45 protein-coding genes (2 of these 45 running past the window's edge) are annotated in these 57,671 nt (G+C 72.4%); 14 read left to right on the top strand and 31 right to left on the bottom strand.

Annotated features, from left to right (window positions below; genetic code table 11):
* Together mycP and eccB are read right to left on the bottom strand one after the other, a co-directional pair.
* On the bottom strand, positions 1-1,006 hold the 5' portion of the coding sequence (gene mycP / locus IE264_RS15300; RefSeq protein ID WP_032757372.1) for a type VII secretion-associated serine protease mycosin. 248 nt of this gene lie to the left of the window's left edge; only the first 1,006 of its 1,254 coding nucleotides appear in the window; it begins with the start codon at positions 1,004-1,006; the stop codon falls past the left edge of the window.
* Between the two features lie 14 nt (positions 1,007-1,020).
* Positions 1,021-2,547 (bottom strand): type VII secretion protein EccB, encoded by a 1,527-nt coding sequence (gene eccB / locus IE264_RS15295; protein ID WP_032757374.1) that lies wholly within the window; start codon positions 2,545-2,547, stop codon positions 1,021-1,023.
* 182 nt (positions 2,548-2,729) lie between these two features.
* On the opposite strand from eccB, the gene eccE reads away from it, so the two are divergent.
* From eccE to IE264_RS15250, 9 genes are all read left to right on the top strand, one after another.
* Complete coding sequence (gene eccE, locus IE264_RS15290) at positions 2,730-4,085, top strand: type VII secretion protein EccE (protein ID WP_032757376.1); 1,356 nt, start codon at positions 2,730-2,732, stop codon at positions 4,083-4,085.
* 41 nt (positions 4,086-4,126) lie between these two features.
* The gene (locus tag IE264_RS15285) at positions 4,127-4,837 is read left to right on the top strand and encodes a hypothetical protein (protein ID WP_031124539.1); all 711 of its coding nucleotides are present in this window, start codon (positions 4,127-4,129) and stop codon (positions 4,835-4,837) included.
* Positions 4,838-4,934: 97 nt separating this feature from the next.
* The gene (locus tag IE264_RS15280; RefSeq protein WP_015611831.1) at positions 4,935-5,168 is read left to right on the top strand and encodes a DUF397 domain-containing protein; all 234 of its coding nucleotides are present in this window, start codon (positions 4,935-4,937) and stop codon (positions 5,166-5,168) included.
* Positions 5,169-5,497: 329 nt separating this feature from the next.
* Complete coding sequence (locus tag IE264_RS15275) at positions 5,498-8,752, top strand: SCO5717 family growth-regulating ATPase (protein ID WP_032757377.1); 3,255 nt, start codon at positions 5,498-5,500, stop codon at positions 8,750-8,752.
* A gap of 196 nt (positions 8,753-8,948) precedes the next feature.
* Positions 8,949-10,826, top strand: coding sequence for an ABC transporter substrate-binding protein (locus IE264_RS15270; protein ID WP_032757378.1), 1,878 nt, complete (start codon positions 8,949-8,951; stop codon positions 10,824-10,826).
* A 3-nt stretch (positions 10,827-10,829) separates the two neighbouring features.
* Positions 10,830-11,921, top strand: a complete 1,092-nt coding sequence (locus IE264_RS15265) for an ABC transporter permease (protein ID WP_015611828.1) — start codon at positions 10,830-10,832, stop codon at positions 11,919-11,921.
* Positions 11,918-12,889 carry an ABC transporter permease gene (locus tag IE264_RS38410; RefSeq protein ID WP_032757379.1) on the top strand — a complete coding sequence of 324 codons (972 nt, stop codon included), beginning with the start codon at positions 11,918-11,920 and terminating at the stop codon, positions 12,887-12,889. Before IE264_RS15265 ends, IE264_RS38410 begins: the two co-directional genes overlap by 4 nt.
* Positions 12,886-13,953, top strand: coding sequence for an ABC transporter ATP-binding protein (locus tag IE264_RS15255; RefSeq protein WP_032757380.1), 1,068 nt, complete (start codon positions 12,886-12,888; stop codon positions 13,951-13,953). The genes IE264_RS38410 and IE264_RS15255 overlap by 4 nt, the downstream gene beginning before the upstream one ends.
* Positions 13,950-14,984 (top strand): oligopeptide/dipeptide ABC transporter ATP-binding protein, encoded by a 1,035-nt coding sequence (locus IE264_RS15250; RefSeq protein WP_015611825.1) that lies wholly within the window; start codon positions 13,950-13,952, stop codon positions 14,982-14,984. The genes IE264_RS15255 and IE264_RS15250 overlap by 4 nt, the downstream gene beginning before the upstream one ends.
* A 12-nt stretch (positions 14,985-14,996) precedes the next feature.
* Here the strand turns inward: IE264_RS15250 and IE264_RS15245 are convergent, their stop codons facing one another.
* From IE264_RS15245 to rimP, 11 genes are all read right to left on the bottom strand, one after another.
* Positions 14,997-15,554, bottom strand: a complete 558-nt coding sequence (locus IE264_RS15245) for a dihydrofolate reductase family protein (protein WP_032757381.1) — start codon at positions 15,552-15,554, stop codon at positions 14,997-14,999.
* Between the two features lie 72 nt (positions 15,555-15,626).
* Positions 15,627-16,772 carry an XdhC family protein gene (locus IE264_RS15240; RefSeq protein WP_032757382.1) on the bottom strand — a complete coding sequence of 382 codons (1,146 nt, stop codon included), beginning with the start codon at positions 16,770-16,772 and terminating at the stop codon, positions 15,627-15,629.
* Positions 16,773-16,839: 67 nt separating this feature from the next.
* The gene (locus tag IE264_RS15235) at positions 16,840-17,796 is read right to left on the bottom strand and encodes a bifunctional riboflavin kinase/FAD synthetase (RefSeq protein WP_015611822.1); all 957 of its coding nucleotides are present in this window, start codon (positions 17,794-17,796) and stop codon (positions 16,840-16,842) included.
* A gap of 43 nt (positions 17,797-17,839) precedes the next feature.
* Positions 17,840-21,520 (bottom strand): hypothetical protein, encoded by a 3,681-nt coding sequence (locus IE264_RS15230; RefSeq protein ID WP_032757384.1) that lies wholly within the window; start codon positions 21,518-21,520, stop codon positions 17,840-17,842.
* A gap of 235 nt (positions 21,521-21,755) precedes the next feature.
* A complete protein-coding gene (gene truB, locus IE264_RS15225) occupies positions 21,756-22,655 on the bottom strand; it encodes a tRNA pseudouridine(55) synthase TruB (protein ID WP_015611820.1) in 900 nt (299 codons plus the stop codon).
* Positions 22,652-23,146 carry a 30S ribosome-binding factor RbfA gene (gene rbfA, locus IE264_RS15220; protein ID WP_015611819.1) on the bottom strand — a complete coding sequence of 165 codons (495 nt, stop codon included), beginning with the start codon at positions 23,144-23,146 and terminating at the stop codon, positions 22,652-22,654. The genes truB and rbfA overlap by 4 nt, the downstream gene beginning before the upstream one ends.
* Positions 23,147-23,182: 36 nt before the next feature.
* Positions 23,183-23,476: a DUF503 domain-containing protein gene (locus IE264_RS15215; protein WP_015611818.1), complete on the bottom strand. Its 294-nt coding sequence runs from the start codon at positions 23,474-23,476 to the stop codon at positions 23,183-23,185.
* Between the two features lie 177 nt (positions 23,477-23,653).
* Positions 23,654-26,812 carry a translation initiation factor IF-2 gene (infB, locus tag IE264_RS15210; protein ID WP_078657469.1) on the bottom strand — a complete coding sequence of 1,053 codons (3,159 nt, stop codon included), beginning with the start codon at positions 26,810-26,812 and terminating at the stop codon, positions 23,654-23,656.
* Between the two features lie 148 nt (positions 26,813-26,960).
* Positions 26,961-27,239 (bottom strand): YlxR family protein, encoded by a 279-nt coding sequence (locus IE264_RS15205; protein ID WP_180289080.1) that lies wholly within the window; start codon positions 27,237-27,239, stop codon positions 26,961-26,963.
* A gap of 113 nt (positions 27,240-27,352) precedes the next feature.
* The gene (gene nusA, locus IE264_RS15200; protein ID WP_015611815.1) at positions 27,353-28,393 is read right to left on the bottom strand and encodes a transcription termination factor NusA; all 1,041 of its coding nucleotides are present in this window, start codon (positions 28,391-28,393) and stop codon (positions 27,353-27,355) included.
* A 2-nt stretch (positions 28,394-28,395) separates the two neighbouring features.
* Positions 28,396-28,899 (bottom strand): ribosome maturation factor RimP, encoded by a 504-nt coding sequence (rimP, locus tag IE264_RS15195; RefSeq protein WP_015611814.1) that lies wholly within the window; start codon positions 28,897-28,899, stop codon positions 28,396-28,398.
* A 176-nt stretch (positions 28,900-29,075) separates the two neighbouring features.
* Between rimP and IE264_RS15190 the strand changes: the two genes are divergently transcribed.
* Genes IE264_RS15190 through IE264_RS15180 form a run of 3 tightly spaced genes read left to right on the top strand, consistent with a single transcriptional unit; the run spans position 29,076 to position 31,049 of the window.
* The gene (locus IE264_RS15190) at positions 29,076-29,594 is read left to right on the top strand and encodes a hypothetical protein (protein ID WP_032757386.1); all 519 of its coding nucleotides are present in this window, start codon (positions 29,076-29,078) and stop codon (positions 29,592-29,594) included.
* Positions 29,591-30,103 carry a ferritin-like domain-containing protein gene (locus IE264_RS15185; protein WP_015611812.1) on the top strand — a complete coding sequence of 171 codons (513 nt, stop codon included), beginning with the start codon at positions 29,591-29,593 and terminating at the stop codon, positions 30,101-30,103. Before IE264_RS15190 ends, IE264_RS15185 begins: the two co-directional genes overlap by 4 nt.
* Positions 30,104-30,131: 28 nt before the next feature.
* Positions 30,132-31,049, top strand: a complete 918-nt coding sequence (locus tag IE264_RS15180; protein WP_032757387.1) for an aminoglycoside phosphotransferase family protein — start codon at positions 30,132-30,134, stop codon at positions 31,047-31,049.
* A gap of 73 nt (positions 31,050-31,122) precedes the next feature.
* On the opposite strand, the gene IE264_RS15175 is transcribed toward IE264_RS15180, so the two are convergent.
* From IE264_RS15175 to IE264_RS15120, 12 genes are all read right to left on the bottom strand, one after another.
* Positions 31,123-32,826 carry a proline--tRNA ligase gene (locus IE264_RS15175; RefSeq protein WP_032757388.1) on the bottom strand — a complete coding sequence of 568 codons (1,704 nt, stop codon included), beginning with the start codon at positions 32,824-32,826 and terminating at the stop codon, positions 31,123-31,125.
* A gap of 69 nt (positions 32,827-32,895) precedes the next feature.
* Positions 32,896-33,471 carry a GNAT family N-acetyltransferase gene (locus IE264_RS15170; protein WP_015611809.1) on the bottom strand — a complete coding sequence of 192 codons (576 nt, stop codon included), beginning with the start codon at positions 33,469-33,471 and terminating at the stop codon, positions 32,896-32,898.
* 95 nt (positions 33,472-33,566) lie between these two features.
* Positions 33,567-34,409 carry a GNAT family N-acetyltransferase gene (locus IE264_RS15165; RefSeq protein WP_032757390.1) on the bottom strand — a complete coding sequence of 281 codons (843 nt, stop codon included), beginning with the start codon at positions 34,407-34,409 and terminating at the stop codon, positions 33,567-33,569.
* 166 nt (positions 34,410-34,575) lie between these two features.
* Positions 34,576-35,733: a flavodoxin-dependent (E)-4-hydroxy-3-methylbut-2-enyl-diphosphate synthase gene (ispG, locus tag IE264_RS15160; RefSeq protein ID WP_015611807.1), complete on the bottom strand. Its 1,158-nt coding sequence runs from the start codon at positions 35,731-35,733 to the stop codon at positions 34,576-34,578.
* A 187-nt stretch (positions 35,734-35,920) separates the two neighbouring features.
* Positions 35,921-37,231: a M50 family metallopeptidase gene (locus tag IE264_RS15155; protein ID WP_015611806.1), complete on the bottom strand. Its 1,311-nt coding sequence runs from the start codon at positions 37,229-37,231 to the stop codon at positions 35,921-35,923.
* Positions 37,228-38,481, bottom strand: coding sequence for a 1-deoxy-D-xylulose-5-phosphate reductoisomerase (dxr, locus tag IE264_RS15150; protein WP_032757586.1), 1,254 nt, complete (start codon positions 38,479-38,481; stop codon positions 37,228-37,230). The genes IE264_RS15155 and dxr overlap by 4 nt, the downstream gene beginning before the upstream one ends.
* Before the next feature lie 122 nt (positions 38,482-38,603).
* Complete coding sequence (locus tag IE264_RS15145; RefSeq protein WP_032757391.1) at positions 38,604-40,559, bottom strand: acyl-CoA dehydrogenase family protein; 1,956 nt, start codon at positions 40,557-40,559, stop codon at positions 38,604-38,606.
* Positions 40,560-40,838: 279 nt separating this feature from the next.
* Positions 40,839-42,284 (bottom strand): aldehyde dehydrogenase family protein, encoded by a 1,446-nt coding sequence (locus IE264_RS15140; RefSeq protein WP_015611803.1) that lies wholly within the window; start codon positions 42,282-42,284, stop codon positions 40,839-40,841.
* A 125-nt stretch (positions 42,285-42,409) separates the two neighbouring features.
* Positions 42,410-43,642 (bottom strand): MFS transporter, encoded by a 1,233-nt coding sequence (locus IE264_RS15135; protein WP_032757392.1) that lies wholly within the window; start codon positions 43,640-43,642, stop codon positions 42,410-42,412.
* A gap of 101 nt (positions 43,643-43,743) precedes the next feature.
* A complete protein-coding gene (locus tag IE264_RS15130; protein WP_032757394.1) occupies positions 43,744-44,340 on the bottom strand; it encodes a TetR/AcrR family transcriptional regulator in 597 nt (198 codons plus the stop codon).
* 56 nt (positions 44,341-44,396) lie between these two features.
* Positions 44,397-45,971: a PucR family transcriptional regulator gene (locus IE264_RS15125; protein ID WP_032757396.1), complete on the bottom strand. Its 1,575-nt coding sequence runs from the start codon at positions 45,969-45,971 to the stop codon at positions 44,397-44,399.
* A gap of 213 nt (positions 45,972-46,184) precedes the next feature.
* Complete coding sequence (locus tag IE264_RS15120; protein WP_032757398.1) at positions 46,185-48,323, bottom strand: ATP/GTP-binding protein; 2,139 nt, start codon at positions 48,321-48,323, stop codon at positions 46,185-46,187.
* 895 nt (positions 48,324-49,218) lie between these two features.
* Between IE264_RS15120 and gabT the strand changes: the two genes are divergently transcribed.
* Positions 49,219-50,559: a 4-aminobutyrate--2-oxoglutarate transaminase gene (gabT, locus tag IE264_RS15115; protein WP_015611798.1), complete on the top strand. Its 1,341-nt coding sequence runs from the start codon at positions 49,219-49,221 to the stop codon at positions 50,557-50,559.
* Between the two features lie 149 nt (positions 50,560-50,708).
* Positions 50,709-51,530: a phosphatase PAP2 family protein gene (locus IE264_RS15110; protein WP_051821833.1), complete on the top strand. Its 822-nt coding sequence runs from the start codon at positions 50,709-50,711 to the stop codon at positions 51,528-51,530.
* On the opposite strand, the gene IE264_RS15105 is transcribed toward IE264_RS15110, so the two are convergent.
* On the bottom strand, positions 51,484-52,713 hold the full coding sequence (locus IE264_RS15105) for an alpha/beta hydrolase family protein (protein WP_032757400.1): 1,230 nt from the start codon (positions 52,711-52,713) through the stop codon (positions 51,484-51,486). The genes IE264_RS15110 and IE264_RS15105 overlap by 47 nt on opposite strands.
* 171 nt (positions 52,714-52,884) lie before the next feature.
* The gene (locus tag IE264_RS15100; protein WP_032757402.1) at positions 52,885-54,708 is read right to left on the bottom strand and encodes a chitinase; all 1,824 of its coding nucleotides are present in this window, start codon (positions 54,706-54,708) and stop codon (positions 52,885-52,887) included.
* A 117-nt stretch (positions 54,709-54,825) separates the two neighbouring features.
* Complete coding sequence (locus tag IE264_RS15095) at positions 54,826-55,290, bottom strand: hypothetical protein (RefSeq protein WP_015611794.1); 465 nt, start codon at positions 55,288-55,290, stop codon at positions 54,826-54,828.
* A 138-nt stretch (positions 55,291-55,428) separates the two neighbouring features.
* Positions 55,429-56,844 (bottom strand): NAD(P)/FAD-dependent oxidoreductase, encoded by a 1,416-nt coding sequence (locus tag IE264_RS15090; RefSeq protein WP_032757403.1) that lies wholly within the window; start codon positions 56,842-56,844, stop codon positions 55,429-55,431.
* A gap of 23 nt (positions 56,845-56,867) precedes the next feature.
* On the bottom strand, positions 56,868-57,671 hold the full coding sequence (locus IE264_RS15085) for an ABC transporter permease (protein WP_032757404.1): 804 nt from the start codon (positions 57,669-57,671) through the stop codon (positions 56,868-56,870).
* On the bottom strand, position 57,671 holds a 1-nt sliver of the coding sequence (locus tag IE264_RS15080; protein ID WP_032757405.1) for an ABC transporter permease. Its footprint extends 941 nt past the window's final position; just 1 of its 942 coding nucleotides falls inside the window; its start codon lies off the right edge, out of view; the stop codon is cut by the window's right edge — 1 of its three bases falls inside, at position 57,671. Before IE264_RS15080 ends, IE264_RS15085 begins: the two co-directional genes overlap by 1 nt.

Here is a 57,671-nt window from a genome sequence, read left to right as displayed (position 1 = left end):
CGACGACGCCCCAGCCCACATGGCGGTCGTGGCCTGCCACCGAGCGCTCCGCCGTCTGCTGGATCTGGGCCACGATCTGCCGCTGCGTCCAGTCGGGGTGCTTGGCCTTGATCAACGCGGCGACTCCGGCGACGTAAGGGGCGGAGAAGCTGGTGCCGTTGTCGGCGCAGTGGCCGCCGCCGGGGACGGTGGAGATCATGTCCACGCCGGGGGCGGCGATGCCGACGAAGCCGCCGCCCTGGGAGAAGTACGCGCGTTCGTTGTTCCGGTCGGAGGAGGCGACGGCGAGGACGCCCTCGTACGAGGCGGGGTAGGTCGGCTTCACGTTGCCGCCCATGCCGTCGTTGCCCGCCGAGGCGACGACCACGATGTCCTTGGCCAGGGCGTGGTCCACCGCCTGCTTCAGGAGCGGTGTGGGCTCAAGGGCGTCGGCGGTGTCCTGGGAGATGTTGATGATGTCGGCCTTCGCCGTGTCGGCGGCGTAGCGGATGGCCTGGGCCAGGGTCTCCGCCGTTCCGTTGCCGTCGGCGTCGTTCTGCTGGATCGGGATGATCGTCGCGTCGGGGGCGAGGCCGGTGAAGCCGGTGCCCTTCGTCTCGCGGGCGGCGATGATGCCGGCAACCTTGGTGCCGTGGCCCACCGTGTCCGTGGTGCCGTTCTCCTTGCCGCGTTCGAGCTTCCCGCCGTTGGCGTCCTTGAGGTCCTTCCGCATCAGGTTGCGGCCCGCCTTGACGTCCACGGCGCCGGTGAGCTGGGGGTTCTTCACGTCGACGCCGGTGTCGACGACGGCCACCCGTACCCCCTTCCCGGTGGACTGCTTCCACAGTTCGTCCATGAGGACGCGCTGCAACGACCAGGGGCGGCCCGGGTACTTCTTCGACGGGAACGTGCACTGGGTCGCGTCGTCGGCAGCGGCCGGAGGGACCGGGAGGGCGACCAGCAGGACTCCGGTGGCGGCCGCCGCGGTCAGAAGACGCCGGGGCGGCGGCATCGTGGGGCGCGTCATGTCCCTGCCGCTCCTCACGAGCCCTGCGGCTGGCTCGCGGCGCCGGTGGAGAGCCGCGGGCCCGTCGGCAGGAACGTGGACCAGGCGGCCGGGACCGGCGTGGGGTCGACGTCCTTGTAGCCGAGCAGGTTCTGGGCCTGCTGCGCCTCCTGCTGGCGCGCCTCCCGCTCCTTCTTCGAGCCGGAGGCACCGATGCCGGATTCGTCCTGACCGCTGTCGCTGTTGGACTGCATCGCGTAGCGCAGCCCCGTGTCGGTGACCAGGAAGAGGAAGCCGACGTCGGTCTTCGAGCCCTGGAACTGGCGGAAGAACTCGCCGGATCCGGGGGTGACGTAGGCGCTGGAGGAGCCCGTGGGGAGCGTCGCAGGGAAGCTCGTACCCACCCAGGTGGAGAGGGTGGTGGCGCCGTTGTCGGCGTCGACGTCGCGCAGGACGTTGCACACGGTGTTCCGGCTTCCCTTCGTGACGTCGGGGGAGTTGACGGCCTTCGCCTCGTGGACCGGCCAGTCCAGCTCCGCGCCGAAAGCCCGGCCCGGCGAGAACGCGGAGGCGCCCACCGGCTTCTCCCGGCCGGCCTGGCCGAGCTTGTCCAGGTCCCGGCTGCTGAGCAGGAGCTTGGCGATGAAGTCCGAGACGGGGGCGACCCTGCCGGGGAGGACGACGTACTGCTGGGTCCTGGTTCCGGCGGTGGCGGCCAGGACCATGCCGACCCTGTTCGCGTCGGTGTCCAGGGTGCCCGGCACGTTGGCGGGGTCGCCCGGATTTCCGTCCAGGGCCGGGAAGGTGATCCGGTCGCCCTTGTGCAGCGTCGCCAGCCAGGCGGTGGAGACCCGCTGGGGCTCGGAGTTCTGGTCGACCAGGGTGCGCAGGAGCAGTTCGTCGTCGGGTACGGGGTACGCCTTGCCCGTGGCGTCCACGAGATAGCGGGTCCGGTCGGGCCCTTCGACGTACATCATCTCGCCGCCGCGCAGCCTCGACTTGTCGTCCGTTTTCTTCTCCTCGCGCTCGGCGAGGACGAAGGCCGCTTTCTGGATGGCCCTCCCACCCTCACCGGGCCGTTCGCAGACGGCCCATCGCTTGGCGGCTCCGGCGTCCTTGGGGTCGGGCAGCCGGTCGGGGGCGTAGGGGATGCCGAGCGTCGCGCCGTGCGGGATCGTGCCGTTGTCCAGGACCGATTCGTCGACGTTGACGACCTTGCCCTTGTCCTGGGCGAGCAGGAGCTTGGCCGAGGACATGTTCAGGACGGGGTGGAGCTGCTTCTTGCCGCCGGTCTCCAGCACCACGTAACGGGTGGTGGACTTGCTGGCGATGATGACGTTCTCGTGGGGGTTGTCCCAGCCCTTGGGGGCCACCGGCTTGAACATGCCCCAGGCGCCGAAGACGGCGAGGACGACGACGCCGATGATCGCTCCCGGTACGACCGCGCGCAGGGGGCGCGGTGCGCCTTCCTCGGAGCCGGTCGGGTTGGGTTGCAGGAACTGTGCGATCAACCTCCGCTTCGCAAAGGTGTAGGCGTTGAGTTCATCCCGCCGTGATGCCATGTTCCGCTGCCCCTTCTCCCCAGTGGTCGACCAGGGTGCCACACGCACCGTCGGCCCCTGGTGTCGCACCGGCCCCCTACTATGCCCGCAGGGGCTCGGCCCCCACTGCTCAGGTAGGGTGACCACCCGGTCAACACCCGTGCAAAAAACGGTGAATACGGACACGAGGGGGCAACGCGGCAATGGGTGCAGCTACGCGAGAGCGTACCGGGCGGTCCGGCCGCAGAACCCCCGGGCCTTCCCGTCGGCAACGCAGCAACGAGCCGGCCGCCACCGCCCCCGCCACCACGTCGAACGCCACCGCGGCCGGCGCTCCCGCGGCCACGACGCTGCGCGCGACCGCGCGGACCGGCCGGGTGCGGCCCTTGCTGCGCCAGTTGGTGATCGTGGAGGCGGCGCTCGCGGTGGCCGTGGTGGGTGCGGCGCTCGGCGGTGCGTGGCTGGTGCCCGCCGGGGTGCTCGTCGTCCTGCTGGTGCTGCTCGCGGTGGTACGCCGCCGGGGGCGCGCGCTCCAGGACTGGCTGTCGGGCGCCCTCACGCTCAGGGCCCGGCGGCGGGCGGCGACGGCGACGGCCGCCGACGTGGAGCCGATGCTGGCCCCGGTCGCGGAGAACGTCCCCGGCTTCGGCCCGCACATCCATGTCGACCGGAACCACCGCACGGTGGGCATGCTCGGCGACGGCACCTTCCTGACCGCGGCGGTGCGGGTGGAGGCGAGCGGTGAGGCGTTGCGGCCCGCGTTCGGCGCCCGCTCGCTCCCGCTGTCGCTGCTGGGCGACGCCCTCCAGGTCGACGACATCGTGCTGGAGTCGGCGCAGTTGGTGCAGCAGGTACGCGCCGCTCCCGCCCCGCATCTGCCGCAGCAGTCGGTGGCCCGGCTCTCGTACGGGCCGCTCCAGGACAAGACCGGGGCGCCCGCGCTGCGGATGACCTGGGTCGCGGTGAAGCTGGATCCGGAGCTGTGCCGGGAGGCCATCGAGGCGCGCGGCGGCGGGATCGAGGGGGCCCAGCGCTGCCTGGTGCGGGTCGCGGACCATGTGGCGAGCCGGATCACGGGGGCCGGGTTCCGGGCCGTGGTGCTGGACCAGGACGAGCTGAACGCGGCCGTCGCCACCTCCGCCTGCGCCAACCCCCTGCTGTCGGGCCGGGCCGGGCGCCCGGACGCCGCACCGCAGCGGCGCACGATGGAGACCTCGCGGGTCTGGCGGTGCGACGACCGCTGGCACACCACGTACGCCGTGGACCGCTGGCCCGAGTTGGGCCGGGGCGCGACGCCGCTCCCGCAGCTGGTCGCGCTGCTGACGTCGGTCCCCGCGTACGCCACGACCTTCAGCCTCACCGTGCGGCGCGGGGAGCGGCAGGGCGAGACGAGCGTGAGCGGCCATGTCCGGGTGACCGGCGGGTCCGACACCGAACTGGTCGGCGTACGAAGGACGTTGGAGCAGGCCGCCCGGCACGCCAAGGTGGGTCTGGCCCGGCTGGACCGCGAACAGCTGCCGGGTGTGCTGGCGACGCTCCCGCTGGGAGGAGCCCAGTGAGGAGCGGATCGAGGAGAGGCGGAGCAGCGGTGGCGGGCGGCGTGACGGAGCGGATCGGGGCCAGGCGCGGACTGCTCGGCCCCCGCCACGCGGGCCATACCGTGCTCACCGGCCATCTGGGCGCCCTGTCGCTCCCGGTCGGCGACGACGGCGTGATCATCGGCGACGACGCGGAGGGGCGCCCGCAGCTGATCGGGTTCCACCGGCCCGTCCCGTACGACGTCACGCTGATCGGTGGCCTGTGGACGGCGCAGGTGCTGGCGCTGCGCGCCGCCGGGACGGGTGCCCGGGTGGCGGTCGAGACCGGGCGGGTCCAGGCCTGGACGACGCTGGCGCAGGCGGCGGGCGCCGGACTTGAGTGCGTCTCCCTGTACGACGTGGGGCGCGTCCCGCCGACCGGGGCGACGGTCGGCAGCCCCGTGGTGGTGATCCGCGACTGCGGCATGCGGCCGCCGCGCGGCCGGGTGATCTCCTCCCCCTGGCAGTCCGTGCTGACGCTGCTGCCCTATCTGAGTCCCGTGGCGCCCCGGTTGATGCGCTCCTCGGCGCTCGTGGGCATCCAGCGGGTCTCGCCCGACGAGGCGGAGCAGATCGGCCGGATCCTGGGGCTCGCACGGGCCGAGAGCGAGGCGCTGCCGACGCTGGCGGACGGCGTGACGCTCTGGGTGGCGGGCCGGGACCACCACTGGGTGATGACGAGTGCGACGGACGCGGAGACCGGACTGCTGGGCACAGCTCGCCGGATGGACTGATTCCTCTCCCGTTCGCATCACATGTGCCCCTCCCACCAGGGAGCATGGACCACGCAACGACACACAGTTCGACAGTTCGATCGGAAGGGACGCCGGCATGGGCACCCAGCAGGAAAAGGACGAGCTCTACGCTCTCGACATCTCGGGCGTGGAGTGGCTGAGCGCACCCGGCACCGAGGACGTCGAGGAGCGGGTCGAGATCGCGCATCTGCCCGGGGGTGCGGTCGCGATGCGCTCCTCCCTGGACCCGGACACCGTCCTGCGGTACACCGAGGCGGAGTGGCGGGCGTTCGTCCTGGGTGCCCGCGACGGTGAGTTCGACCTCAAGTAGGCGTCGTATGCGGTGCGAGGGTGGCTGCCCGACCGGGCGGCCACCCTTCGCCGTGTCCGTACATCACCTGAATTGACCGCCTCTCTCTTCCGCTTCTGCCCTACTCGGTTCGCCGGTGAGCGGCAGGTGGCCCGGGGGGTGTTCTTTGCCGTGCGATACGGCCTGCCGGAGTTCGCCCGATGGCGATTAGGGTGGGTGGGGCGCGGCAGAAGAAACCTGCGAGCGGGTTGTGCGCGTCGCAAGGGGGAGAGCCGGGCGTACCGGGCCCATGAGACCGGTCGCCCCCACCCACCACGGCACAAGGGTGCTCGACCACACCAGGAGGCATAGTGAACAGCGATCGGGACGAGACCCGCGGCGGATGGAACACGCCCGTCGACGAGTCGTCCGACGCGGATCCCGCCGAGATGACGGGTGAGTTCACCATCGACTACACCCCTCCCGCCTGGTACACGCAGAACGCGGCGGGGGACTCGTCGGGGGGAGCCGGCTCCCACTTGGCGCCGCCTCCGCCGCCGCACGGGGCGCCGGTGTCCGTGCCCGGGCAGCCGCCCCAGGGCGGTTTCGACCCCAACTGGGCCCCCGCCCCTCCAGCTCCGCCCGCGAACACACCTGCCCCGGCACCCGTCGAGCCTGCCGTGCCGACGGCGGCCGAGTCGGCTGCTCCGGAGACGGCCGCTCCGGCTGCCGATCCGGTCGGGCCTGTCGTTCCGGGGGCGACGAACCCTCCGGTCGCGTCCGGCGAGGGGGCCGGTGCCCCGGGTCCGTTCGGCGGTGGCGATGTGGAGAGCGGCGCCACGATGCGGTTCTCCCCGGCCGCCCTCCAGCGGGAGATCGCCGAGCGCGAGGCAGCGGCGAACTCTTCCGGTACGGAGGCGGGTTCGGCCTCCTCCGGTACGGAGACGAGCTCGACGGCAGCCGACGGTACGGACGCGGGTTCCGCCACCGCCGACCCCGACCCCCACGCGGAAACCGGCACCGGCACCGGCACCGGCACATCGTCCGACGCGGATGCCCCGAAGCTCGCGGACTCCGCCGACGCCCCGGACCCGGCGGACACGGACGACGTGCCCGCCCCGGACGACAGCGCGGACAACGGCACGGACGGCGACCAGGCCCCCGATTCCGACGCAGGCACGGGGACCGGCACCGGCTCCGGCACCGAGGCAGGTGTCCAGGCCGACGGCGCCCCGCAGGACGCCGCTGCCCAGGACGCCCCGCCCGCCGCCCTGCCCGGACCGCAGGCCTCCGCCGCGCCGGTGCCCTGGTCCGCGCCCGCCGAGGGCGGCGCACTCCCCCCGCTGCCGCCCGCCTTCCAGCCGGCCGCCCCGCAGCCCGCCGCCCCTCAGCCCGCGGCGCAGTGGCCCGCCCCCGTGCCGCCCCACGAGGCCCCCGGCGGTTACGGCTTCCCGCACGCGGCCCAGCCGCCGCAGGCCCCTCAGCAGCCCCACGCGCCGCAGCAGCCCCAGCAGCTCCCCGGCCAGGGCGGACCTGGCGGTCAGGGCGGCCAAGGAGCACCCCTGCCGCCCCAGGCCCCCCAGGGCGCAGGCGGCTACGGCTTCCCGCAGCAACACCACCAGCAGCAGCAGCCCCCGCAGGGCGCGCAAGGCGGCTACGGCTTCCCGCAGGCCCAACCGCCCCAGGAACCCAACGCACCCCAGCAGCACCAGCAGCACCAGCAGCACCAGCAGCACCAGCAGCACCAGCAGCACCAGCAGCCGGCCCCCTTCCCGGCGCAGCCCACTCCCAACCTGCCCGCGCCCATCGCCCCGACCGCCCCGCAGCAGCCGGAGCCGTACCAGCAGCAGGGCCGCCCCCAGCCGCCCCACATCCCGGCCCAGCAGCAGCCGGGCCAGCCGGGCGCACACGGCCAGCAGCCGCACCCCGGTCACCAGCCCCATCCCGGCCAGCAGCACCAGGGCCAGCCGGGCCAACCCGTCGACCCCCGCGCGGGCGGCGCCTGGCCCACCCCGGTCACGCACGACCAGCGCGAGCGTTCCGTACCGGGTGCGCCCCTCGGCTACACGGCGGCCGTCGAGCTCTCCTCCGACCGGCTCGTGAGGGGCAAGCAGAAGGCGAAGAGCAGCCGGAACCCCTCCGCCGCCTCCCGGTTCAAGCTGGGCGGGAAGAAGGAGGAGGCCGAGCGGCTGCGCAAGCTGGAGCTGATCCGTACACCGGTCCTCTCCTGCTACCGGATCGCCGTCATCAGCCTCAAGGGCGGGGTCGGCAAGACCACCACGACGACCGCGCTGGGCTCGACCCTGGCCACCGAGCGGCAGGACAAGATCCTCGCCATCGACGCCAACCCGGACGCGGGCACGCTCGGCCGACGGGTGCGGCGCGAGACCGGGGCCACCATCCGCGACCTGGTCCAGGCGATCCCGTACCTCAACTCGTACATGGACATCCGGCGGTTCACCTCGCAGGCGCCCTCCGGCCTGGAGATCATCGCCAACGACGTGGACCCGGCGGTCTCCACGGCGTTCAACGACGAGGACTACCGGCGCGCGATCGACGTGCTCGGCAAGCAGTACCCGATCATCCTCACCGACTCGGGCACCGGCCTCCTCTACAGCGCCATGCGCGGTGTGCTGGACCTCGCCGACCAGCTGATCATCATCTCCACGCCCTCGGTCGACGGCGCCTCCAGCGCCTCCACCACGCTGGACTGGCTGTCGGCGCACGGGTACGCGGACCTGGTGCAGCGTTCGCTCACCGTCATCTCCGGGGTCCGCGAGACCGGCAAGATGATCAAGGTCGACGACATCGTGCAGCACTTCGAGACGCGCTGCCGGGGTGTCGTGGTCGTCCCGTTCGACGAGCACCTGGCGGCGGGCGCCGAGGTCGACCTCGACATGATGCGGCCCAAGACCCGCGAGGCGTACTTCCACCTCTCGGCCCTCGTCGCGGAGGACTTCGCGCGCGCCCAGCAGCAGCAGGGGCTGTGGACCGGGGACGGCCAGAACCCGCCCCCGCAGTACGCCCCGCCGATGCCGGGCCAGCAGGGCTACCCGGCCCCGGGCCAGCAGATCCCCGGTCAGCAGATCCCCGGTCAGCCGGCGCAGGGCCAGCACCAGCCCTACCCGGGACAGCAGCAGCCCTACCCGCCGCAGCAGCCGGGCCCCGGCGGTCAGCAGCCGTACGCACCGCAGCAGCCCGCCCCCGGCCGGCCCTACCAGCAGCAGCCGCACCCCGGTCAGCCGGGCCAGCCGGGACACCAGGGCCAGCCGGTGCACCAGGGTCAGGGCCAGCCGGGCCAGGGCCAGCAGCCCTACCCCGGACAGCAGCCCCAGCCGCCGTACGGGGGATATCAGTCGGCCGGACAGCCGGGCGCTCCGCAGCCCCCGCAGCAGCCCTATCCCCCGCAGCCCGGCCCGCAGAACGGGTGGCAGCAGCCGCTCCCCCCGCAGGACCGGCCGGGTGGACCGCACGCCCAGACGGGTGGACCGGCCCCGGCCGCCCCGCCGCAGGGTCAGCCGGGTGGTCAGGACAACCCCGCAGGCCGGCCCGATCTGCAGGGTCCGGTGGATCCGGCGGGGTGGCAGCAGACGCCTCCGCAGCCGCCGCAGGCTCCTCACCAGTAAGGCGTTAGAGGTCTAAACCAATGAGGGCCCGTACCGCTCGCGCGGTGCGGGCCCTTTTGGCTGTTTTCGCAGCCCACACGCGGTTTGACGGACCGTTGACGAGCCTCGCGACCGCTGATAAACCTTCGCTTCACCAGCTGGCGAACCAGAGATCAACCCGCCTTCTCAAGCGAGTGATGACGCGAGGTCCCCGTCCATGGTCACAAGAGTTTCCTCCCGCACCCCCCGGCCCGGCAGGCGCTTGCGCACCTTGCTGGCCTCGGGCGCGGCCGCCCTGGCGCTCACCGCCGGGGCCGTCGTCCCGGGAAACCCGATCGCGCCCGCGCCCTCCGAAGCCCGCGCCGACGGCGGAAAGACGACGCTCACGGTCGCCGTGGCGCAGAGTGTCGACTCGCTGAGCCCGTTCCTCGCCCAGCGGCTGCTGAGCACGAGCATCCACCGGCTCATGTACGACTACCTGACCAACTACGACGCCAAGGACAACAAGGCGATCCCGGGGCTCGCCACCGCGTGGGAGCCGTCCGCCGACAAGCTGACGTGGACGTACACGATCCGGCCGGACTCGAAGTGGTCCGACGGGCAGCAGGCCACCGCCGAGGACGCGGCCTGGACGTTCAACAAGATGATGACCGACGAGGGCGCGGCCACCTCCAACGGGAGCTTCGTCGGCAACTTCGAGAAGGTGACCGCTCCCAGCAAGGACAAGCTGGTCATCGAGCTCAAGGAGCCACAGGCCACGATGGCCGCGCTCGATGTGCCGATCGTGCCCCGGCACGTCTGGGAGAAGGTCGGTGACTTCTCCAAGTTCAACAACGACAAGGACTTCCCCGTCGTGGGGAACGGCCCGTTCATCCTGACGGACTACAAGGTCGACAGCTTCGTGAAGCTCAAGGCCAACAAGGACTTCTGGCGCGGGTCGCCCAAGTTCGACGAGCTGGTCTTCCGCTACTACAAGGACCAGGACGCGGCCGTCGCCGCCCTGCGCAAGGGCGAGGTGTCCTTCGTCGCGGGCAGCCCCAGCCTGACCCCGGCCCAGTCCGCCTCGCTGGAGAGCGCCCCGGACATCAAGGTGAACGACGCCCCGGGCCGGCGCTTCTTCGCGCTCGCCGTCAACCCCGGAGCCCGTACCAAGGACGGGAAGAAGTTCGGCGACGGCCACCCGGCGCTGCTGGACCAGAAGGTGCGGCACGCGCTGTTCATGGCGGTCGACCGCAAGACGATCATCGACAAGGTCTTCCAGGGCCACGCCGTCGAGGGCGAGGGGTACATCCCGCCGCGCTTCTCCGACTACTTCTGGAAGCCGTCGGACGGTCAGAAGCTCTCCTACGACCCCGTGAAGGCCGCCGCCCTGCTGGACGAGGCCGGGTACAAGAAGAACGGCGCGGGCAAGCGCGTCGGCAAGGACGGCAAGCCGCTCGACTTCCGTATCCTCTGCCACGCCACCGACCCCAACGACAAGGCGATCGGCAAGTACCTCCAGGAGTGGTGGGGCGAGCAGGGCATCGGGCTGAAGGTCGACTGCCTCGACAACGTCTCCGACCCCTGGTACGCCGGTGAGTACGACCTCGCTTTCGACGGCTGGTCCGTCAACCCCGACCCCGACTTCGTCCTGTCGATCCACACCTGTGCCGCGCTGCCGTCCAAGGCGAAGGAGTCGGCCGCGACCGACAACTTCATCTGCGACAAGCAGTACGACGAGCTCTACAAGAAGCAACTGGCGGAGTACGACCCCGCCAAGCGGGCGGATCTTGTCCGGCAACTGGAGTCGCGGCTGTACGACACCGGGTACATGAACGTCATGGCGTACCCGAATGCCGTCGAGGCCTACCGCACCGACCACATCAAGTCCATCACCACCATGCCGTCGGCCGCGGGCAACATCTACGGCCAGGACGGTTACTGGAGCTGGTGGTCGGCCGTGCCGGCCGCCGGGGCCTCCTCGTCCGGTTCCTCCGACTCCGGTGGCTCCTCCACCGGAGTGCTCATCGGGGTCGGGATCGCCGTCGTCGTCCTCGCCGGTGGCGGACTGCTGTTCGCCATGCGTCGCCGCTCCACCGCGGAAGACCGTGAATAGTCCATGAGCTCAGAAAGCACTCCCGCGCTCCTGAAGGGCGCGGCGGGCGTGGAGAGCACCGAATCCGGCGGCCCGGCTCCGGCCGGGCCGCCGGCCCGCTCCCCGCGCTCCCGCAGTACGGCCGCCTACCTCCGTTACGCGGCGGGCAAGCTGGCCGGGGCGGCCGTCTCCCTCTTCGCCGTCCTCGTCACCAGCTTCTTCCTCTTCCGGCTGATCCCCGGCGACCCGGTCAAGGAGATGACCGGCGGCCGTCAGGTGTCGACCGAACAGATCGCGGCGATGCGCCGTGAGTTCGGGCTCGACCTGCCGCTCTGGCAGCAGTTCACCCAGTACTGCGGCAAGGCTCTGACCGGCGACTTCGGTACGTCGTACCAGTTCCGGGCCCCCGTCATCGACAAGATCGGCGAGGCGCTGCCCGCCACCCTGCTGCTCACCGGCACGGCGTTCGTCATCTACACGCTGCTCGGCATCTGGCTCGGTGCCCGCTCCGCCTGGCGCAACGGCTCCGCCGGGGACCGGACCAACACCGCGTTCGCGCTGACGCTGTACTCGGTGCCCTCGTTCTGGCTGGGCCTGCTCCTCATCATCACCCTGTCGGTGGGCATCGGCCCGATCCCGGGGCTCTTCCCGACCGGCGGCATGGAGTCCGGTTCCACCACCGGCTTCGACCGCGTGCTCGACATCGCCCACCACATGGTGCTGCCCGTCATCACGCTCGTCGCGGTGGAGTACGCGCGCACCCTGCTGGTGATGCGCTCCTCGCTGCTCGACGAGATGGGCAGCGACTATCTGACGACCGCCCGCGCCAAGGGGCTGCGGGACGATCTCGTACGCCGGAAGCACGCCGTGCCGAACGCGATGCTGCCGACGGTGACGCTGCTCTTCGTGAACCTCGGTACGACGGTGGCGGGGGCGATCCTGGTGGAGACGGTGTTCTCCTGGCCGGGGCTCGGCGGCCTGTTCTACCAGGCGCTCAGCGTGCCCGACCTGCCGTTGGTGCAGGCGCTGTTCTTCGTCTTCGCCTCCGCGGTGATCCTGATGAACACGCTGGCCGATGTGATCTATCCGCTGCTGGATCCCCGGGTGGGCCGATGACGACGTCGCTGGAGAAGTCCGACCCGCAGAAGCCGGACGACGGGAGGCTCCCGGGGAAACCCGGGACCGTACCGGGAGACAGCCCGCGCGCGCTGGCCCGGGCCCGGAGGCGGCAGGCCGCCCTCCGCTTCTGGCGGCAGTACCGCACACACCGGGCCGGTCTCGTCGGCCTCGCCGTGCTGGCGGTGATCGCCCTGCTCGCGCTGACCGCCCCCCTGCTGGTGGGGGCCGACTCGCAGAGCGTGACCAACGCTCCGGGCGGCCCGATGGAGGCGCCGAGCAGTGAATTCCCCCTCGGGACCGACCAGTTCGGACGCAGCCTGCTCGCCCTGATGCTCTGGGGAACCCGGGTCTCGCTGACGGTCGGCCTGCTGGCCGCCTTCCTCTCCGTGGCGATCGGCACTCTGATCGGGATCACCGCAGGTCACTTCAAGGGCTGGTACGCCACCGTCATCATGCGGGTCACGGACTGGTTCCTGGTGATGCCGACCCTCGTTCTGGCCATCGCCCTGGCCACGGTCCTCTCCCGGTCGATCTGGACGACCATCCTGGCGATCGGCGTGACGACCTGGCCGACCACCGCCCGCCTGGTCCGCGCGCAGACGCTCTCCGTCGAGTCCCGCCCGTACATCGAGCGGTCCCGGGCGCTCGGCGGCGGACACCGGCACATCATGTCCCGCCATGTGCTGCCCAATGTGATGCCGCTGGTGCTCGCCCAGACCACGCTGGTGATCTCCACCGCCATCCTCACCGAAGCGACCCTCGCCTTCCTCGGGCTCAGCGATCCGACGATCGTCTCCTGGGGCGGGCTGCTCCAGGACGCCCGTGAGGCGGGGGCGGTCAGCTCCGGCAACTGGTGGTACCTCGCCCCGCCCGGACTCGCCATCGCCGTGGTCGCCCTCGCCTTCACGCTCTGCGGCCGCGCCATCGAATCCGTGCTCAACCCCAAGCTGGGGGTGTCCCGTTGACGGCAACAACCACGACCACTCCGCCGAACCCCGATTCTTCCGCCGCGCCCGACCTGTCGAAGCCCGTGGGTGACCCACCGCTCCTGGAGGTGCGGAACCTGACCGTGACGTACGGCGGTGGGGCCGGTGCCGTCCCCGCCGTACGGGGGGTCGATCTGCGGGTGGAGGCCGGGCAGAAGCTCGGCATCGCCGGGGAGTCCGGCTGCGGGAAGTCGACGCTGGCCCTCGCGCTGCTGCGGCTCCTGCCCGCATCGGCCGAGCTGACCGGCGAGATCCTGCTGGACGGCGAGGACGTCCTGACCATGAAGTGGGGGCGGCTGCGGGCGGTCCGCTGGGCGGGTGCGTCGATCGTCTTCCAGGGCGCGATGCACTCGCTGAACGCGGTGCACCGGGTCGGGGACCAGATCGCCGAGCCGATCCTGCTGCACAGCAAGGCCACCCCGGCCGCTGCCCGCAAGCGCGCCGGGGAGCTGCTGGAACAGGTGGGGCTGCCCGCCGCCCGCGCCCTGGCCTACCCGCACGAGCTGTCCGGCGGCCAGCGGCAGCGCGTGATGATCGCGATGGCACTGGCCTGCGACCCGCGCCTGATCGTCGCGGACGAGCCGACGACGGCCCTGGACGTGATGATCCAGGCCCAGATCCTGCGGCTGATCGAACAACTGGTGGCCGATCAGGACGTCGGGCTCATCATGATCAGCCACGACCTGGCGGTGCTCGCCGACACGTGCGACCGGCTGTCGGTGATGTACGCGGGCCGGGTCGTCGAGGAGGGCCCCGCCCGGCAGGTGTACGCGGAGGCCCGCCACCCGTACGGCAAGGCGCTCTCCGCCGCCTTCCCGAGGATCGGGGACCTCGCCTCCCGGCGCGCCCCGCGCGGCCTGCCGGGCGACCCGCCGGACCCGGCGGCGCTGCCGGGCGGCTGTACGTTCCACCCTCGGTGCCCGGTGGCGCTGGACTCCTGCGCCACGGAGGACCAGGAGCTGCGGGAGGCCGGGGGTGACCGGCGGGCGGCCTGCGTGCTGGTCGACGCTCCCACTCCGGACCGATCGAGGAGCACCTCATGAGCACGGCCCCCCTCGTCAGCACCACGCCCCTCCTCAGCGCCGAGGCACTGGAGGTCGCCTTCCCCGGCCGGCGCGGGGCCGCCACCGCCCGTGCCGTCGACGGCGTCGACCTCGACATCCGGCCGGGCGAGATCGTCGCGCTGGTCGGTGAGTCGGGGTGCGGCAAGACGACGCTCGCCCGGTCGCTTCTCGGGCTGGTCCCGCCCACCGCGGGCCGGGTCACCTTCGGCGGTTCGCCGCTGGACTACTCGGGCCGGGCGCTCAAGGCGTACCGCAAGCGCGTGCAGCTGGTGCTCCAGGACCCCAGCGGCTCGCTCAACCCGAGGCACACGGTGTACGACGCGGTGGCCGAGGGGCTGCGCATCCACGGGTACGCGGGTGACGAGCGGGCGGCCGTCTCCGAGGCCCTGTCCCGGGCGGGGCTGCGGCCGCCGGAGCGGTTCTTCCTGCGCTACCCGCACGAGCTGTCGGGCGGTCAGCGCCAGCGCGTCGTGATCGCCGGGGCGCTGGTCCTGGAGCCGGAGCTGATCGTGGCCGACGAACCGGTGGCCTCGCTGGACGCCTCGGTACGGGGCGAGATCCTGGCCCTCCTGCTGCGCCTCCGGGACGAACTGGGGCTCTCGGCGCTGGTCGTCACCCATGACCTCGGGCTCGCCTGGAACATCGCGGACCGGGTGGCGGTCATGTACCTCGGCCGGATCGTCGAGACGGGCCCGGTCGAGCAGCTGCTCACGGCCCCTCAGCACCCGTACACCCGGGCCCTGCTGTCGGTCCTCCCCGAGGCGGAGGGCGAACCGGTCGTCCTGACCGGCGAGCCCCCGGACCCCTCGAAGGTCCCCTCCGGCTGCCGCTTCCACGTCCGCTGCCAGGTGCTGGCCTCGGGCGAGGCCGAGCGGGCCGGGGTGGCGGAGGCCTGCCGCACGGTGGATCTGCCGGTGCTGAACGGCGGGGCCGAGACCCAGGTGGCGTGCCACTGGGCGGCGGCCTGCGGGGAGGAGGGCAGGCCCGGGTCCACCGGGGTGGCGACCTGAGGTCGGCGGTCTTCAGCGGGTCCGGTAGCGCGCGTAGACCAGTCCGCTGCTGAAGGCGCGTTCCTCGACCAGTTCGAGGTCGAGGCGCACGCCGTCGGGGAAGAACCGCTTGCCGCCGCCGACCACGCTCGTGGTGATGAACAGGTGGTACTCGTCCACCAGACCGGCCGCGATCGCCTGGGCCGCGAGGTTCGGGCCGTCGACGGTGAGGTCGTGATCGGCCTCGGCCTTGAGCCTGCGCACCGCGTCCGGGTCGAAGGTCCGCTCGATCCTGGTCCTCGCGCTGGACACCGAGTCGAGCGTCGTGGAGTACACGACCTTCTTCGCGGCCTGCCAGTCGCGGGCGTACTGGAGGATGTGCGGCGGCTGGTCCGGCTCGGTGTGCGCGGTCTCCCAGTAGACCATCGTCTCGTACATGCGCCGGCCGTAGAGATACGTGCCGACGGGACGGAAGAGGTCATTGACGAAGGTGTGCACCTCCGGGTCCTCGGCCCCGGTGCCGAGGCCGCCCTCCGCCGCTTCGGCGTAGCCGTCGAGCGAGGTGATCATCGAGTAGATGAGCTTGGCCATGGGGTTCCTCCGGCTACGGGTGCGCTGGTCCGCGGGTGTCTCCGGTGTGATGACCTCCGGTCGGCCCGGAACTCATCGGTCCCGGTGGATCGCCCCCGTCAGCTCGCCCAGCGGCCGTCCCGTGCCGCCCCAGCGGTGCTGGATGATCTCGGCGGCGATGGAGACCGCCGTCTCCTCCGGCGTACGGGCTCCGAGGTCGAGGCCCACGGGTGAGGCGAGGCGTGCGAGTGCCGCCTCGTCCACGCCTGCCTCCCGCAGCCGGGCCAGCCGGTCGCTGTGGGTGCGGCGGCTGCCCATGACCCCGATGTACGCGGCGGGCGTGCGCAGTGCGGCGACGAGCAGCGGCACATCGAACTTCGGGTCGTGGGTGAGGACGCAGATGACCGTACGGGCGTCGACCTCGGTCGCCTCCAGGTAGTCGTGCGGCCAGGCGCGGACCACCTCGTCGGCGGTGGGGAACCGTTCCCGGGTGGCGAAGGCGGGGCGGGCGTCGCAGACGGTGACCCGGTAGCCGAGGAAGGAGCCGATGCGGGCGGTGGCCGCCGCGTGGTCGATGGCACCGAAGACGATCATGCGGGGCGGTGGGGCGTACGTCCGGACGAAGACGGCGACCTCCTGCATCCGGCGCTGCCCGTGCGCCCCGTACCGCTGGATGCCGGTGAGGCCCTGGGCCAGCATCCCGCGGGCGTCGTCGGTGACGGCGGCGTCGAGCCCTTCCGTACCGAGAGTGCCGAGAGCGCCGAGCGTGCCGGGGCTGCTGGTGGGGCTGCTGGTGGGGCTGCTGGTGGGGCGCACGACCAGGCGGGCCCCGGTCTCGGCCGCGCCGGACAGGACGGTGGCCTCGGCCACGGGCAGATCGGCGGCGATCAGGTCCAGCAGAGCCGCGAGATCCGCCAGCTCGGCCTGCGACACGTACGCGCGCACGAGCACCTCGATGGTCCCGCCGCACGTCAGCCCGACCCCGAACGCCTCGTCGTCGCTGATCCCGTACGACACCACGCGCGGCCCCGCCCCGGCGAGCACCTCGCGGGCGACCTCGTACACATCGCCCTCGACGCAGCCCCCGGAGACGCTGCCGAGCACGGAGCCCGCCCCGTCGACGGCCATGACGGCGCCCGGGTCGCGGGGCGCGCTGCCGTGCACGGCGACGACGGTCGCCAGGGCGAAGGGCGTACCGGCGGCGCAGCGGGCCTGGAGGCCGGGCAGGATGTCACGCACCCTGCCAGCATCCGCCGCCCGGGGGCGGGGCGCACGGGGAGCGGGTACGTCGGTGGGTGCGGGTGGGTCAGTGGTCGCGGTCGTACGCGGCAATCAGCTCGCTGCACCGCTTCACATCGGCGGCCATCGCGACGAGGAGGTCGTCGATCGAGTCGAACTTCAGCATCCCGCGTACGTACGCGAGGAAGTCGACGGCCACGTGCAGCCCGTACAGGTCCAGGCCGACCCGGTCGATCGCGTACGCCTCGACCGTCCGCTCGGTGCCGTCGAACTGCGGGTTGGTGCCGACCGAGATCGCGGCGGGCATCGACTCGCCCGCCACCTCCAGCCAGCCCGCGTAGACGCCGTCGGCGGGGATCGCGGTGTGCGGGAGGGTCTCCACGTTGGCCGTGGGGAAGCCCAGCTCGCGGCCGCGCTGCGCGCCGCGGACCACGATGCCCTCGACGCGGTGCGGGCGGCCGAGGATCTCGGCGGCCCCGGCGACATCGCCCTCGGAGACCAGCCGGCGGGTGAGGGTGGAGGAGAACGGCTGGCCGCCGCCCGCCGCACCGGTCACGAACAGGTCGATGACCTCGACGGTGTAGTCGTAGGTGGCGCCCAGCTCGGTCAGCAGCGCGACGTTGCCCGCGGCCTTGTGGCCGAACCGGAAGTTCGGGCCCTCGATGACGGCCTGCGCGTGCAGCTTGTCGACGAGGACCTTCACGATGAAGTCCGCGGGCGACAGCTTCGAGAACTCCGCGGTGAACGGCAGGATCAGCAGCGCGTCCACGCCCAGCTCCGCCATGAGTTCGGCGCGGCGGTGGTGCGGGGCGAGCAGCGGCGGGTGGCTGCCGGGGCGGACGACCTCGCTGGGGTGCGGGTCGAAGGTGACGACGACGGACGGAACGCCCAGCTCACGGGCGCGCTCGACGGCCCGGCCGATGATCAGCTGGTGCCCGCGGTGCACGCCGTCGTAGGAGCCGATGGTGACGACGCTGCGCCCCCAGTCCTGGGGGATGTCCTCCAAGCCACGCCAGCGCTGCACTGTGACCGCTCCTCGCCCGAACCTGTGTACGTGTGTATGTCGATTACGCAGGTCTAAGACTGCCATGCTCACGCCCCGCCGCCTGCATCGGCATCGGCATCGCCCGACGTGATGTCTCCAACGCCTCCACCGTGCGCCGGGCGCTCGGGCCCACCACCGCCGCCCACTCCTGCGGGGCGTCGGCGAGCCACCGGATGACGAGGGCGGCGAATCCGGGCACGTCCCGGGCGAGTTCGACCAGCCGGCGGTCGAAGCGGGCGGCGCCCTCCGGGGTGCGGACGAGGAGCATGCCGGTGCGGTGGACGAGCGCGCGCGTACGGATCTCCGGGCGGCGGTGCGCCCCGCCCGCCGCGGCCTGGAGCAGGGCGTCCAGCACATCCGGGTCCCGTCCGGTGACCTGCTCGAACTCCAGCAGGACCTCCAGCAGCTCGGCCCGCAGCGGCCGGGAGGCGGTGGACCCGGCACCGGCGAGCACCCGGGCGAGGGCGGCGCGGACCGGCGGCGGGGCGGGGCGGTCCCGCAGCAGCCCGGTGACCAGCGGGAGCAGCAGGGCGCGGGCGGCGGGGCCGTGTTCCAGCCGGAGGTCGACGTACTCCGCCGCGTGCGTGCCGTCCTCGGGGTGGGCGTCGATGTACTCGCGTACGAGCCCGGCGACGTGCAGCGCGAGTGCGGGCGTGTCGAGCCCGGCCAGGGCCCGCAGCACCGCGCCGCCGCCGTCGCCGGGGCGGGCCAGCCGGGCGCGGAGGGCGGCGAGGACCGGCTCCGGGTGGGCCGGGAAGACCTCGGCGAGCAGCTCCACGGGGAGCCGGGGGTCGCCGTGTGCGAAGAGGCGCAGCGCCTGCGGGAGGTGGCGGCCCCTGGTCTGCGGGTCCCGGACGAGGAGGGTGAGGGCGGCGGCGTGCAGCTCGGCGTCCTCGGGGCGGCCGAGCAGGGCGAGGGCGGCGGAGCGCAGCAGGGACCGGTCGCCCTCGGCGGTGACCCGCTCCTGGAGGAGTCCGCCGTACCGGGCGGCGGCCGAGCGGCGGGCCGGGCGGTCCTCGTCGCGGGCCCAGCGTTCGACGGCCCGGCAGAGCACGGTGGGCTCGTCCTCCGCGAGGGCGGCGAGGAGCTCACCGGCGCGCGCGTGCGGGGTGGCGATCAGCGCGTCGGTCAGATCGTCGACGGCCAGGGCCCGGCGGGCGTGGAGCAGGGCCTGCGCGGCGGCGGCCACGGTGGGGCGCAGCTCCGGGTCCGGCTCGCCGGGGCCGGCCAGCAGGGGGCGCTCGTCGGTGAACCAGCGGCAGAGCAGGGGCTGTACGGCGGTGGCGTCGAGGGTCAGGCGGCGGGCCACGGCGTCGAGGTACCGCTCGTCGCCGTCGGTACGCTCCACCCCGTCGGCGGGGACGAGGCGGCGCAGCAGGTCGATCCGGTCCTCCTCGGGCAGCCGGAGCCGCCGCCAGAACCAGGGCCCGAACTCCCCGTACGCCCCCGGGCTCGCCGGTCCGCCGGTGGCGGCCGAGCGGCGGGTGATACGTCCGGCGAGGACCCGCAGAACGCCCAGGTAGGGACGGGCGTCGGGCACCCGGAGCAGGCTGCCGCCGAGGAGGTGGGCGGCCCACCAAGCGGCGTCCTCGTCGCGGGGGCCCTCGTCGGTCCAGAGCCGGTCCAGCGCCTCGATCAGGTCGGCCATCCGGTGCGCGAGCGCGGCGGTGCCCTGGCGGCGGCCGAGGAGCACCATCGCCTGGATCACCGGCCCGATCCGGTGCCGGGGCACGGGCAGACTGCGCGGCTCCCCGGCTCCACGCGGCTGCGGCACCCGCTCCTGATCACGGCTCCCCCGCCGCGGCACGGGCTCGCGGTCACGGCTCCCCCGCCGCGGCACGGGCTCGGGGTCACGGCTTCCCCGCCGCGGCACGGCTTCCGGGTCGCCGCTGCCCCCTTGCGGCACCCGCTCGCGCGCCCCGCTCCCCCGGTGCCAGCGGTGCACCAGGGAGCGCAGCGCCGCGTCCAGGTCCAGATGGGCGCCCTGCACCCAGTCGCCCAGTTCCTCGTGGGCGAAGCGGTATCCGGCCCCGGCGGGGACGAGGAGCCCCTCGGTCAGGACGGCCGAGGCCCACCCCGTCCGCCAGGGGAAGATCTCCTCGAACGCCTCCCGGTCCAGCTCCCCCTGCCCCGGGCCCAGACAGCGCCGGGCCGCCTCGTGGACCTGGCCCGCCACCCGGGCGGCCAGCCTGCGTACGGCGGTGCCGCGGGGCTGCTCGTCGGCGGCGGCCGCGATCCGGACCGCGACGCGCACGCACAGGAGGTCCAGGTGGGCGCCGAAGACGTCCTCGGTGTCGGGGCGGCCGGGGACGCCGGGCGGCAGCGCCTCGCGGACCTCGGCGAGGAGCCGCAGGGTGAGCGGGTGCCGGTCGTGGCCGGGGGCGAGGGCGTGGGGCGGGATGCCGAGGCGCTCCTTGGCCTGTTCGGCCTGGTCGGGGGTGAGGTCGGCCAGGCGCAGGGCCGGGGGCAGCCTGCGGGCGGGGCGCCGGGGGCGGTGCAGGGCGCCGGGCGGGTACAGGTCCCCGGCGGTCTCCCAGTGCTCGGGGCGGCAGGCGACGACGAGCCGCACGCCGTTCTCCCGCAGCCAGCCGGCGGTGGACGCGGTCCACTCCGGGAGCCGGTGGGCCAGCAGCGGCGGCATCTCCTCGGGGCCGTCCAGGACGACGAGGAGGGGGTGTCCCGCGTCGGCGGCGAGAGCGGCGATCCGTTCCGCCGTGGCCGTCGCCATGTCGCCGGGGGCCCCGGCGGCGGAGACGATCCGGGCGGAGCGGGACAGCGTACGGTCGGCCGCGTCCACGATCGAGGTGTCGTCGGCGAGCAGGTCGGCGCCGCGCAGCCAGAGCGTGGGGGCGGGCGCCCCGCCGTCGGCCCGGCGGGCGGCGAGGGCGGCGAGCTCGGTGGTGCGGCCGGTGCCGGGGGCGCCGACGAGGCCCAGGACGGTGCCCGTACCGGCTTCGAAGGCGGCGAACTCCGCGCTCACGTCGTCGCGCTCGACCGGTGCGGTGCGGGCCTTGGGTCCGTCCGCCGAGCCGACGGAGGTGGCGGTGATCTGGAGGGCACCGGCGAGGTTGAGGTCGGGGCCGTAGCCGGGGGCGGCGGTGGCGTTGCGCGCCAGGAGGGCGTCGAGGGTGGGGTCGGCGCCGCGCGGGATCGGCAGGGCCAGCCCGGCGGCCTCGTACGGGGTGGTGAGGGCGGTGCACAGGAGGCCGAGGACCGCGCCCGTGGCCGGGTCGGTGACCGGTCCCCCGATCGCCGCGCCGCCGGAGCGCAGGGCGTCGCGCCCGTCGGTGCCGAGGGCCAGCTCCAGGGCGGCCTGGACGGGGTGGCCGCCGTCCGGGGCGGTGTAGGTGGCGGGGGCCGTGCCGAGGACCCGGGCCTCGCGGCGGCCGTGGGCGGCGATCCCGACGTAACTGCCGGGCTCGATCCGCTCCCGTACGGCGATGGGCAGCGGCTCCACGTCGAGGGTCCCGGAGCCGCCCGTACGCAGGAGGGCGAGGCCGAGGGCGGGCAGCGCGGTGATGTCGTCGGGGCCGACGGAACAGGTGCGGCCGGCGGTGCCGTGGAGGAGGAGCGGGCCGGGGGCGGTGACAGCCTGATGGGCGGTGACGACCGTGCCGCGGTCGTCCGCGACGAATCCCGTCCCCCGCGGCCGGCCGGCCTGATCGCAGATTCTTACCAGCTTCGACCGGTCCCCACTGCCCATGGTCCGACGTTAGGCCGCCGGTGATCTCCAGGAGTAGCGCGGAGGGGGAAAGCGCCCCCCGCGCCCCCGATATTCACTCCGAGCGCCCGGCCGATGGGGTGAATAGGCGTGTCCCGGCGGAGCAGAGATGGTCCCGGGGTGGGGAATGTGGAGCGGGCACCGGGTGGGGGGGTGGTGCCCGCTCCACACACACCGTGCGGGGAGCGGCTCGGGCGGAGACACCGTGCGGGACGGCTCAGGCGAAGACGGCGAGGCTCTTGGCCTTGCCCTTCTCCTCCTCCACGAGCACGAGGAACGCCCCGTCGGGCCCGAAGACCGCGACCGGTCCCTGCGGATACGCGGGCATGTCCAGCCGTACGCCGTTGAGGAGCAGCTTGGCGCGCTTCTCGTCGACGTCCCAGCGGGGGAAGGCGGAGGCGGCCGCGTCGGCGACCGGCATCACCGTCAGCTCCTCCTGGTGCTGGTCGAGCGTGCGGGCTGCGTCCAGCCCGTACGGGCCGACCCGGGTGCGGCGCAGCGCCGTGAGGTGGCCGCCGACGCCGAGCCCGGCGCCGAGGTCGCGGGCGAGGGCGCGGATGTACGTCCCCGAGGAGCAGACGACGGAGACGACCAGGTCCACGACGGGGGTGCCGTCCTCGGCGACGGCCTCGCGGACGTCGTAGACGCGGAAGGAGGAGACGGTGACCGGGCGGGCCGGGATCTCGAACTCCTCGCCGCCGCGCACCCGCGCGTAGGACCGCTTGCCGTCGATCTTGATGGCGCTGACCTTGGACGGGACCTGCATGATCCGGCCGGTCAGTGCGGCCACCCCGGCGTCGATGCCCTCCCGGGTCACGCCGGAAGCGTCGGTGGACGAGGTGATCTCGCCCTCGGCGTCGTCGGTGACGGTGTCCTGCCCGAGCCGGATGGTGCCCAGGTACTCCTTCTCGGTCAGCGCGAGGTGGCCGAGGAGCTTGGTGGCCCGCTGGACACCGAGCACGAGGACCCCGGTCGCCATCGGGTCGAGGGTCCCGGCGTGGCCGACGCGGCGGGTGCGGGCGATGCCGCGCATCTTGGCCACGACGTCGTGCGAAGTGAAGCCGGACGGCTTGTCGACGATGACAAGGCCGTCCGGCGTGGTGGTCTGCTCGGTCATGCGGAGGCCGGGCCCTCGTTCTTCTCGGAGGGGCCGTCCTTCTCGGAGGGGGCGTCGGCTTCGTCGTCCTCGTCCTCGGGCTTGCGGTACGGGTCGGCGTCGCCGGCGTACTTCGCGCCCGTGGAGACCTCGCGCACCTCCGCGTCCTTGGCCCGCGCCTTGTCGAGGAGGTCCTCGATGGTGCGGGCGTTGTCCGGGAGGGCGTCCGGGACGAAGGCCAGGCTCGGCGTGAACCGGACCCCGGTCTGCCGGCCGACCTCGGAGCGGAGGACGCCCTTGGCGCTCTCCAGCGCCGCGGCGGAGGCCGCGCGCTCCTCGTCGTCGCCGTAGACCGTGTAGAAGACCGTGGCCTCCCGCAGGTCGCCCGTGACCCGGGCGTCCGTGATCGTCACGAATCCCAGCCGCGGATCCTTGATTCGCCGGTCCAGGGTCTCCGCGACCACGACCTGGATGCGATCGGCCAGCTTGCGGGCCCGCGCGTTGTCGGTCACCGGTCCGTCACTCTTCCTTCTGATTTCGCTTGGCTGTCAGTCTTCGTCACTGTGCAGCCGCCGTCTCACCGACAGCAGCTCCACCTCGGGGCGCGCGGCCACCAGCCGCTCGCACCGGTCCAGCACGTCCGTCAGGTGTCCGGTGTCACCGGATACCACGGCGAGGCCGATCTCGGCCCTGCGGTGGAGATCCTGTCCGCCGGTCTCCGCCGCACTCACCGCGTACTTGCGCTGGAGTTCGGCGACGATCGGACGGACGACGGAGCGTTTCTCCTTCAACGACCGTACGTCGCCGAGGAGCAGATCGAAGGACAGGGTCCCCACATACATGTGTGTCCGGATGTCCCGCCGGTTCGGGTTCGTGCCCCGCCAGAACTTGGCGGGGACATCAGAACCGTACCGGAACGGCCGGGGCCGATCGACGGAAATACGACCCGTCGACCGGCCCCGACCGTGCTGGCGGGGTTCCGGGGGCGAACCCCCGGGACCCTGCCGAATCCTTGCGGATCAGCCTCGCGGCTTCTCGCGCATCTCGTACGTCGCGATGACGTCGTCGATCTTGATGTCGTTGAAGTTTCCGAGGTTGATACCGCCCTCGAAGCCTTCGCGGATCTCGGTGACGTCGTCCTTGAAGCGGCGCAGACCGGAGATGTTGAGGCTCTCCGCGATGACCTTGCCATCGCGCAGCAGGCGCGCCTTGGTGTTGCGCTTGACCTCGCCGGAGCGGACCAGCACACCGGCGATGTTGCCCAGCTTGGACGAGCGGAAGATCTCGCGGATCTCCGCCGTACCGAGCTCGACCTCTTCGTACTCCGGCTTGAGCATGCCCTTGAGGGCCGCTTCGATCTCTTCGATCGCCTGGTAGATGACCGAGTAGTACCGGACGTCCACGCCTTCGCGCTCGGCCATCTGCTCGGCACGCCCTGCGGCGCGCACGTTGAAGCCGATCACGATGGCGTCGGAACCCGTCGCCAGGTTGATGTCCGACTCGGTGACCGCACCCACACCGCGGTGCAGGACCCGGATGTCGACCTCTTCACCGACGTCGAGCTGGAGCAGCGAGGACTCGAGAGCCTCCACCGAACCGGACGCGTCGCCCTTGATGATGAGGTTGAGCTCCTGGACCAGACCGGCCTTGAGCGCCTCGTCCAGGTTCTCCAGGGAGAACCGGACACCCTTGCGGGCGAAGTTGGCGTTGCGCTCACGAGCGGCACGCTTCTCGGCGATCTGACGGGCCGTACGGTCCTCGTCGACGACCAGGAAGTTGTCGCCGGCACCCGGGACGTTGGTGAGACCGAGCACCAGGACGGGGGTCGAGGGACCCGCTTCCTGCACGTTCTGACCGTTGTCGTCGAGCATGGCGCGCACGCGGCCGTAGGCGTCGCCCACGACCATCGTGTCGCCGATGCGCAGCGTTCCGCGCTGGACCAGGACGGTCGAGACGGCACCGCGACCGCGGTCGAGGTGGGACTCGATCGCAATACCCTGCGCGTCCTGCTCCGGGTTGGCCCGCAGGTCGAGCGAGGCGTCGGCGGTGAGGACGACGGCCTCCAGGAGCGCCTCGATGTTGAGGCCCTGCTTGGCGGAGATGTCGACGAACATGGTGTCGCCGCCGTACTCCTCGGCCACCAGACCGAACTCGGTGAGCTGACCGCGCACCTTGGTCGGGTCGGCACCCTCGACGTCGATCTTGTTGACCGCGACCACGATCGGCACGTCGGCCGCCTTGGCGTGGTTCAGCGCCTCGATCGTCTGGGGCATCACACCGTCGTTGGCCGCCACCACGAGGATCGCGATGTCGGTCGACTTCGCACCACGTGCACGCATGGCGGTGAACGCCTCGTGACCCGGGGTGTCGATGAAGGTGATCTTGCGGTCCTCGCCGTTGACCTCGGAGGAGACCTGGTAGGCACCGATGTGCTGGGTGATGCCGCCGGCCTCGCCCGCAACGACGTTCGTCTTGCGGATCGCGTCCAGCAGTCGGGTCTTACCGTGGTCGACGTGACCCATGACGGTCACGACCGGCGGACGGGAGACCAGGGCCTCTTCGCCGCCCTCGTCCTCGCCGAACTCGATGTCGAAGGACTCGAGCAGCTCGCGGTCCTCCTCCTCGGGGCTGACGATCTCCAGGACGTAGTTCATCTCGTCCGCGAGAAGCCGCAGCGTCTCGTCGGAGACGGACTGCGTCGCCGTGACCATCTCTCCGAGGTTCATCATCACGGCGACGAGCGACGCCGGGTTGGCGTTGATCTTCTCCGCGAAGTCGGTGAGCGAGGCACCGCGCGACAGCCGGACAGCCTGTCCGTTGCCGCGAGGCAGCATGACGCCGCCGACGGACGGGGCCTGCATGGCCTCGTACTCCTGGCGCCTCTGCCGCTTCGACTTGCGACCACGACGCGCCGGACCGCCGGGACGGCCGAACGCACCCTGTGTGCCACCACGGCCACCGGGACCACCCGGACGACCGCCGAAGCCGGGACGACCGCCGAAGCCGCCGCCACCACCGGGACGACCGGCACCGCCGCCGCCACCACCAGGACCTGCCGGACGGCCTGCGAAGCCGCCGCCACCGCCACCGGGACGACCGGCGAAACCGCCGCCACCGCCACCGGGACGACCGGCACCGCCGCCGCCACCGGGGCGACCGCCGCCACCGGCACCGGGACCGCGGCCACCGCCGGGGCCACCGCCGGGACGCGGGCCCGCAGCGGGACGCTGCGGCATCATGCCCGGGTTCGGACGGTTACCGGCGGGACCGCCGCCGGGACGCGGAGCCTGCGGGCGGGGCATGCCGCCCGGAGCCGGACGGGCACCGCCCTGACCCTGACCACCCTGCGGACGCGGGGCGCCGCCGGGGCCACTGCCCTGGGGACGCGGGGCGCCGGGGCGCTCCGAGCCGCCACCGGGGCGCGGGGCACCGCCGGGACGGGGCGCCGAGGGGCGCGCCATGCCGGTGGAACCGCCGGAGGTGAAGGGGTTGTTGCCCGGACGGGGACCGGCCGGACGGGTACCGCCGGGGCGCGGGGCGCCCTGGCCCGCGGGGCGTGCGGGGCGGTCTCCGCCACGCTCGCCGCCACGGCCGCCGTCACGCTGGCCGCCCTCGCGGGCTCCACCGTCACGCTGGCCGGCGTCGCGCTGACCGCCGGCCGGAGCCGGACGGGCCGGACGCGGTCCGGGAGTGGCACCCGCGGGACGCGGGGCCTGGGGCTGCTGGGGGGCGGCCGGCTGAGCCGGAGCCGGAGCCGAGAACTCGGCGGCCGGGACCGGGGTCACCGGGGCCGCCTTCGGCGCGGGCTTCGGACCCGGACGGGGGCCCGCCGACGGAGCCGAAGGCTCTGCCGGGGCGCTGCTCTCCGGGGCCTCGGACGCGGCCGGCTTGGCAGCCGGGACGCCGGGCTTCGGGGCAGCGGGACGTGCCGCGGCGGCCGGGGAGGGCGCTGCGGGCTTTGCGGGCGTCGCCTTGCGGGGCGCGCCAGGCTTGGCAGCGGACTTGCCGGCGTTGCCGCCGGGCCCCTGCAGTGCATCGGTCAACTTACGTACAACCGGCGCCTCGATCGTCGAGGACGCCGAACGGACGAATTCACCGAGTTCTTGGAGCTTGGCCATGACGACCTTGCTCTCTACGCCGAACTCCTTGGCGAGTTCGTATACCCGGACCTTAGCCACTTCGCTCCTTTTAGGTCCGGGTTACCGCCGGACCGTCGCTACTTCATGGGCGTACTCATCGCGTACTCATCGAGTGCTCATCGCAATCTCGACCTACTTCCAACTCGCGAGGTACCTGACCGCACGGGGTCCCGTGCCGTTCACTTTCTTACGGTGTCACCCGCTCGACGAACCGCGTGAGTGCCGCGGTGTCGAACGGCCCCTTGGCCTTGAAGGCCCGGGGGAATGCCCGGCGGCGAACCGCCAGGTCGAGACAGACAGAGGTGGGGTGCACATAAGCACCCCGGCCGGGCAGCGTACCGCGTGGATCAGGGGCGCAGACGCCCTCGTCCACCACGATGCGCAGCAGCTCGCTCTTGGCCGCTCGCTCCCGGCATCCCACACAGGTTCGCTCGGGGCAAGCGCGGGCTTGCGTCCGGCCAGACACGTTTAAGTCTACCTCCCCGTACCGACCTCACCTCTTTGGGGCAAAAATCGAACGGATGTTGTCGTGATCTCAGCGGCGTACGGCCAAGATCTATTCCCTGGACCCGCTCCGGGTCAACGCCTTTCCGAGCGCTCCCGGGCCCGCTCGGCCCGCTCGCGGTCGGCGTTCTCGCGCTCTTCGTCCGTCTCGGTGTCGGGGCGGATGTCGATGCGCCAGCCGGTGAGGCGGGCGGCGAGGCGGGCGTTCTGGCCCTCCTTGCCGATCGCCAGCGACAGCTGGTAGTCGGGCACGGTGACCCGGGCGGAGCGGGCGCCGAGGTCGACGACCTCGACCTTGCTCACCCGGGCGGGCGAGAGCGCGTTGGCGACCATCTCGGCCGGGTCGTCCGACCAGTCCACGATGTCGATCTTCTCGCCGTGCAGCTCGGCCATGACATTGCGCACACGGCCGCCCATCGGGCCGATGCAGGCGCCCTTGGCGTTGAGGCCCGAACGGGTGGAGCGCACCGCGATCTTGCTGCGGTGGCCGGCCTCGCGGGCGATGGCCTCGATGACCACGGAGCCGTCCGCGATCTCGGGGACCTCCAGCGCGAAGAGCTTCTTCACCAGGTTGGGGTGGGTGCGCGAAAGCGTCACCGAGGGACCGCGGACGCCCTTGGCGACCCGTACGACATACGTACGAAGGCGCAGACCGTGGGTGTACTCCTCGCCCGGGACCTGCTCCTGGACCGGAAGCATGGCTTCCATCTTGCCGATGTCGACCAGGACGTTCTTGGGGTCCTTGCCCTGCTGGACGACGCCGGTGACGACATCGCCCTCGTGGCCCGCGTACTCCCCGAAGGTCCGGTCGTCCTCGGCGTCGCGCAGCCGCTGCAGGATGACCTGCTTGGCGGTGGTCGCGGCGATCCGGCCGAACCCGGAGGGGGTGTCGTCGAACTCCTTGGGCTCCTGGCCCTCTTCGAGGTCGGCCGGGTCCTCCTTGGCCCACACGGTGACGTGGCCGTTCTCGTCGAGCTTCACGCGCGCCCGGCGGTGGCTGCCGTCGGTGCGGTGGTACGCGATGAGGAGCGCCGACTCGATCGCCGCGACGAGCACGTCGAAGGGGATCTCCTTGTCCTGCGCCAAGCCCTTCAAAAGCTTCACATCGATGTCCACGGCTACGCCTCCTCTTCCTTCTTGTCCTTGCGGTTGAATTCGATCTCCACGCGCGCCTTGGCGATCTCGTCGAAGGCGAGGCGGCGGGACGTGGGCTTGCGGCCCTTGACGCCGGGCACTTCGAGGTCCAGCCCGTCCTCGTCCACGGCGAGGATGCGGGCGACCAGCTCACCGGAGCCGTCGGCGGCGAGGTGGAACCTGGCCAGCCGGCCGGTGGCGCGTACGTAGTGGCGGTGCTCGGTCAGCGGACGGTCCGCGCCGGGGGAGCTGACTTCGAGGACGTACTCGCCCTCGCCCATCACGTCGGTCTCGTCCAGCTTCTGGGAGATCTCGCGGCTCAGCTCCGCGCAGGTGTCCAGCTCCACGCCCTCGTCGGAGTCCACGATGACCCGCAGCACTCCACGTCGGCCGGCCCGGGACACCTCGATCTCCTCGAGGTCCAGCTGCTGCGCGCTGACGAGCGGTTCCAGCAACCCGCGCAGCCTCTCGCTCTGGGTGGTGCTCATCCGGGTGACTCCTCGGCCGCGTGTGCTGTTGTGGGGATCGTCGTGTGTCAGGTCAAAGGGTATCCGGTCGCCAGGGGTGTTGCCGTCCGCCTGCCCTGTTGCCGCGGGTACGCTCGCCTGCGGTGATCACTTCAGGACAGATCCTGTCAGGATCGGTCCCGGCCCGAAGGAGAAACGTGCGGCGCACGGGGACGACCCGCAGGGGGGCGCTCACCGCGACGGGGGCTCTCGCACTGGGTGCGGTGCTGACCGGCTGCGGGGACGACGACAAGAGCCCGGGCCGGAGCGGACCCGTGCGCACCGAGGCCGAAGCGGTCCGGGCCGAGAAGAAGCTGCGGACGACGGCTGCGCACACCGCCGCCCTGACGCTCGCCCACTACGACCTGGCCGCCGAGGCCCATCCGGACCTCGCGGAGGGCCTGGCGCCCCTGCGGGCGGCCGTACGGGAGCACACCAAGGCCCTGTCGGCGGGTGGCGGGAAGGCCGCCGCCCCGCCCGCGGCCGGTCCCGTCTCCACCGACGCGAAGGCCGCCCTGAAGGAGCTGGCCGCCGCCGAGCGCCGCCGGGCCGACGCGCACGCCGAAGCCCTGCTCACCGCGGAACCGGAGCTGGCCCGGCTGCTGGCATCGGTGGCGGGCGCGGCCGCGGCCCACGCCTACCTGCTGACCGAACTGGCCAAGGAGACCTCGTCATGACCCTTCCCGCCGAGGACGAGGCCCCCTCCCCCGCCCTCACCGCCACCCAGGCCGCGCTGGCCGCCGAACACGCGGCCGTCTACGGGTACGGGGTGCTCGGCGCCCGGGTCCCGGAGAAGCGGCGCACCGAGGCGAGCGCGGCGTACGACGGGCACCGCGCACGCCGGGACGCACTCCAGCGCACCGTGCGTGACCTGGGCGGTGCGCCGGTCGCCGCCGACGCCGCGTACGCTCTGCCCTTCGCAGTTGCCGACACCGCGTCGGCACTCCGGCTCGCCGCCGTGCTGGAGGACCGGATCGCGGGTGTCTGCTCCGATCTCGTACGGGCCACCGAAGGGCCCGCGCGCGCCGACGCGGCGGGCGCACTGCGGGAGGCCGCCGTGCGGGCGGCCCGCTGGCGGGGCGGCAACGTAGCCTTTCCGGGGCTCGCCGAGCGGGCCCCGGACGCCGATCCGGCCGCGACGACGGGCCCGGTGGAGGCCGCGGGAGCGGACACTCCCCAGGGCTGACGAAGGACGGAAAGGGAACAACGGACGTATGGGTTTCGAACCGCCGCAGCGCCTGGTGCGCGCGCTCGGCGAGATGTACGGGGACGGTGCGGCGGCCGAATGGCTGGACCGGCTCCCCACGCTCACCGAACAGGCGATCGACGCCGCCGGGCCGGACCTCTCCGTGGAGCGGGCGGCCGCCCCCGGCGGGCGCAGCGCCCTGGTGCTCCTGGTGCGGCGGGCCGACGGGACCCCGGCCGCGCTGAAGATCGCCCCGCCGCTCGCCGAACCGGAGCAGGAGCGGGCGGCGCTGGCGCACTGGAACGGCTGGGGCGCGGTGAAGCTGCTGGAGGCCCCGGAGTCCGACGCGTCGGGGGCCCTGCTGCTGGAGCGGCTCCACCACGAGGTGTCGCTGCGCTCGCTGCCGGAGGCCAAGGCCCTCCTTGAGGCGGCGGGCACGGTCCGGCGGCTGTGGGTCGAGCCGCCCGCCGGCCACCCCTTCGAGACCGTGGCCGAGCGGACCGGACGGCAGACCGAGGGGATGCGGGCGGCCGCGGCGGCCGATCCGGCGCTCGCGCCCCTGGTGGACGCGGCCCTCGCGGCCCGTACGGAACTGGTGGAGGGCTCCCCCGAACTCCTGCTCCTGCACGGCAACTTCCGCCAGAGCAAGGTGCTCTCCGGCGAGCGCGCCCCGTGGCTGACGGTGGGTCCGGAGCCGCTGGTGGGCGAGCGCGCCTACGACCTGGCCCGGCTGGTGCGGGACCGGGTGGAGGATCTGATCGCCTCTCCGGGCGGCCCGGTGACGGCCCGGCGGCGGGTCAAGAGGCTGGCGGAGTCGCTGGAGGTGGAACAGGCGCGGCTGCACGGCTGGACGCTGTTCCGGGCGGTCGAGTCGGGGGCGCGTGCGCTGGCCGAGGGGCGGCGGCAGATGGGCGAGGTCAACCTGGAGTTCGCGGGCTGGCTGTAACGGTTCGCCGTACGTACGAGGAGGGCCCCCGCACACGCTGTGCGGGGGCCCTCCTCGTACGCGATCCAGGAGATCAGGCCAGGTCGGCCGTGAGACGGGCGATCGCCTCGTCGACGGTCAGCTCCTCGCGCTCGCCGGTGCGGCGGTCCTTCAGCTCCAGGACACCGTCGGCCGAGCGGCGCCCCGCGACCAGGATCTTCGGCACGCCGATGAGCTCGGAGTCGGTGAACTTCACGCCGGGCGAGACGCCGGGGCGGTCGTCGACCAGGACCCGCAGGCCCGCCGCGTTGAGCTTCTCCGAGACGTCGAGGGCCAGCTCCGTCTGGAGCGCCTTGCCCGCGGCGACGACGTGGACGTCGGCCGGGGCGATCTCGCGGGGCCAGCACAGGCCCTTGTCGTCGGCGGTCTGCTCGGTGAGGGCGGCCACCGCGCGGGAGACGCCGATGCCGTACGAGCCCATCGTGACGCGGACGGGCTTGCCCTGCTGGCCCAGCACGTCGAGCTGGAAGGTGTCGGCGTACTTGCGGCCGAGCTGGAAGATGTGGCCGATCTCGATGGCGCGGTCCAGGGTGAGGCCGGTGCCGCACTTGGGGCAGGGGTCGCCGTCCTCGACCACGACGACGTCGAGGTACTGGTCGACCTCGAAGTCGCGGCCCGCGACGACGTTCTTGGCGTGCTTGCCGTCCTTGTTGGCGCCGGTGATCCAGGCGGTGCCGGGGGCGATGCGGGGGTCGGCGAGGTAGCGGACCTTCTCCAGGCCCTGCGGGCCGACATAGCCGCGTACGAGGTCGTCACGGCCGACGAAGTCCTCGGCGGTGACCAGCTCCACGACGGCGGGCGCCAGGTGCTCGCCCAGCTTGCCGAGGTCGACCTCGCGGTGGCCGGGGACGCCGACCGCCACGATCTCGCCGTCCACCTTGACCAGCAGGTTCTTCAGGGTGGCCGAGGCGGGGACGCCCAGGTGCGCGGCGAGGGTCTCGATGGTCGGGGTGTCGGGGGTGTCCAGCTCCTCGACCGCGCCGTGCGCCGAGCCGTCGACCGGGGCGAGTGCGAAGGTCACGGCCTCGGTGTTGGCGGCGTAGTCGCAGTTCGGACAGTCCGCGAAGGTGTCCTCACCGGCGGCGGCGGGCGCCAGGAACTCCTCGGAGGCCGAGCCGCCCATCGCGCCGGAGACGGCGGAGACGATGCGGTGGTCCAGGCCCAGGCGCTCGAAGATCTTGATGTACGCGGCCCGGTGCAGGGCGTAGGAGTGCGCGAGGCCCTCGTCGGTGGTGTCGAAGCTGTACGAGTCCTTCATCTGGAACTCGCGGCCGCGCAGGACGCCGGAGCGGGGGCGGGCCTCGTCGCGGTACTTCGTCTGGATCTGGTAGAGCATCACCGGCAGGTCCTTGTAGGACGTGCACTGGTCCTTGACGGTCTGGGTGAAGATCTCCTCGTGGGTCGGGCCGAGGAGGTAGTCGCCGCCCTTGCGGTCCTTGAGGCGGAAGAGCAGGTCGCCGTACTCGTCCCAACGGCCGGACGCCTCGTAGGGCTCCTTGGGCAGCAGGGCGGGCAGCAGGACCTCCTGGGCGCCGATGGCGTCCATCTCCTCGCGGACCACGTTGGAGATGTTGTCCAGGACCTTCTTGCCGAGCGGCAGCCAGGACCAGATGCCGGCCGCGTTGCGGCGCACGTACCCGGCGCGGACCAGCAGCTTGTGGCTGAGCGTCTCGGCGTCCGCCGGGTCGTCGCGCAGTGTCTTGATCATCAATCGGGACATGCGCTGGACCTGGGCCATGATGAACTCCTGCTCGCAAGGGTGGTGAGCCCGAGGTTAGCCGGGCGGTGCGGGCAGGCGGAAATCCATTCAGCGCTGGGGGCGCAGCAGCGGGAGGGGCGCGCCCATCACCGCGTACGGCAGCGGGGCGCTGGGGAAGACCACCTGGCGGGCCAGGTCGCGATAGCCGAGCGCGTGGTAGAGGGTGCGGGCCGGGCTGTCCCTGTCGATGGCGGAGAGGATCGACCGGGGGTGCGGGACGGCGTCGGTGATCGCGGTGATCAGGGTGCGGCCGATGCCGTGCTGCTGGTGGTCGGGGTGGACGTGGAGCTCGGTGATGACGAAGGAGTCGTCGAGCCAGCCGTCGGAGCCGGTGGCCCGGAGGTAGGGCTCCACGACGGTGGACCACCAGTGGGCGCGGTCGTTGGGCAGCCCGTAGACGAAGCCGACGAGCCGCCCGTCGGGGGTGAGGGCGCCGAGCGCGCGGGCCTCGGGGTGGTCGAGGTGGCGCAGGACGATGTGGCGGCGTACGTCGATCTCGTCCTGGCTGAGCCCGAAGGCCGCCGCCTGGACCTGGAGGGCTTCGTCGACGCGTGCGGCCAGGTCGATGGGGCCGACCTCGATGCCGGGGTTCGCGGGGCCGTTCGCGGCGTCTGCTGGTGCCATGCGCGAACCCTACTGGCCGTGGCGGGCGGGCCGGAACGCGCGGAGGCAGGGAAGAGCCCCCGTACGGGCTGTTCAGAAGCTTTCCGTACGGGCGCTCAGAACAGGACGCTCATGAAGGTGCCCGTCTCGCGGAAGCCGACGCGGCGGTAGGCCTTGCGGGCGGGGGTGTTGTAGTCGTTCACGTACAGGCTGACGACGGGGGCGACATCGGCCAGGGCGTAGCGCAGGACGGCGGCCATGCCGGTCTCGGAGAGGCCCTTGCCGCGGTGTTCGGGGGCGACCCAGACGCCCTGGATCTGGCAGGCCTGGGTGGTGGCGGCGCCGATCTCGGCCTTGAAGACGACCTTGCCGTCGTCGATCCGGGCGAAGGAGCGGCCGGCGCCGATGAGTTCGGCGACCCGGGCCTGGTAGAGGAGTCCGCCGTCGCCGGCCAGCGGGGAGATCCCGACCTCCTCGGTGAACATCGCCACGCAGGCCGGCATCAGGACCTCGGTCTCGTCCTTGCGGATGCGGCGGACCAGCGGGTCGGGGGTGACGTCGGCGGAGGGGCTCTCGGTGACCATGAGGGGCTGGTTGGCGCGGACCTCGCGGGCGGGGCCCCAGCCCGGCTCCAGGAGCCGCCACAGCAGGGCGGTGGGTTCGGCGGGGCCGACGATCGAGGAGCAGCGGCGGCCGGCCCGGCGGGCCCGGTCGGCGAAGGCGCGTACGGCTTCGGGGCCGGCGCAGATGGGGACGAGGTTGGCGCCGGCGTAGCAGAGGGAGCGGAGCCTGCCGTCGGCGTACCAGCCCCACATCTCGCCGCCGAGGCGCCAGGGGTCGAGCCCCGCGACCTGCACGCGGGACGCGACGAAGGCGTTGGCCACGGGCTCGCTCTCCAGGATGGCGAGCGCTGCGCCGAGGTCGCTGGGTTCGAGGACCCGGGTGGTGGTCTGCGTCAACACGAGGGGGCCTCACCATGCGGTCTGCTGATTTCCGCACTGTACCCAACAAGGCCCTGGAACGCTGCCCGGGCCCGGGAGAGGGCTCCGGGATACGCCGGGGAAACGCCGCCGCCCCGCCGGGCGCGGGGCTCGGCGGGGCGGTGATGGTGTGGAAGGGCCCAGGTCAGGCGCCGATGGAGACCTGGGGCTCGCCGGAGGCGATGCCGTCCTTCTCCATCTGCTCGGCGATCTTCAGGGCTTCCTCGATGAGGGTCTCGACGATCTTCGACTCGGGGACGGTCTTGATGACCTCGCCCTTGACGAAGATCTGGCCCTTGCCGTTGCCGGAGGCGACACCGAGGTCGGCCTCGCGGGCCTCGCCGGGGCCGTTGACGACGCAGCCCATGACCGCGACGCGCAGCGGGACCTCCATGCCCTCCAGGCCGGCGCTGACCTGGTCGGCCAGCTTGTAGACGTCGACCTGGGCGCGGCCGCAGGACGGGCAGGAGACGATCTCCAGGCGGCGCTGCTTCAGGTTCAGCGCCTCCAGGATCTGCAGGCCCACCTTGACCTCCTCGGCCGGCGGGGCCGAGAGGGAGACGCGGATGGTGTCGCCGATGCCCTCGGAGAGCAGGGCGCCGAACGCGACGGCCGACTTGATCGTGCCCTGGAACGCCGGTCCGGCCTCGGTGACGCCGAGGTGGAGCGGGTAGTCGCTCTGGGCGGCGAGCTGGCGGTAGGCGTTGACCATGACGACCGGGTCGTTGTGCTTGACCGAGATCTTGATGTCGCCGAAGCCGTGCTCCTCGAAGAGGGACGCCTCCCACAGGGCCGACTCGACGAGGGCCTCGGGGGTGGCCTTGCCGTACTTCTTCAGGAGCCGCGCGTCCAGGGAGCCGGCGTTGACCCCGATCCGGATCGGGGTGCGGGTCTCGGAGGCCGCCTTCGCGATCTCCTTGACCTTGTCGTCGAACTGCTTGATGTTTCCGGGGTTCACCCGGACCGCCGCGCAGCCCGCGTCGATCGCGGCGAAGACGTACTTCGGCTGGAAGTGGATGTCGGCGATCACCGGGATCTGCGACTTCCGGGCGATCGTGGAAAGGGCGTCGGCGTCGTCCTGGGTCGGGCAGGCGACCCGGACGATCTGGCAGCCGGACGCCGTCAGCTCGGCGATCTGCTGGAGCGTGGCACCGATGTCCGACGTACGTGTCGTCGTCATCGACTGCACGGAAACGGGTGCGTCGCCGCCGACCGCGACCGAGCCGACCTGGATCTGTCGGCTGACCCTTCGGTCGGCGAGCTTGGTCGGAACGGCCGGCATTCCGAGAGAAATCGCAGTCATGCGCTGTGCATCCCCAAGGTGTGGATCAAGGTCCCGATGTCGGCGGGCTCCGGGCTTCGAGGTTACGGCACCGGAGCCTGGACGCACGCACCGAATGGACAAGTCAACCGGAAGGTGACCGACCGGACACGACACGTGTGCCCGGTGGTCACCTGTGGGACGGGAGAGGCGGTCGCCTCACGGCCGGTCAGCTGATCTTGACCGGGTTCACGATGTCGGCCACCAGGACCAGCAGCGTGAAGCAGATGAAGAGTCCGGCGACCACATAGGCGACCGGCATCAGCTTGGCCACGTCGAACGGGCCCGGGTCGGGGCGCCGGAAGACCTTGGCCAGATTGCGCCGCAGCGACTCCCAGAGCGCGCCCGCGATATGCCCGCCGTCCAGCGGGAGCAACGGCAGCATGTTGAAGAGGAACAGCGACAGGTTGAAGCCCGCGAGCAGGAACAGCATCATCGCGACCTGGTTCTGGGCCGGGATGTCGAGGTTCATCACCTCGCCGCCGATCCGGGCCGCACCGACCACGCCCACCGGTGAGTCGTCGGCGCGTTCGCCGTCGCTGAAGGCGGCGTTCCACAGGGCCGGGATCTTGGAGGGCAGCGCGATGATCGCGTCGACGCCGTTCTCGATCATGTCGCCCATGCGCACGACGGAGTCGCCGAAGGAGAGCGGCACGATCTCGGCCTTGGCGGCGAACCCGAGGTAGCCCGCCTTGATGTACTCGTTGGGAACGGGGTCCCCGTTGGCGTCCTTCTTCGAGACGGCGTTCTCGCGCAGGACGGCGTTGAGGGTGACTTCCTGGCCGCCGCGCTCGACGGTGATCGTGGCGGGGCCGATGGTCTGGCGGATGCGGTCCGAGAGCGTCGCCCAGTCGTCGACCCTCTGGCCGTCGAAGGCGACGATCTTGTCGCCCTCCTTCAGGCCCGCGGCCTTGGCCGGGGAGACCCCGTCGGAGGCCTTGCAGGTGTCGCGCTTCTCGCTCTGCGCGATCACGCACTGCTGTACGCCGTCGACCTCGGTGGTCTGCGTCTGGAAGCCGAAGGTCATCGCGACGCCCATGAAGATCGCGACCGCGAGGATCAGGTTCATGAACGGACCGGCGAACATCACGATGACGCGCTTCCACGGCTTGCGCGTGTAGAAGAGGCGCTTCTCGTCGCCGGGTTCGAGCTCCTCGTACGCGGCGGAGCGGGCGTCCTCGATCATGCCGCGCCAGGGTGAGGTGGAGCGCGCTTCGATGCGGCCGTCGGCGCCGGGCGGGAACATCCCGATCATGCGGATGTAGCCGCCGGCCGGGATGGCCTTGATGCCGTACTCGGTGTCGCCCTTCTGCTTCGACCAGAGCGTGGGGCCGAACCCGACCATGTACTGCGGGACCCGGATGCCGAACATCTTGGCCGTGGAGAGGTGGCCCAGCTCGTGCCAGGCGATGGAGAACAGCAGGCCCACGACGAAGACGGCGATCCCCAGGACCGTCAGCAGGATCGAGGTCAGACTCATGCGCGCGCCTCCGCTGTCGCTTTCGCCGAGAGTTCCCGGGCCCTTGCGCGGGCCCAGGCTTCCGCTTCGAGGACGTCCGCGAGGCTGAGCGGGGTTCCCGGGGCGGGGGTGCCGTGTTCGGACACCACAGCGGTGACCGTATCCATGATTCCGTTGAAGGGCAGCTGTCCGGCGAGGAAGGCGTCGACGCATTCCTCGTTCGCCGCGTTGAAGACGGCGGGCGCCGTGGAACCGAGCGTACCGACGTGGCGGGCGAGTCCGACCGAGGGGAAGGCCTCGGTGTCCAGCGGGAAGAACTCCCAGGTGGAGGCCTTGGACCAGTCGAAGGCGGGGGCCGCGTCGGGGACCCGCTCGGGCCAGCCGAGGCCGATGGCGATGGGTCCGCCCATGTCGGGCGGGGTGGCCTGGGCGAGGGTGGAGCCGTCGGTGAACTCGACCATGGAGTGCACGTACGACTGCGGGTGGACCACGACCTCGATCCGGTCGAAGGGGATGTCGTAGAGGAGGTGCGCCTCGATGACCTCAAGACCCTTGTTGACCAGCGTCGCGGAGTTGATCGTGATGACCGGGCCCATCGCCCAGGTGGGGTGGGTCAGGGCCTGCTCCCGGGTGACGTCGGCCAGTTCCTCGCGCGTACGGCCCCGGAAGGGCCCGCCGGACGCGGTGACGACGAGCTTGCGGACATCGGCGCGTTTGCCGGCCGCCAGCGCCTGGAAGAGCGCGGCGTGCTCGGAGTCGACCGGGATGATCTGGCCGGGGGCGGCCAGCTCCTTCACCAGCGGGCCGCCGACGATCAGCGACTCCTTGTTGGCGAGGGCGAGGGTGCGGCCCGCCTTCAGCGCGGCGAGCGTGGGGGCGAGCCCGATGGAGCCGGTGATCCCGTTGAGCACGGTGTGGCAGTCGCTCGCGGCGAGCGTGGCGGCCGCGTCGGGTCCGGCGAGGATCTCGGGGAGCGGCTCCCCGGCCCCGTACCGCTCGCGCAGCGCCTCGCGCAGGGCGGGGACCGCGTCCTTGTCGGCGACGGCGACCGTGCTCACGCGCAGGAGGTGTGCCTGTTCGGCGAGGAGGGCGACCCGGCCGCCGGCGGCCGAGAGCGCGGTGACCCGGAAGCGGTCGGGGTTGCGCAGGACCAGGTCGATGGCCTGGGTGCCGATGGACCCGGTGGAGCCGAGGATCACGAGATCCCGGCGGCCGTCCGCGGTGTCGAAGAGAAGGTGCGGATCGGCGAGGGGGGCTGGGCTGTCGCTCATGCCCCCCATTGTTGCCGCTCCGGCTGTGCGTGGGGACAGCGCGTCCCCGTGGGGCGGGGATTCGGTACGGAGGGGGCGCGCCGGTGTGGGCACGCGCCCCCTGCGGATCGGAGGGTTCCGCCTCAGCGCACCGGCCGGTGGTGGTTCTCCTCGGCGGAGGGTCCGGGGGTGGCGTCCGCGATCCAGGGGCCCTCACCGCTGGGGTCGATGACGCCCTCCTCCAGCCAGGTGTACGTACCGGACAGGACCCCGTCCACCACCCGCCGGTCCAGGTCGTCGGTGTTGGACCACAGCCGGGTGAACAGCTCCTCCACCCTGACCCGGGACTGGTGGCAGAAGGCGTCGGCCAGCTGGTAGGCCTCGCGGCCGTGCTCCCCGGCGCTCCGCAGGTGCTCGGCGCGGACGCAGGCGGCGCTCATCGCGAAGAGCTCGGCGCCGATGTCGACGATCCGGCCGAGGAAGCCCTGCTTGGTCTCCATCCGGCCCTGCCAGCGGGACATGGCGTAGAACGTCGACCGGGCGAGCTTGCGCGAGGAGCGCTCGACGTACCGGAGGTGCCCGGAGAGGTCACGGTGGCCGGCGGGGTTGAACTCACCGTACGTACGGGGGAGCTGCCCGGCCCCGGTGACGAGCTGGGGCAGCCAACGGGCATAGAACCCGGCGGCGTTGGCACCTGCCTTCGCCTTGTCGGCGAGCGGCTTCTCCGGGTCGATGATGTCGCCGGCGACCTTGAGGTGGGCGTCGACGGCCTCCCGGGCGATCAGCAGGTGCATGATCTCGGTGGAGCCCTCGAAGATCCGGTTGATCCGCATGTCCCGGAGCATCTGCTCGGCCGGAACGGCCCGCTCCCCGCGGGCGGCCAGCGACTCGGCGGTCTCGAAGCCGCGCCCGCCGCGGATCTGGACCAGTTCGTCGGCGATCAGCCAGCCCATCTCGGAGCCGTACAGCTTGGCGAGGGCGGCCTCGATACGGATGTCGTTGCGGTCCTCGTCGGCCATCTGCGAGGAGAGGTCGACGATCGCCTCCAGGGCGAAGGTGGTGGCCGCGATGAAGGAGATCTTCGCGCCGACCGCCTCGTGCTTCGCGACGGGCCGCCCCCACTGCTCCCGTACGGCGGACCACTCGCGGGCGATCTTCAGGCACCACTTCCCGGCGCCGACGCACATGGCGGGCAGCGAGAGGCGGCCGGTGTTCAGGGTGGTCAGGGCGATCTTCAGCCCGGCGCCCTCGGGGCCGATGCGGGCGGCGGCGGGGACCCTGACCTGGTGGAAGCGGGTGACCCCGTTCTCGATGCCGCGCAGCCCCATGAAGGCGTTGCGGTGCTCCACGGTGATGCCGGGGGCGTCCGCCTCGACGACGAACGCGGTGATGCCGCCCTTGTGCCCCTCGGAAGCGGGCACCCGGGCCATCACCACGAGCAGATCGGCGACAACCCCGTTGGTGGTCCAGAGCTTCACCCCGTCCAGCAGGTAGTCGTTCCCGTCGGGCACGGCGGTGGTGGCGAGCCGGGCCGGGTCGGAGCCGACGTCGGGCTCGGTCAGCAGGAACGCGGAGATGTCGGTGGTGGCGAGCCGGGGCAGGTAGACGTCCTTCTGCTCCTGGGTGCCGAAAATCTTCAGCGGCTGCGGTACGCCGATCGACTGATGCGCCGAGAGCAGCGCACCGATCGCGGGGCTCGCGGAGCCGACCAGGGCGAGCGCCTTGTTGTAGTACACCTGGGTGAGCCCGAGACCGCCGTACTTCGTCTCGATCTTCATCCCCAGCGCGCCGAGGTCCTTGAGACCGCGTATCACCTCGTCGGGGATCTTCGCCTCGCGCTCGATCCGGGCACTGTCGATGTGCGCCTCGCAGAACGTACGCAGCCGCGCCAGGAACTCCTCGCCGCGCCGGATGTCGTCGGGTGGCGGCAGGGGGTGCGGATGGATCAGGTCGAGCCGGAAGCGCCCCAGGAACAGCTCCTTGGCGAAGCTGGGCTTGCGCCAGTCCTGCTCCCGGGCGGCCTCGGCGACCCGGCGCGCCTCACGCTCGGTGACCTTGGGGGCCTTGGGGACCTGGGGGGTGTTGTGTGGTGCGGACATGTCGGGCCTCACCTCGCCGCGCGTCGCAGGACGGATGGACACACGGACTGCTAGGAGCTGCTTACTGGTCCGTATGTAACCCGTGTACCCGCTGTTCGGCACCCGCACCAGCCTTCGCGCGGGGTGGCGTTCCCCGGGCGGGGACCCCTGGGGTACGGGCGCGCCCCTCGCACACGCCGAACGGCCGGAGCCCCCGCACAGTGGGCTCCGGCCGTCCGTCTCGCGTCCCCGCCCGTGCTCGCTGTCCAGGCGGGGGCGCGGGCGGGGTCGTCCTGGGTGTTACAGGGCGAGGCCCGTGAGGACCAGGACTCGCTCGTAGGTGTAGTCGTCCATCGCGTAGCGGACGCCCTCGCGGCCGACGCCGGACTGCTTGGCGCCGCCGTACGGCATCTGGTCGGCGCGGTACGAGGGGACGTCGCCGATGATCACGCCGCCCACCTCCAGGGCGCGGTGGGCGCGGAAGGCGGTCTGGAGGTCGTGGGTGAAGACGCCTGCCTGGAGGCCGTACTTGGAGGAGTTGACGGCGGCGAACGCCTCCGCCTCGCCGTCCACCTTCTGGAGGGACATGACCGGGCCGAAGACCTCTTCGCAGGAGAGCTTCACGTCGTCCGGGAGGCCGGCCAGGACCGTCGGGGCGTAGGTGGCGCCGTCGCGCTTGCCGCCGGTGAGGAGTTCGGCTCCCGACTGGACCGCCTCGTCGACCCAGGACTCGACGCGCTTGGCCGCGTCCTCGCTGACCAGGGGGCCTACGTCCGTGGTGGCGTCGGCCGGGTCGCCGGTGACCAGGGCCTCGACGGCGGCGACGATCTTCGGGACCAGCCGGTCGTAGACCGAGGCGTCGGCGATGACGCGCTGCACCGAGATGCAGGACTGGCCGCCCTGGTAGTTGGAGAACGTGGCGATCCGGGTGGCGGCCCAGTCGAGGTCCGCGTCCGAGGCGTAGTCGCCGAGGACGACGGCCGCGCCGTTGCCGCCGAGCTCCAGGGTGCAGTGCTTGCGGGGCACCGAATCCATGATCGCGTAACCGACCGGGCCCGAGCCGGTGAAGGAGATGACCGGCAGCCTCTCGTCCTGGACCAGGGCGGGCATCTTGTCGTTCGGGACCGTCAGGACGGACCAGGAGCCGGCCGGGAGGTCGGTCTCGGCCAGCAGTTCGCCGAGGATGAGCGAGGAGATCGGGGTTGCCGGGGCCGGCTTCAGGATGATCGGGGCGCCTACGGCGATGGCCGGAGCCACCTTGTGGGCGCTGAGGTTCAGCGGGAAGTTGAAGGGCGCGATACCGAGGACGGCCCCGCGCGGGAAGCGCCGGACCAGCCCGAGGCGGCCGGTGCCGCCGAGGTCGGTGTCGAGCCGCTGGGCCTCGCCGCCGTTGAAGCGCCGGGCCTCCTCGGCGGCGAACCGGAACACGGACACCGCCCTGCCGACCTCGCCGCGCGCCCACTTGATCGGCTTGCCGTTCTCCGCCGAGATCAGCTGGGCGATCTCCTCGGTGCGCTCCGTCAGCCGCCGTACGACATGGTCGAGGGCCGCGGCCCGTACGTGTGCCGGGGTCGCGGCGAACTCGTCGCGTACGGCGTGGGCGGCGGCGACGGCCTCCTCGACCTGGGCGTCGGTCGGCACGCTGACGGTGCCGACGAGGCGTCCGTCGTACGGGTTGGTGACGTCGAAGCTGTCGGCACCGGTGGCCTGGCGGCCGGCCACCCAGAAGGCGTGGGGCGAAGTCATGGAGGTTCCGGCCCTTCGGAGGTCGTGAGGAGGTCGTGGACGAGGTGGTCGTGACGGAAGTCGTGGACGCCCGGCAGGCTCCCCGTCCGTCGTTCCACGGTAGGGCGGGGAGGCCTCGATCGTGTTTATCCGGGGTGGAGTGGGGTGGGTGTCCGGTGCTCCGAATTGGCCAGGGAGGTGGTGTCCGTGCCGTCGGAGGCCGTACGAGGCCGGGTGAGCCTTTGCGTACGGCGCAGCAGATCCGGTACGAGCGTGAGCAGGCCGGTCACCGCAAGGGCCGCGCCCAGCCAGAGCGGGGCTCGCAGGCCGAAGCGATCGAGGCCCAGGCCGCCCAGCGCGGAGCCCAGGACCACGCCGAAGGTGATGAAGGAGCTGTGCACGGTGTTGACGAGCGGGCGGGCGTTGCCGACGCGCTGCACCCGGGTGACCAGGGCCGGGTTCATGGTGACCCCCACCAGGCCGATGCCCAGCATGCAGAGCACCGCCCCGACGTCGAACCGGGCCAACAGCGCGAACCCGGCCAGGAACACCGCGTTCAGGGAGAGGCCGGCGAGCAGGACGGGGAGGGTGTGGCGGTCCGCCAGCCGGCCGACAGCGGTGTTGCCGATCACCGTGGCGGCGCCGTACGCCAGGAGCAGCAGCGGGACCGTGCCCGGGGAGAACCCGGTGACCCGGGTGAGGATCGGGTTGAGGTAGCTGAAGGCGGAGAAGGTCGCGCCGATGACCATGGTGCTGGTCAGCAGGGTGAGCCAGAGCCGGGGAGCGCGGAAGGCCGTCAGTTCGGAGCGGAAGGTGCCGCTGCCCTCCGGCCGGCCCGTCCGGCCCACGCCGATCAGGGTGCACAGGGCAGCGGCGGCCGTCAGCGCGGAGATGGACCAGAACGCGGCGCGCCAGCCGTACCGTTCGCCGGTGAGGGTGGCCAGCGGCAGCCCGAGCAGGGTGCCGAGCATCAGCCCGTTGAGGATGACCGCCACGGCCCGGCCGCGCACCTCGGGGCGGGTGAGCTGGGAGCCGAGCGAGATCGCTACGCCGAAGAAGGCCTGCGAGGCGACCCCGGTGATGATCCGGGCGATCACCATGGCCGGGTAGTCGGAGGCCGTGGCGGCCAGGACGTTGCCCGCCAGGAAGAGCGGGAAGAGGACCATGAGCGCGGTCTTGGGCGGGAGCCGCAACAGGGCGACCGAGAGCAGCGGTCCGCCGAGCGCCATGGAGAGAGCGAAGACCGTGATCAGGTAGCCGATCTGCGGGACGGTGACGCCCAGTCCCGCGGCCATCTGCGGCATCAGTCCGGCGACGACGAACTCGCTGGTGACCATGGCGAAGATGCCGAAGGCCAGTACATGGACAGCACGAGGCACGGAGTTCCCCTGTTGGCGTGTAGGTGTTGTTTTGTATTGATCGGTTCAGAACTTGGGCATGGGTGGGACGCGCCTCGGTTCGGCACGTGAGAGTCGGAGGGTCAGCTGATCAGGGCGCCCAGGGCCGTATCGGCGACGGACTGGACGGCAGCCCGGTCGGCTCCGCCCTGGGCCGCGATCCGCATACCGCCGATGACGGCGTTGACGTACCGGGCGAGGGCGTCGGAGCCGCGCGCGGAGGCGATGGAGCCGTCGCGTTGCCCGGCGGCGATGACGGCCGACAGGGTCCGGAGCCTGCGGGCGGCGTCGCGGTCCAGGAGGCGGGCGGCCTCCGGGTCGCGGGCCGCGAGTTCGACCGTGCTGTTGACACCCAGACAGCCCAGGCTGCGGCCGTGGGGGCGGTGGTCGAACTCGTCAGCCACGATCTTGTCGAGCAGGGCACGGACCCGCTCGGCGGGCGGACGTGAAGCGTCCTCCAGGACGGCGTCCTGAGCTTCGGCCATGGTGTCCAGGTACCGCGCCAGCGAGCGCGCGAACAGCTCGCGCTTGCTCCGGAAGGTGTTGTAGATGCTGCTGCGCCCCAGCCCCGTGGCGGTGCACAGGTCCTGGGTGGAGGTGGCCTCGTAGCCGTACTCCCAGAACGTGCGCATCGCGGCGTCCAGGGCCCGGTCCTCGTCGAACTGTCTCGGTCGGGCCATGGCAGCACTCTAGGGTTCTGGAACGGTCGATGCAATACCGCCTCCGACCGGGCTTCTCAGCCTTCGGCCGGCGCCGCCGCCTCCGTCGCCTTGAGCGCGAGCCACAGCTCCATGCGGACGTCCGGGTCATCCAGCGAGCGGCCCAGGATCTCCTCCACCCGGCGCATCCGGTAGCGCAGGGTGTGCCGGTGTACGCCGAGGTCGGCGGCGGCCGCGTCCCACTGGCCGTGGCGGGAGAGCCAGGCGCGCAAGGAGGCCACGAGGTCGCCGCGGCCCTTGGCGTCGTGCTCGTACAGGGCGCGGAGCATGCCGTCGGCGAAGGCCCGTACCGCGTCGTCCGCGAGGAGCGGCAGCACCGAGCCCGCTGCCAGCTCCTCGTGCTCGACCAGGGCCCTGCCCCGGCGGCGGGCGACCGAGAGGGCCTGTTCGGCCTGCTTGTAGGCTGCGGAGACCGCGATCGGGCCGCAGGGGGCGGAGAGGCCCACGACGACGTCGCTGTCCTCGGTGCCGCCTTCGCGTGGGGCGCGGTCGTCCTGGGCCTCGGCGTAGGCCGCGCACGCGGCGACCGCGGCGCCTCCGTCGGCCGCCAGGACAACGACGCGTTCGCCCTCGGGGACCATGAGCAGCGCCTCGCCGGAGCGGGCCGCGGCGGCCTCCATCGTCTCCGTGAGCAGGTCGAAACCGGCGGGCGCGGCCGCCTCCGCGATCAGCAGCCGGAAGGGGGCGTCGAGCAGCCCGCCGTACAGGTCTCCGGCGACCGCCCGGGCGTGGTCGGGCTGGCCCGCCAGCAGCATCCGCAGGACGGCGGCGCCCAGGCGCTGTTCGGCGCCCTGGAGGGAGCGGGAGCGGGCGGTGGTCAGGGTGAGCAGGGCGACGGCGGAGTGCACGGCGTACCGCTCGGCGGTCCCCAGCGCCGCTCCCGTACCGACGGCGAGCGCGCCGCGTGCCCGGCGGCCGGTGCCCAGCGACTGGAGTTCGACCCGGTCCTCGCTGTCGCCGACGACGACGCTGGCGGGGGCGGGTCTGTCCCGGAGGCGTTCGACGTCGGGGGTGAGGCGGGCGGCGCGGCGGGCGGCCCAGTCGGGGGCGGCGGCGAGCACCGCGCCGGAGGTGTCGTACAGCGCGGCCCAGCCGTCGATGTGGGCGGCCAGGCGGGCAAGGAGGTCGGCGGGGCCGTCCCCGGCGAGCGCGGCCTTGGTCAGCTCGCGCTGGGCCTCGAAGCCGGCGGTGACCGCGCGGTACTGGTCGGCGGCGATGGCGGCGGAGACGGCCTTGCTGATGGCGAGGAACGGGGTGCGGCGGGGCACTTCGAGGAGCGGCAGGCCCTCCTCCTCGGCGGCGTCGACGAGGGCGGCCGGGATGTCCTCGTAGTTGACCCCGACCGCGAAGCCCACCCCGGCGACCCCGGCTCCGGCCAGCCGCCGCACGTACCGCCGCATGGACTCGGCGTTCTCGGCGTCCAGGTTGGTGGCGGTCACGAGGAGCAGTTCGCCGCCGTCCATGTACGGGACGGGGTCGGCGAGCTCGCTGGCGTGGGCCCAGCGCACCGGGGTGTCGAGCCGGTCCGCCCCCGCCCGCACCGTGAGCTTGAGCGCCGAGTGCTGGACGAGCGAGGCGAGCGTGGGGGGCATGGGACCGGGAACCCTCGGTGTCGGGGACGCGTGGTCGGCGAGGCATTTCGCCGGCCGGATCGGTGGTCAGGTGGTCGGTGATTACGCCGTCCCGTATGAACGGCTGCCACCGATTCTGCCAGGGCGGCAGAGTTCCTGTAACCGCTCTCAGCCACCGGACGGCCTACTCCCGGGTAGCCGCTCCCGGCCGTCCCGGCCCCCGGGCGCCCCTGCTCAGCCGCTCAGCTCCACCAGCAGCGGCGGCGCGTGCTCGCCCTCGACCGTGGCCAGCCGGATCACCGCGTGCCCGGCCGGGACCGCGTACGCCAGCTCGGATGCCGACCAGCGCTCCCGCTCCACCTGCCGTACGGTCACCGCGTCCGTGGTCACCGCCTTGCCCGTGACGAGCTTGCGCAGGGCGTGCAGGGCCCGGGTGAACGGCTGGTCCGCGAAGACGGTGTGCTGGGCGACCTCGCGGGTCTCCACCCACTCCTTGCCCCAGGCCTCGGCGAACCGCTTGCCGTCCCAGGTGGTGATGCCCGAGAAGGCGGCCGTGCAGCCGACCGCGCCGAGCAGCGGGGTGTGCAGGGCCTCGGGCACGTCGTCGACGGTACGGAGCGCGAGGACGGCCCCCGCGTTGACCGAGCGCAGTCGGCGGATGCCCCGGACGGTCTCTGCGGTCACCGCGTGCGTGGCGTCGTCCAGGACCAGGCAGGCGAAGAGCGTGGTGTCGGTGCGGGCGGCGGTGATCGCGGTGAACTGGGCGAGGAGGAGGCGGGTGAGGAGCCGCGAGGCCTCCGCGTGACCGCGCTCCGGCAGGTCGACGCGGACCCGCAGCGGGTACTGGCCGAGCGAACGCAGCGCGAAGGGGCGGGCGTCGGGCCCGGTGGCGAAGAACCCGGCGAACGCGGGCCGGTCCAGCAGCGCGACCCGGTCCGCGAGAGCGGGGGCGGGGTCGCCGGGGCCGCCCGCCTGGCGGGTCCGGGCCTCCAGCTCACGGAGCATCGGGTGCTGCCCGGCGGCTTCGAGAGTGGCGCGGAGTCCGGCGATGGCCTGCGGGGAGCCGTCGAGGAGTTCGCGCAGTTCCGGTACGGAGGGGAAGTGGCCGTGGGCGGCCCGGTAGGGGCCGAGCAGCTGGGCGAGGACGGTGGCGGCGCGGCGGCTGTCCAGGCTGCCGACATCGCCGACGAGCCCCTCCGCGAGGACGGCGGCTGCCTCGTCGGGGTCGGTGGTGCCGCCGTAGAGGTCGAGGTCGTGGGCGGAGGCGGGGTTGCCGACGCGTACGACGACGTCGAAGGCGTCGTCCGGGCCGAGGGGTGCGCCCGCGCCGCCGACGGCGAGTACGGCCGCCTGTCCGGCCAGGGCGCGCAGCCCGAGGGCCTCGACGACGGGCCGCACCAGCCGGGCGGACTTGCCCGCGCCGGGCGGTCCGACGGCCAGCAGCGAGGTGCCGAGGAGGGTGGGGTCCAGGGCGATCCCGGTGGAGCGGCGGGCGTAGGGGTTGTGCGGGTCCTCGGCGCACCGGCCGATCCGGACCTGGCCGGTGAGCACGTCGTGGCGGGCGGTGCGGCGGGGCAGGTCGCGGTGGCCCGAGGGGTGCAGGGCGGCCGCTCCCCCGGTGCGCAGGACGGCTTCGGCGAGGGGCGCGAGCCGGTCGGGGCTGCGGGTGGCCTGCGCCCAGGCGTGGCGGAGCCGGGCCACGTCCACGTCGTTCATCCGGCCGGTGCGGACCTCGGCGGTGAGGGTGTCCGCCGCGTCGGTCCACCCCGCCGCCCGCAGCTCGGGCCACCGGTCGGCGGAGGTCGCGGTGGCGGGGTCCGGGGTGTTGTCGGCCGTCGCCGGTGTGGAGCCGCTCCGGCGGGCGGCGATCAGTGCGCGCCAGCGGCCGAGGCGGGCGAAGGGGTACAGGACGGCGGCGACGATCAGGGCGTAGACCACGTAGACGGCGGTCGGGCTCCGGTAGAACTCGGCGCCCGCGACGGCGGCGACCAGGAACAGGACCGGACGGACGACCGGCAGGGTGTCCTTCCAGACCAGGAGCTGCGTGAAGCCCGCGGCGACGGCCGCCGCGAGGGCGAGTAAGGGCTGTCCTCGGCTCACGACGTGGCGGCGGAAGAGCTCGGAGAAATTGCCGATCCGGCCGCAGCCGTACACGAGCAGGCCGAAGAGGAGCGCTTCGTACACGGCGAGGGCCTTGGAGCCCTCGATGGTGCGGGGGCCGCCGCCGGTGCCCGGGTTCCACCACTCGCCCGGGGTGAAGAGCTTGAGGGGGACGAGCCGGTACGGGAGGTAGCCGTTGCGCCAGAGCGACCAGAGGAGGAGCGCGGAGAGGAGGGTGATGACGGCGCCCACGAGGAGGGAGCGGTCGGACACCTCCTCACCCTGCTCGGGCGGACGCGGCGTGAACCCGTACCGCCAGACGCCCGGTGCCTGCGGTGGCCTGGGAGTACGCAGCCACGCGTCCAGGGCGGGGGCCCCGGCGGGCGGCTGCTCGACGGGGGGTGGCGGGGCGGCGGGGCGAGCGGGGGGCGGGCCGGGCGGGGGCGGCGGAGAGGTCCAGGCGGAGGGCTGCCCGGCGTGCGCTGCCGAAGGCTGTGCGGGGTGCGGCACCGAAGGCTGCCCGGCCTGCGGTGCCACAGGCTGCCCGTGGTGCGGGGCCGAAGGCTTCCCGGGCGCCTGCGCCCAGGGCTCCGCGGGCTGCGGCTGCTGCCCGTCCGACGGCCGGCTTCCCCACGACTGCCCGGGCTGCGGCTGTTCAGGAAGTGCCTGCTCAGGCAGTGGCTGTTCAGGCAGTGGCTGTTCGGGCTGCGGTGAACCGGCCGAAGGCCGCCCGGACTGCCGTGCACCGGGCTCTCCGGACGCGGGCTGCCCCGCCCAGAACTCCCCCGGCGGCCCCGCCGGCGGTGGTGGCACGGCCGGGCCGGGCACCCTGTCCGCGCTCGTGCCCCGTACGCCCCGCGTGCCCTCTTCGTCCATGAACCACTGCCCCCTTGACCTGCCGGTCCGTCCGCTGCCCCGGTCAATCTAGTGCGCGCACACGGGGAGTTCAGCAACCCGCCCGAAGAGTGACCGTCCCGGACCGCCACGGACCGTCCCCCGGACCCGCATCGCGCCAGGTCGGCAGGGGCGCGTCCGGCCGACGGCCCGCCATCTGTCCGCGACGGACAACGACACGCGCCCATCACTCCCGATCGGAGCATGCCCGGGTACGCCCCCCGCCCCTAGCCTGCAGAAAGAAGAGCGTCCGAAACACCCCCAGGAGCCCCTCATGACCGCAATCCCGCAGGAGCGCCGCGTCGTCACTGCCATCCCCGGCCCGAAGTCGGTCGAGCTGCAGGCTCGCCGTCTCGCGGCCGTCGCCGCAGGTGTGGGCTCCACCCTGCCCGTGTTCACCGCCCGCGCGGGCGGCGGGATCATCGAGGACGTGGACGGCAACCGGCTGATCGACTTCGGCTCCGGCATCGCCGTGACCTCGGTGGGCGCCTCCGCCGAGGCCGTCGTCCGCCGCGCCACCGCGCAGCTCGCGAACTTCACCCACACCTGTTTCATGGTCACGCCGTACGAGGGGTACGTCGAGGTCTGCGAGCAGCTCGCCGAGCTGACGCCGGGCGACCACGCGAAGAAGTCGGCGCTGTTCAACTCGGGCGCCGAGGCCGTCGAGAACGCGGTGAAGATCGCCCGTGCCTACACCAAGCGCACCGCCGTCGTCGTCTTCGACCACGGCTACCACGGCCGCACCAACCTCACCATGGGCATGACGGCGAAGAACATGCCGTACAAGCAGGGCTTCGGCCCGTTCGCGCCCGAGGTCTACCGCGTCCCGGTCGCCTACGGCTACCGCTGGCCGACCGGCGCCGAGAACGCCGGTGCCGAGGCGTCCGCGCAGGCCATCGACGAGATCACCAAGCAGATCGGCGCGGAGAACGTCGCCGCGATCATCATCGAGCCGGTGCTCGGCGAGGGCGGCTTCATCGAGCCGGCCAAGGGCTTCCTCCCGGCGATCGCGCAGTTCGCCAAGGACAACGGCATCGTCTTCGTCGCGGACGAGATCCAGTCCGGCTTCTGCCGCACCGGCCAGTGGTTCGCCTGCGAGGACGAGGGCATCGTCCCGGACCTGATCACCACCGCCAAGGGCATTGCGGGCGGCCTGCCGCTCTCGGCGGTGACCGGCCGCGCCGAGATCATGGACGCCGCGCACGCCGGCGGTCTGGGCGGTACGTACGGCGGGAACCCGGTCGCCTGCGCGGGTGCGCTCGGTGCCATCGAGACGATGCGCGAGCTGGACCTGAACGGGAAGGCCAAGCGGATCGAGGAGGTCATGAAGGGCCGCCTCGCCGAGATGCAGGCGAAGCTCCCCAACGGCGACATCATCGGCGACATCCGCGGCCGCGGCGCCATGATCGCGATCGAGCTGGTGAAGGCCGGCACGAAGGACCCGAACCCGGAGGCGGCCGGTGCGCTCGCCAAGGCCTGCCACGCCGAGGGCGTCATGGTCCTGACCTGCGGCACCTACGGCAACGTGCTCCGCTTCCTGCCGCCGCTGGTGATCGGTGAGGACCTGCTCAACGAGGGCCTCGACGTCATCGAGCAGGCATTCGGCACGCTCTGATCCTTCGAACCCGGGAGCGGGCGGGAAGCGGCGTTCCGCCGTGGCCCTCCGGCATCCGGGTGAGGGCCTGTGAAGAAGGTGTGCGGGGGCGATGGCGGGTGGCGGTTGCGGCTGTCGGCCGCCCCTTCGCTGCCGTACGGTTTCTGCAGATGAGAGAAACACATCCCTCGCGGGAAACCGCGGGTGATTCCGGGTCGGGGCTTCCCCAGCACCGTCCCGGGCGTGCCTTCGTGCACGACTCCGGAGCCTCTGGCTCCGGTACTCCTCACCGATCGGACGGCCGCCCGCCCCACACCCCCCGGGGCGCGCGGCGACCCGGTCTCGCCGGCCATCCCGGAACAACCCCCCCTGTTCCCGGGTGGCCGGCCTCTCTCCTTCTCGGCTCCCTGCCGGCGCTGTTCGCGCTGATCACCTGGCAGGTGGCGGCCGACGGCCCGCTGCTCCGGCTGGACGAACGCGTCGGCGAGAGCCTCTTCGGGCGCGGCCCGGCCGCTCTGTCGCAGCTCTTCTCCGACCTCGGCGGCGTGGCGGTGGCGCTCCCGGTGCTCGTCTGTGCGATCGCGTACGCGCTGTGGCGCGGCGCCCGGCGGCTGCCGGTGTACGCGGCCCTCACCATGGCGGCCGTGCCCGCGCTGGTGATCCCGCTGAAGGTCGCCACCGCCCGGCAGGGCCCGCTGACCGAGGCGGTCAACTACTACCCGTCGGGCCATACGGCGACGGCGGCGGTGGCGTACGGGGCTTCGGCCCTGCTGCTGCTCGGCGTCCCGCGTCCGGCGTGGCTACGGGCGTGGGTGCCGCCCGCCGCCGCGGTGCTGCTGACCGCGGCCACGGGCGTCGGACTGGTGCTGCACGGCTACCACTGGCCGCTGGACGTGCTGGCGAGCTGGTGCCTGGGGCCGGTGCTGCTGGCGCCCCTGTGGTGGGTCAGTCGTGGGCTGCGTCCTCAAGGAGAGCCACGAGCCACTCGGTGAGCTCCGCGGTGTCGTGGTCGATCGTCCCGAAGTGGATGCCGAGCGGCTCGTCGGCGGGGACGGCGCCGGGTTCGTAACGCCGGTAGTGGATGTTCCGGCGCGGGGCGTTCGTCGCGGTCAGTTCCTCGACCAGTGCGTCGGTGCCCGGCAGCGGTGCGGGGTCGGCGCGGACGCGTTCGTCGTCGGCGGCCTGGGTGATGCGGACCGGCACGGTGATGGGGAGGTCCGGGTTCATCGCCTCCACCTGCCGGTCGAACTTCGCCTGGTGGGTGTTGGGGGTGCCGGGATACCCGGACCGGAACTGCTCGGTGCCCCTGATCCCGCCCCAGGAGTCGGGGCGGCTCAGACCGGCGCGGGAGCGGTGCGGCACGTGGGGCCAGAGCTCCTGGAACGCCCTGGGCGAGAGGACCTGTTCCGGGTCGATCGTGGGGTCGCCGCCGATGGCACCGGCGAGGAAGAGCGGGGTGAAGGCGAAGCCGGTGTTCATCTGGTCGAGGGTGGCTCCGCCCCGGACGAGGCCGAGCAGGTGGTTGGCGGGGGCGATCGCGGCGACGCCGACCAGTCCTTCGACCCGGCCCGGCGCGTGGTGGGCCGCGAACAGCGCGGCCTGGCCGCCCTGGGAGTGCCCCACGACCGCGAACCGCTCCCCGATCTCCCCGGGGAACAGCCTCCGCGCGGCCGTCACGATGTCGAGGACGCCCATCGCCTCGGAGCGGCCGCAGAGGTACGGGTGCAGCCGGTCGGCGGTTCCGGTGCCCAGCGCCTCGTAGTCCGTCATCGCCACGGCCCACCCCCGGTCCAGGAAGTGGCCCAGGAGCGTGAGCGGGTAGGCGTTCATGGGTGAGGCCCCGGTGTCGCCCCGGTCCCGCGAGGGTGCGCACCGGTTGGCCACGCCCACCGTGCCGTGGGCCCAGCTGATGACCGGGTAGCCGCCCGCGGGGACGGGGTGGGCGGTGCGGTCCGGCAGGGCGATGACGCCGGAGGTGGCGACCGGGCTGCCGTCCGCGCCCTCCGACCGGTGGAGGACGAGCCAGTTCTCCCCGCCGGGGACGGCCGCGGCCGCGTTGTCCAGGGGGCGGGCCCGTATCGGGTCGCCGGGGCTGCCGTCGGGCAGCGGCACCGGCGGGGTGTAGAACGCGTCCCCTGCGGGAGCCTCGGTCGTGAGGGGTGAACTGGTGGCCACACGCTGTCCTTTCTCGGACGCGGCGGGCTGCCGTGCCCCTCCGCGTGGTCAGACCTCGTGATGACCTCAGGACGGCATGGATGATGCCCGTCGCCGCGATCCTCTTCACCCCGGCGACGGGCATCGGTCTGGTGGGGCACGGCCGGTGGTGACCGGCCGTGCCCGGGTGGGTCAGCTGCCGAAGTAGGAGTCGAAGTTCCGGCTGAACTCCCAGTTGTTGAACCGGTCCCAGTTGATGGACCAGGTCATCAGGCCGCGCAGGTCGCTCCAGGTCCCGTGGGTCTGGTAGGAGCCGCAGTCGGTCTTCTTGATCAGGCAGTTGAGCGCCTTGTTGACCTCGGCCGGCGAGGTGTGGCCGTTGCCCGCCTGGGTGGAGGCCGGGAGGCCGATGGCGACCTGGTCGGGGCGCAGGCCCGGGAAGACGCGGCTGGTGTTGCCCGCGACCGGGAAGCCGGCGAGCAGCATGTCGGTCATCGCGATGTGGAAGTCCGCGCCGCCCATCGAGTGGTACTGGTTGTCGAGACCCATGATCGGGCCCGAGTTGTAGTCCTGGACGTGCAGCAGGGTCAGGTCGTCGCGCAGGGCGTGGATGACCGGCAGGTAGGCGCCGGCGCGCGGGTCCTGGCCGCCCCAGGGGCCGGAGCCGTAGAACTGGTAGCCGAGCTGTACGAAGAAGGTCTCGGGCGCCATCGTGAGGACGAAGTCGGAACCGTACTTCGCCTTCAGGGTCTTCACCGCGGAGATCAGGTTGACGATCACCGGGGTGGTCGGGGCGCGGAAGTCGGTGTCGCCGGTGTTCAGCGAGAGGGAGTGGCCCTCGAAGTCGATGTCCAGGCCGTCGAGGCCGTAGGTGTCGATGATCTTCGAGACCGAGGTGACGAACGCGTCCCGGGCGGCGGTGGAGGCGAGCTGCACCTGGCCGTTCTGGCCGCCGATGGAGATCAGGACCTTCTTGCCCGCGGCCTGCTTGGCCTTGATGGCGGCCTTGAAGTCCGCCTCGGACTCGACGTTCGGGCACTCGGCGACCGGGCAGAGCGAGAAGCGGATGTCGCCGGAGGTGACGGAAGTCGGTTCACCGAAAGCGAGGTTGATGACGTCCCAGGAGGCGGGCACGTCCGCCATCCGCGTGTAGCCGGAGCCGTTGGCGAAGCTGGAGTGCAGATAGCCGACGAGCGCGCGGGCCGGGAGCTGCCCGCCGCCCCCTCCACCGCCCGCCGTGGTGGTCGCGGTGACGGCGGCCGACTTCGCGGACTCGCCGGCCTCGTTGGCCGCGGTGACCTGGAAGCTGTACGCGGTGGAGGCGGCCAGCCCCGTCACGGTGGCGGAAGGACCGGTGGCCGTGGCCACCTTCGTACCGCCGCGGTAGACGTTGTAGCCGGTGGCGCCGGAGACGGCGTTCCAGGAGAGCGCGACCGATGAGGAGGTGACCGCGGTGGTCCGCAGGCCCGAGGGGACGGCCGGGAGCACGACGGGGTCGCCGCCGGGGCCGACGAGGGTGAGGTCGTCGACGTAGTGGGCGGGGGTGCCGTACCAGCCGTGGGTGTAGACGCTCACGGAGGTGGTGGAGGGGCCGGTGGTGAAGCTGGTGGTGAGCTGCTTCCAGGCGCCGGTGGACTGGGTCCAGGTGGAGACGTCGGTGGTGCCGGTGCCGGTGGCGCCGAGGTAGACGGGGCTGCCCTGCACCCAGGCGCTCAGCGTGTAGCTGGAGTTGGGCTTGACCGTGACCGCCTGGGAGCACCTGGCGTTGTCGTTGCCCGCCGGGGTGCCCTTCAGCGCCTTCGTGCCGCCGTGGACCGGGGTGGAGACGACCGCCCCGCTGCCGGCGCTGCAGCTCCAGCCGTCGAGACCCGCCTCGAAGCTGCCGTTGCGTGCCACGTCGACGTCCGCCGCGCTCGCCGCCGGTGCCGTGGCGACCAGGGCACCGGCAGCGAGAACCGCGGCCGTACAGGTGGCCAGAAATCCGGAAAATCTGACGGTTGGTCCGGTGCGTTCCACAACAGCCTCCGTGCAGGGGGGAATTGGGTGTGGCGTGCGCACAACATGGTCCAGACCAATCAGGTTGTCAAGACCTCTGGCGACGAGGTCACCCCCTTCGCGGCCTTCGGCAGCGGGTCATCCTCCCTCCCGGCCGTCCTGGGCGGCGGCCCCGGCCGCCTCGTGCATCGCCAGCTCCAGCAGGGCGGCGTCCGTGAGGGTCCCCGAGCCGTCCGGCGGGATCAGCCACCGCACTCCCCCGGCCGCCCGGCCCGGATGCGGGACGACGATCCAGGTGCCGGGGCCCGCACCCCGGATGCCGGTGCCGATCCAGCGGGACGCGGTGCCGGGCGGGACGAAGAAGCCCATCCGGGACTCGCCGAAGTCGGCGAGGACCGGCCCGGGCCGGTCGATGAGACGGGTGAGGACGTCGAGCGTCGGATGACCCAGCTCCCCCGGCAGGATCAGCACGTCCCAGCGCTTGCCGGCGGGGAGGAGCGCGATCCCCTGCGGGTTCCGCTCCCACTCCCACCGGCAGGCGCCCGGATCCGGTGCCACCGATGTGAGCCACTCGACCGCGGCCCTGGTCTCCGAGCCAGTCATGGCCTGCCTCCCGTTGACGTGGAGCACCGGCAGGGTCCTACCGGTGCGTACACGGGCGAGAGAGCGTCGGGCGCCGACTATGACGCGGGTTGAGGCTACTTGTTGGTAGTGAAGTGGGTCACACTGTTGGACGGGGTGTCAGCTGTCGAAGCCCAGCCCCAGCCTGTCCATGGCCTTCAGCCACAGATTGCGGTGTCCGCCGTTGCTGTCGGCACGGGCGAGGGACCGCTTGGTGATCTCGATCCCGGCCCAGGCGAAGGGCTCCGGCGGGAACGGCATGGGCTTGGAGCGGACCATTTCCAGCCGGGTCCGCTCGGTCTCCTCACCGGCGAGCAGATCGAGCATCACATCGGCCCCGAAACGCGTAGAGCCGACGCCGAGACCCGTATATCCGGCGGCGTACGCGACCCTTCCCTGATGGGCCGTTCCGAAGAATGCGGTGAAGCGCGAACAGGTGTCGATCGCACCGCCCCAGGCGTGCGAGAAGTTCAGCCCGGAAAGCTGCGGAAAACAGTCGAAGAACTGCTCCGCGAGTTTCAGGAACGTCTCCGGCCGCTGGTCCAGATCGGCGCTGAGCCGGCCCCCGTACGGATAGATCGCGTCGTATCCGCCCCACAGGATCCGGTTGTCCGCGGAGAGCCGGAAGTAGTGGAACTGATTGGCGCTGTCGCCCAGTCCCTGACGCCCCTTCCAGCCGATGGATTCCAGCTGCTGGGGGGTGAGCGGCTCGGTCATCAGCGCGTAGTCGTAGACCGGCACGGTGTACGGGCGGACCCGCTTGACGAGCGAGGGGAAGATGTTGGTGCCGAGCGCGACCCGGCGGGCGAAGACCCGTCCGTACGGCGTACGCACCGCCATCCCCGGGCCGGAGCGCACGAGGTCGAGGCCCCGGGTGTGCTCGTAGATCCGTACGCCCAGCTCCAGACAGGCCCGCTTCAGGCCCCAGGCGAGCTTGGCCGGGTGCAGCATCGCGACGCCGTTCCGGTCCCAGAGGCCGCCGAGGAAGGTGGGTGAGTCGACCTCGGCGCGCAGGGTGTCGCGGTCCAGGAAGTCCACGCCCGTGATACCGAGCTTCACGAGCTCCCCGTGCCATTCCCGCAGCTCTTCGAGCTGGTGGGGCTCGGTGGCGACATCGATCTCGCCGGTCCGCTCGAACTCGCAGTCGATGCCGTAGCGGGCGACGGCCGCCTCGATGGCGTCGAGGTTCCGCTCCCCCAGCTCCTCCAGCTTCGCGATCTCGTCCGGCCAGCGCTCCACACCGTTGGCCAGGCCGTGGGTGAGGGAGGCGGCACAGAAGCCGCCGTTGCGGCCCGAGGCGGCCCAGCCCACCTCGTGCCCCTCGATGAGGACGACGTCCCGGTCGGGGTCGCGCTCCTTGGCGATGAGCGCGGTCCACAGGCCGCTGTAGCCGCCGCCGATGACCAGGAGGTCGGTGTGCTCGTCGCCGGTGAGGGCGGGGAGCGCGTCAGGTCTGGCCGGGTCGTCGAGCCAGTAGGAGACCGGCTTGGCGCCGGCGATCGATTGTGCAGCAGTACGCATGGCAGCTGGGGCCATGGTTTCCAACTCCTTCAGGACTTTCAGGATTGCGCGTTGTTCTTGCGCCGGCTGGCGATGACCTGGCCGACGAGAACCACCATTACCGCAATGATGAACATGGCGGTGCCGATGACGTTGATCTGCACGGGCGTGCCGCGCTGTGCCGATCCCCAGACGAACATGGGGAAGGTGACGGTGGAGCCCGCGTTGAAATTCGTGATGATGAAATCGTCGAACGAGAGCGCGAAGGCGAGCATCGCGCCCGCCGCGATTCCGGGGGCGGCGATCGGAAGGGTCACCCGTACGAAGGTCTGCACGGGTCCCGCATAGAGATCGCGGGCGGCCTCCTCCAGTTTCGGGTCCATCGACATCACGCGCGCCTTGACGGCCGTCACCACGAAGCTGAGGCAGAACATGATGTGCGCGATCAGCACGGTCCAGAAGCCGAGCTGGGCGCCCATGTTCAGGAAGAGCGTGAGCAGGGAGGCGGCCATGACGACCTCGGGCATGGCCATCGGCAGGAAGATCAGCGAGCTGATCGCGCCGCGCGCCCGGAAGCGGTAGCGGACCAGCGCGAAGGCGACCATCGTGCCGAGGACGGTGGCCCCGAGCGTCGCCCAGAAGGCGATCTGGAGGGAGAGCGAGAGCGAGCCGCAGAGGTCGGCGACACCGCAGGGGTCCTTCCAGGCGTCCAGGGAGAACCGCTGCCACTCGTAGTTGAACCGCCCGTTGGGCTTGTTGAACGAGAACACCATCACGACGATGTTCGGCAGGATCATGTACGCGAGGGTCAGCAGACCCGCGATGACGATCAGGTTCCGGCGTATCCAGTGCAGTACGGGCAT

The organism is Streptomyces microflavus, assembly GCF_014650075.1.
In the GTDB taxonomy this organism is placed as follows: Bacteria; Actinomycetota; Actinomycetes; order Streptomycetales; family Streptomycetaceae; genus Streptomyces; species Streptomyces microflavus.
Note: the sequence above shows the minus strand (reverse complement) of the source record. Positions and strands in the feature narration are given on the sequence as shown.

Bases quoted from the DNA above. Each gene is read 5' to 3' on its own strand.
- dxr (WP_032757586.1), bottom strand. From the start codon at position 38,481: ATGAGCGACAGCCCAGCCCCCCTCGCCGATCCGCACCTTCTCTTCGAC.
- ispG (WP_015611807.1), bottom strand. From the start codon at position 35,733: ATGACTGCGATTTCTCTCGGAATGCCGGCCGTTCCGACCAAGCTCGCC.
- IE264_RS38410 (WP_032757379.1), top strand. From the start codon at position 11,918: ATGACGACGTCGCTGGAGAAGTCCGACCCGCAGAAGCCGGACGACGGG.
- IE264_RS15265 (WP_015611828.1), top strand. From the start codon at position 10,830: ATGAGCTCAGAAAGCACTCCCGCGCTCCTGAAGGGCGCGGCGGGCGTG.
- rimP (WP_015611814.1), bottom strand. From the start codon at position 28,899: ATGAGCACCACCCAGAGCGAGAGGCTGCGCGGGTTGCTGGAACCGCTC.
- IE264_RS15170 (WP_015611809.1), bottom strand. From the start codon at position 33,471: ATGGCACCAGCAGACGCCGCGAACGGCCCCGCGAACCCCGGCATCGAG.
- IE264_RS15280 (WP_015611831.1), top strand. From the start codon at position 4,935: ATGGGCACCCAGCAGGAAAAGGACGAGCTCTACGCTCTCGACATCTCG.
- IE264_RS15140 (WP_015611803.1), bottom strand. From the start codon at position 42,284: ATGACTTCGCCCCACGCCTTCTGGGTGGCCGGCCGCCAGGCCACCGGT.
- IE264_RS15230 (WP_032757384.1), bottom strand. From the start codon at position 21,520: ATGGGCAGTGGGGACCGGTCGAAGCTGGTAAGAATCTGCGATCAGGCC.
- IE264_RS15270 (WP_032757378.1), top strand. From the start codon at position 8,949: ATGGTCACAAGAGTTTCCTCCCGCACCCCCCGGCCCGGCAGGCGCTTG.
- IE264_RS15180 (WP_032757387.1), top strand. From the start codon at position 30,132: ATGGGTTTCGAACCGCCGCAGCGCCTGGTGCGCGCGCTCGGCGAGATG.
- IE264_RS15245 (WP_032757381.1), bottom strand. From the start codon at position 15,554: ATGGCCAAGCTCATCTACTCGATGATCACCTCGCTCGACGGCTACGCC.
- IE264_RS15090 (WP_032757403.1), bottom strand. From the start codon at position 56,844: ATGGCCCCAGCTGCCATGCGTACTGCTGCACAATCGATCGCCGGCGCC.
- IE264_RS15095 (WP_015611794.1), bottom strand. From the start codon at position 55,290: ATGACTGGCTCGGAGACCAGGGCCGCGGTCGAGTGGCTCACATCGGTG.
- eccE (WP_032757376.1), top strand. From the start codon at position 2,730: ATGGGTGCAGCTACGCGAGAGCGTACCGGGCGGTCCGGCCGCAGAACC.
- truB (WP_015611820.1), bottom strand. From the start codon at position 22,655: ATGACCGAGCAGACCACCACGCCGGACGGCCTTGTCATCGTCGACAAG.
- IE264_RS15155 (WP_015611806.1), bottom strand. From the start codon at position 37,231: ATGAGTCTGACCTCGATCCTGCTGACGGTCCTGGGGATCGCCGTCTTC.
- IE264_RS15185 (WP_015611812.1), top strand. From the start codon at position 29,591: ATGACCCTTCCCGCCGAGGACGAGGCCCCCTCCCCCGCCCTCACCGCC.
- IE264_RS15250 (WP_015611825.1), top strand. From the start codon at position 13,950: ATGAGCACGGCCCCCCTCGTCAGCACCACGCCCCTCCTCAGCGCCGAG.
- IE264_RS15215 (WP_015611818.1), bottom strand. From the start codon at position 23,476: ATGTATGTGGGGACCCTGTCCTTCGATCTGCTCCTCGGCGACGTACGG.
- gabT (WP_015611798.1), top strand. From the start codon at position 49,219: ATGACCGCAATCCCGCAGGAGCGCCGCGTCGTCACTGCCATCCCCGGC.
- eccB (WP_032757374.1), bottom strand. From the start codon at position 2,547: ATGGCATCACGGCGGGATGAACTCAACGCCTACACCTTTGCGAAGCGG.
- IE264_RS15085 (WP_032757404.1), bottom strand. From the start codon at position 57,671: ATGCCCGTACTGCACTGGATACGCCGGAACCTGATCGTCATCGCGGGT.
- IE264_RS15110 (WP_051821833.1), top strand. From the start codon at position 50,709: ATGAGAGAAACACATCCCTCGCGGGAAACCGCGGGTGATTCCGGGTCG.
- IE264_RS15125 (WP_032757396.1), bottom strand. From the start codon at position 45,971: ATGCCCCCCACGCTCGCCTCGCTCGTCCAGCACTCGGCGCTCAAGCTC.
- IE264_RS15130 (WP_032757394.1), bottom strand. From the start codon at position 44,340: ATGGCCCGACCGAGACAGTTCGACGAGGACCGGGCCCTGGACGCCGCG.
- IE264_RS15175 (WP_032757388.1), bottom strand. From the start codon at position 32,826: ATGGCCCAGGTCCAGCGCATGTCCCGATTGATGATCAAGACACTGCGC.
- IE264_RS15145 (WP_032757391.1), bottom strand. From the start codon at position 40,559: ATGTCCGCACCACACAACACCCCCCAGGTCCCCAAGGCCCCCAAGGTC.